Below are 48,520 nucleotides of genomic sequence, written 5' to 3' on the forward strand. Positions count from 1 at the left end.
TATAGAAAAACCAGAAGCAGGCAAAATGCTTTACTAAAATTGTTGGATAAAGGAATAGAAGCCTATCAATCCCTGCTCAATCAAACTCAAGCGAAAGGATTAAGTATGGTAGACGCTGAAACATTTAAGACCATTAAACTGGTTTATCAACAGCAAAAACAGCGATACTTACACCCACAAGCCAAGATACCAAACCGGATAGTAAGTTTGTACAAACCCTACCTCAGACCCATTATCAGGGGAAAAGAGAATAAACCCTTAGAGTTCGGAATGAAGGTTCATAAGTTGCAGGTAGGTGGAATCAGCATAATTGAATATGGAAGTTATGAAGCCTTCAATGAGTGTAAACGTCTGAAAATCAGTATAGTCAAACATAAAAGTACTTTTGGTCTATGTACCCATATAGCTGCTGACAGGATTTATGCTACCAATGAAAATCGTAAATATACTACTCAGAAGAACATCCAGACCAACTTTATTAGAAAGGGTACTGGAAAAGATGATAAAGCTACCAAACAAATCAAAGCAGTACTTAATAAAGAAAGAGCTACACGTTTAGAAGGCAGTTTTGGTAATGAAAAGGAACATTACCTCTTGCATAAGAACAAAGCCAGAAGTCCTGACAACGAACAAGTTTGGCTATTTTTCGGTATTCACACTGCCAATGCTGTTTTGATTGCCAAACGAAGACAGAAAGCTCAAAGGCAAGCCCAAATGGCCGCTTAAATTGAAAATTTCATATCAAAACTCACCCATAAAATGGGGTGGTTCAGTGTGTCTACTCGTAAACAGAAAAGTCTCAATTGACGAAAAACTCACGATAGATTGTACTTTTTAAAGATGTTGCTCTTTGAAAATCAACAAGACACTCAGATTTTTGAGTGTCTTGTCGTTAGAATATTTTATCTAAGAGAATTTCCAAGGAAAGCCTACATTATAAATCATGAAATAAATCCCTTATTTCATTTATCAGTTTTGTAAAGGCAGGGAGCTTTCTTATATCTTCCCGCCACGCAAGTTCTCTTTCTAAAAGGTCGAAGGTATACTTGATTTTTGCACCAGAAACAGGATTTCCTTCTTTATCTTTTTCTCTGCCCATCAACCATAGGTTATCAGCAATAGCAGCAGTTGAAACAATATCATGTGAAACAATAATGATGGTATTGTGTTCATCCATATTGGCAATTTCAACAATCATTTCGCTAACTTCTTCTACCATATTGATGTCAAGCCCGCTAAAGGGTTCATCCATTAATAAGAAGTTATCTGTACATAACAACTGCTGGGCTATCGCTACACGCTGTTTTTGTCCGCCTGAAAGTTGGGCAGGATAAGAATCCTGATAGGGGCGAAGTTTAAAACGGTCCAGAAAGTCATAAATCTTGGCTTTGCGTTCTTCAGTATTTTTATAGTTTTTAGCAGCCCCGATTTCCAGATTGCCCAATACTGTGCGGTGCATAAAGAGCGGGTAATTCTGCTGGACAACGCCAGCACAACCGGGATGTGCAGGTTTTTTATCTTTACCATAGTACACACTTCCGGATGTAGGTTTCAGCAAACCCGCCATAATTTCGAATAGCTTGGTTTTACCAATACCTGATGGACCAAGAAAACCCACTATCTGCCCTCTTACTGCTCCAGTCTGTGTAACGTCTTTTACTTCAGCATTAACTTTCTCCAGTATTACTTTATCGCCTAAGGTAAGATTGACATTTTCGACTTTAAGTATGGTGTCTTTATAGATATAATTTGCCATTATTTTTCAATTGTCATTTTTGAGTAAGGAAAGAAAAATTCACGCAATTTTCCTATAATAAAGTCTAAAAAGATACCCATAAGTAAAATTACCAGTTGAATGGCAAAGACATCGGACAAACGTAAGAGTTTGTTATTGTTCAATAGCAATACACCAATGCCTCCTTCTGCTCTTGAAATGCCCTCTACCATCGTAAGCATCATCCAGGCAATTGCAAAATTCTGCCTGATTACCTCTAAGACCTGGTCGAATCTGCCTAAAATTATTACTTCCCATACAACCTGCCACTCATTCATGCGAAGGGTTCGTGCATGATAAAATTCATATTTAGGTATAGACCGAATGATTGAAACCATAGAGGTAACAAAAAAGACAGTAATACCAAATACCATTAAAGTTACTTTCAGTTGATGTCCTGAGTGAGTGATAAGCGTAAAAACAAATGATAAACCTACCAGTGTCCAAAACCGGAATTTTGAAATGAGATACCCGAATGGTCTGAAAAAAGGAATAACAGTGGCGTAAGAAATAATTAAAGAGATAATAGTAGCTATAAATAAAGATTTCAGACAAAGCCAGGTACTGTTCCAGAGTTCATAAAAAAGGTTCTGGTTAGCAATTAACCCCTTTAGTGACTTAATAATCTCCATTGGAGTGGGCAAAAGCCTGAAAGAACTTGTTGTCCATAGAATTAAAAAAACAGCTAACTGCACGGCCACCATAATGGCAATAGTAGATTGGCTGTTTTTGGTATTGGGAATAAAAAGATTTTTTAGTTTTTCCATAAAGTTATTAAAAGTACAATGGTCCGGAGCAGACTCCAGACCATATTTTATATTTTTATCGACCCATTACAATCGTTACCCGACGATTCTTGGCTTTTCCTTCCGGAGTGGTGTTAGGTACCAATGGTTGAGTCTGGCCATGCGCAAATACCTGGATTCTACCTTCCGGGAAGTTGCTTGCTGATTTTTTCTCTAACCATTGTTTTACAGCAAAAGCTCTTGATTCTGACAAGGCCATGTTTGCTTCAGGATTTCCTACATTATCAGTATGTCCATGAATTTCAACTTTCAGGTTACTTGCAACTACTAAGTCGTTGAAAAGGTCATCCAATACTTTTTCTGCTTGTGGAGTAAAAGTTCCTTTTCCTGATAGAAACTCAATATTCCACGACTTCTCTGATACTTTTTCTCTAATGTTATCATCTGTCTTGAAGGTAACCTCTTCAGCAGCTGAGATATTTTTAGAACGTGAAGCCACATTTTTCAGATAGCTTAGTTCAATTACATCATCAGATTTCGGAAACGATGGCATTAAGGCAGGATAGAGTTTGGAAGCAAGATTGCCGAATACATCATATACAATTTTTACTACGTTTGTGCTTCCGTTATTCAGCCCGAAAATTTCCATGTTATCACCTAAATTATGTACAGCAGAGCCACCTAAGTCAACTACTAATTTCTGGTTATCAACAGCCTGTGTTCCTTTATAGTATTTTACCCAATAAGCTTTATCTGCTTCATTATAAACTTTGGCTGATAACTCACCCGCTTTATCTAATGCCGTTGAATATGACTTCACCTGATCGCCACCTTCAGCAATTCCTTCAATCAACTTTTCTATTCTATCCCGGTTATCTTCCATATACTTTTTAATACCAATCAATACACAAGGCATCTGGCTACGGTATTCCTTAGTTGATACGATGGATACTAAACCACCTTTTTTCTCGGCTACATTTACATCTCCTGGTGTCCATGTTGCTACACCATTCACACTTACTTTTTTAGTTTCACCTGTGGGCTTGCCATTAGATACTACTTGTCTTTCTTCAGAATAGCCCGTAATATATTTTTCAGAAGCATCAAGGTAACTATCTGCTGCCACAAAGTTCATCGCATTGGGGTCATAGGTTTTTTCATCAGGGTTTACCGGAATTCCGTTATCGCCACACCATTTTACTACAATATTCCAGTCACCATCACGCAATACGGCGGCTGTCAGACCTCCCTTGGCATTTTGTGGGTTTTCTTTCCATGAGGGTAACCCCATAAATTTATCTTCACCTAATGATTTACCACAGGTATAAATAATCTGGGCTCTGTAATCATTTCCTAATTTTTCTAATTCAGGGTTTACTCCTGAGAGAAAAGCGGCTGCACCGTCTCCCATAATGGTAACAAACTGAACCCCTTCTGTCGTATTAGGGTTGCTCTTGTACTCAGAGGCAAATTTTACGAGATTGGCCTGCATCTGGGGTACTTCATCCTGCCGGATAAGATTCAGATTAATTCCTTTTTTCTCCATAATAGAGCCTTTGGTGGTTTTGGCACCTCCGTTGGCAAAGATGGCCCCCATTTGTGCGTTCCACGCCCAAAGCATCCATCTGATTTCCGGAGAGCTTACATTTGCCGGTTGGTCGGAAGGCATTTCCACTGCTGAAACTGTTGAAGAGGCATTTTTAGGAGCGGTAGGAAGGTCAATTTTTCCAACGTCCTGCGATTGGGTATTAGATTTTTGCATCACATAACCACTATCCAGAATCAGCCATTTAAGGCCCCACAATCCACCAACAATCAGGATAGCAATGGTTAATCTGCCAAAAGGAGTTAATTTCGTATTTGCTTTTTGCATTTTTATAATGGTTTAGAAAGATGTATTTTTTGTAGGCTATCAAAAGTAAAAAAATGATTTTAATTCCCAATATCCCTGTCTGACAAATATAAATATTTGCTAAAGTTACATTGTTTTTTGTAGTAATAAGCTACAAAAATGTGGCCGAATGGTCGAAAATCTATGTGTCCAAGGCGATTTTAGTGAGATTTTTTATTAAAAGGTAAAATCTTGGTAATTATTTAGATAAATGACACAAAAATAAAAAGGCAACTTTTTCAGTTGCCTTCTTCGTATAATAACTTTATGAAATCTGCCTACTGAATAAAATAAAGCCCATGCTTCTAACGAATAATACTAAACAAACGGCTCCAGCGGATTTTGTTCAGGAAGGTACCGTCTTTGTCTATGGACATCCAGATGAATACGGCTTTACCCACAATGTGGTCTTCGGGTACAAAGCCCCAGAAACGTGAATCATCAGAACCATGACGATTGTCGCCCATCATGAAGTAATAATCCTGTTTGAATGTATAAGAGGTAATCGGCTTACCATCAAGCACTATTTGTCCGTTTACAAATTTGGCATCATCGTTCCCATCAAAAGTGGTGATAACCCCTTTATATAAAGCAAGATTTCTTTCATCTAACTGAATCGTAACTCCTTTTTTAGGAATCGTAACAGGGCCGAAATTATCTCTGTTAAAAGGAAATAAACGAGAATTGTAAGGGAAAGTATTATATCTGATATCAGTAGTGTCGCCTTTGGTCATTACCATTGGGGTAATGTTTTTCACAAAGTCAAGAGTTTTCATGTCTTTCACTGCCTGCTCGGTAGCTTTTACATAATAGATAGTTTTATCGGTTATGCGTAAATCCTGCTCAAACTCAGAGATTTCATATTTCTGAAAAACTTTTTCGTTTACCTGTGTATTGGCCTCAATAGCATACTCCATTTGCATTCCTGGAGGATTGGTGAAAATTTTATTGTTGATATATACCTGACCTTCACGTACTTCTACCACATCGCCCGGAATACCAATACAACGTTTGATGTAGTTGGTTCTTAAATCAACCGGATATTTGTCATAGCCACCAAATTCGTCAGGCCTTTCCGGACAGCCGGGATAGTTAAATACCACTACATCACCATTTTTTACATGGGTAAAGCCGGGTAATCTGTATTGAGGCAGCTGAATCCAGTCAACATACGAAGGAATTTCGGTAAACCAGATTTTCTGATGTGTTAAGGGAACCTGTAAAATTGTTTTGGGTGTTCGGGTACCGTAATGTAATTTACTTACAAAAAGAAAATCATTGATTAACAGACTTTTTTCCATAGAGCCTGTCGGAATAGTATATGCTTCTAAAAAAAGCCAGCGAATCAGGGTAGCTGCCACTACTGCAAACAGCACTGAGTCGAACCACTCTCTGGTTGCTGATTTTTTCTTTACAGGTTTTTCTTGTGTTTTTGTTTGAACTTCTGCCATATATGCTTTACTCCTGAGCGGAGATTTTTTAATTAAATGATTATCGGGGTTAATATATTGTTTAGGAATAAGCTAAATTTATCATTAAAGGCCTAACATATCCTGCATACCAAAAATTCCGGTTTTACCCTGAATCCATTCAGCGGCTATTACTGCTCCCAAAGCAAATCCGTTTCTGCTATGCGCTATGTGTTTGATTTCAATCTGGTCAACTTCTGAAATATACTTTACTTCATGCGTGCCGGGTACTTTTCCTTCTCTTGAAGACCAGATAGGTACTTCATTGTCGTTAGCTGTCAGGTTATTTACCCATTTAATTTTATTGCCTAAATTTTCAATAATGCCCTGTGCAAGGGTTATAGCTGTTCCGCTTGGGGCATCTCTTTTTTCGGTGTGATGAATTTCATTGGTTGAAACCTTATATTCGTTGGTATAAGGGCTCATGAGTTTTGCCAATGATTTATTGAGTTCAAAAAACAGGTTGACACCAATACTATAATTTGAAGCATAGAAAAAAGCGCCTTCGTTTTCCAGACACAATCTGGCAATTTCATCCTGATGTTGTAGCCATCCGGTAGTGCCTGATACTGTGGGCAAACCAAATTCCATACAGAATTTTAAATTGCCATAAGCCGATTCGGGTGAACTGAACTCAATGACTACATCAGTATTTTCAGAATTAATTGATAATAAATCTGTACGGTTACTAATATCTATTTTTGCAGAAATTTCATGACCTCTCTGTAAAGCAATCTGTTCTATTACTTTACCCATCTTTCCATATCCTAATAAGGCAATACGCATATACTTAATGAATGGTTATTTATCAGTTAAAATCTCAATACAACGCTTGCGCCAATGGCATTGCCATAAGCAGTTGATTGAATACTGGGTTCAAATTTAAGCGAAATATCATCGCTCATGTCAAAGGTTTTTAAGTGTGCCGATACATTGGCCTGCACCGCCTGGAGTGTCCAGCCAACGGCAAATAATATCACGGTTAAATCTCGGTAACGTCTGAAACTATTCACTGCGGGTTCTACCTGTGCTTGTGTAAACGGGCCGAGTGTTCTTCCGGTTTTTTTATTCCATATGCCCGAAATCTCCTCAATCATTATTTCTTTATCGCTACCTCTCACAATCTGTTGCAAATAGCGTTTATAGTACCAGTATCTGTCGTTGGTAAACCAGAATGCGTAAACCCCTCCGGCGGCTGCACTATACACTATCGGAATCACCCAATACTCTTTATTAGTAGCTTGTCCCCAACCCGGAAGTACGAGCGAACGTAACAATGCTTTACGAGCCGGATTGGCCTTTTTTGCAGAATCTGCTTTGAAAACTCTGGTGAGGAAGTTTTCTCTATTGGCAGAATCTGATTTGAGAAATTTACTGGTAAGCCTGAACTTTCTGGTAGAGTCAATCAATACTTTCTTGATGGAATCGGTTCTGACAGGAATATTGCTGAGTGTATCGGGTTTTTGAGCAAAAGTAATCGTGGTAACCAATAAAAGAAAAACCAATGTCCGAACCATATTCCGAAAATTTAATTGCTTATAAAGAGACAAAATTAGGTTCTTATATTTCTTTTTACAATCGTTTAACAATTTTTAAGCTCATTAGATACACCTTTATTATTCCTGATTTACCTTGATAGAGTTCAGGATTCTGTCTAATTCGTCTTTTGATGAGAACGGAATTTTTATTTCTCCCTTATGCTTTTCGTCGGCTTTTACCAACACTTTTGTGCCAAAATAGCCTTGTAATCTGAATTGTAACGAAGAAATCTCTTGTTTTATTGAGGTCTGGCGTTTGCCTTTGTTATCTTCCTGAATCAATAAAGCCAATCGACGTACTTCGTCTTCTATCTTACGCACCGACCAGTTTTCTTCTACTACTTTACTGAAAAGTTTAATCTGTGTTTCATGATTATCGATATTAATCAGGGCACGGGCATGACCCATCGAAATCTCATTGTCACGAACAGCCGCCTGAATCACATCAGGTAATTTAAGCAAACGAAGATAGTTATTCACAGTAGTCCGGTTTTTACCTACTCTGTCGCCCAATTCTTCTTGTTTCAATTGAAATTCGCTCAACAGGCGGTGATAACTCAAGGCAATTTCTATGGCATTCAGGTTTTCACGCTGAATGTTTTCGATTAATGCCATTTCGAGCATCTGCTGGTCATCAGCTGTACGGATATAAGCAGGAATTTTGGTTAATCCGGCCAGTTTAGAGGCTTGTAAACGGCGTTCCCCTGAAATTAAGGTATATTTACCCGGACTTGATTCCTTGACAGTTATCGGCTGGATAATCCCTAATACTTTGATAGATTCGGCTAATTCCTGTAATGCCTCCTGATCGAAATGCGTACGGGGCTGGTAAGGATTCGTTTCAACCGACTCTATCAGTACTTCGTGCATAGAACTGATAGCCTCTAAACGACGAGGAATAGTTGGTGTTTCGGAAGGAGTATTTCCAGAGTCTGACAACAACGCCCCTAAACCTCTGCCGAGTCCGGTCATACTCTTTTTTGGGTTTCCAATTTTAGATTCCATATCTTTATTAATGTTAAATGGGTTTTAGCTTCCCATGTACATTTATTTTAGTTCTGTTGTAATTAATCAGTTTTCCGATACCAGTTTTCCATTTTTTATCAGAATCTCTCTTGCCAGATTCAGATAACTGATGGCCCCTTTACTATCGGCATCTTGTGCCAGTGCTGGTACGCCATAACTTGGCGATTCAGACAAGCGGATATTTCTCGGAATCAGGGTCTGAAAAACCATATTTCTGAAGTGCGTGGTAACCTCATGCACTACCTGATTTGACAAGCGCACACGCAAATCATACATGGTTAGTAATATTCCCTCAATTGTTAAAGCCGGATTTAACCGTTGCTGAATGATTTTGATGGTATTTAATAATTTACCCAAACCTTCTAAGGCAAAGTATTCACATTGTACAGGTACAATCACCGAATCAGCAGCAGTAAGACTATTAATCACAATGAGACCTAAAGATGGCGAACAATCGATGATAATAAAATCATACATATCTTTCACGTCCATCAACGACTCTTTCATCTTTTCTTCACGTTTCGGAAGATTAATCATTTCGATTTCAGCACCAACAAGGTCGATGTGAGAGGGCAATAAATCAAGATTGGGAAAGTCTGTTTCGATGATAATATCGCGCGGACGAATATCGTCTACCATACATTCGTAAATGCTGTTTTCTACTTCCTTGGGGTTAAATCCCAGACCGGAAGTAGCATTAGCTTGTGGGTCAGCATCAATGATGAGTGTACGAAATTCGAGCGCAGCCAAACTGGCTGCTAAATTTATGGTAGTGGTTGTTTTACCTACGCCGCCTTTTTGGTTGGCAATTGCTATTATTTTTCCCATTGCTTGTGGTTAGAGAAAATTACTGGCTCAAATATGAAACATTTAATGTTAAGAAACAATTAAATGTTCCACGACGTGGAAAAAATGTTCCACGATGTGGATAAGATTGTGGAATAACTGGTTGTGATAGCTTTTTAATCAGGCCGGATTTGTTTACTTGTCGTGCACAGTGTTATCTTTGCCCATGCGTTATTTAATAGAGTGTTCATATAAAGGTACGGCTTTTCATGGCTGGCAGGTGCAAGACAATGCCCCAAGTGTGCAAGGGCATATAGAAAAAGCATTGTCAACCTTGATGAGGCAGGAAATGCAGATTGTAGGCAGCAGTAGAACCGATGCAGGCGTGCATGCTTATCAGCAGTTTGCCCACTTCGACGTGGATGCTCCTCTAAATAATATTGATAAACTGGTATATGCTATGAATGGTATTTTGCCGAAAGACATTGCTATTCAGCAGATTAAAGTTGTGCCTGACGAATTTCATTCAAGGTTTGACGCTATGCACCGCCGATACCTTTACCGGATTTCGCCACAGAAAACACCATTCTGGCAGGACTTTTCTTATTTTTATAAAGTGCCTTTAGATATAAACCTGATGAACAGGGCAGGGGAGGTATTAAAAAACCATATTGATTTTCAGTGTTTCAGCAAAGTACATACCGATGTGGCAACCTTTAATTGCACCATTGAATTGGCATTCTGGGAACAACAAGACCAGTTTCTGCTGTTTCATATCAAGGCCGACCGTTTTTTGAGAGGTATGGTAAGAGCCATTGTCGGAACGATGTTAGAAGTGGGTACCGGAAAACTAAGCCTTTCAGGATTTGAAGCTATTATTTTATCAAAAAGCCGTCAGAAAGCAGGAAGAGCTGTTCCGGCAGAAGGGTTGACTTTGGTTGAAGTCGGTTACCCATAAGACAGAATGGGATACAAAAAAAATAGTACTATGAACATTACTATACAAAAAATCGCTTCTTCGGAAGATTTAGAAGAAATAAAGGAATTGTTCCGGGAATATCAGAATTTTCTGGGTGTAAGTCTTTGTTTTCAGAATTTTGAAGAAGAGTTGACTAAACTTCCGGCCAAGTATGCCGAGCCGGAAGGGTCTATTTTTTTAGCAAAAGTAGATGGACAAAGTGCAGGTTGTGTAGCCTTATGGAAACTGGAAGAAGGAATTTGTGAAATGAAAAGATTGTATGTAAGACCTGCCTTTCAAGGCTTGGGTTTAGGAAAGAAATTAACGGAGATAATTCTGGGAGAGGCGAAAGAGAAAGGATACAAAACAATGAAACTTGATACGCTGAGACGTCTGGAATCAGCGAATCATTTGTATAAATCGCTGCAATTTATCGAAACAAAGCCTTATAATTATAATCCCGAAGGTGATGTTGCTTATTTTGAAAAAGCTTTGGTGTAATGGCAAGTATAGGAAAAGACATAGCGGAAGCAATCGGGCTTTTAAACGAGGGTCATGTGATAGGAATTCCTACCGAGACAGTTTATGGGTTGGCCGGAAATGCCATCAATACTGATGCAGTAGCAAAAATATTTGAAGTAAAGAACCGTCCCTCATTTGACCCCCTGATTATTCATACAAATAGTATTGACCGTTTTTCTGCCTATGTTAGCGAGATTGACGAAAGAGCTTTTGCACTGGCAGAGAAGTTTATGCCGGGGCCTTTAACGCTCTTACTGCCCAGAAAAGACATCATTCCTGACTTAGTAACCTCCGGATTAGATAAAGTTGCTATCAGAATACCCCAACATCCGTTAACCCTTGAATTACTGAGTCAGTTAGATTATCCTTTGGCAGCCCCGAGTGCCAATCCGTTCGGGTATATTTCTCCAACCAGTGCCGCACATGTCAATAATCAGTTAGGAGATAAAATAAAATATATTCTTGATGGAGGAACCTGTCAGGTAGGTATTGAGTCAACCATTGTAGGTTTTGAAGCACAAGAGGCTATTGTCTATCGCAAAGGCGGCTTATCTATCGAAGAAATTGAGGGGGTAATAGGAAAAGTAAAAGTTATTGACCATTCATCCTCAAACCCACAGGCACCCGGCATGCTCAAAAGCCATTATGCGCCTAAAAAACAGCTGCTATTATTGCCGGAAAATCAGTCGGTCAGAAATGATGGAAAGAAGATAGGCTATTTAGGTTTTCAGCATTATCACCAGGAAATACCACAGCAAAATCAACTGCTACTTTCACCGGACGGTGATTTCAGAGAGGCCGCCAAGCATCTTTTTGCTTATATGAGACAATTAGATGCGATGGATGTTGATATTATTTATACTGATTTACTCCCTGAAAAAGACCTGGGCAGAGCCATTAATGACAGAATAAGAAGAGCCACTGTCAAAGAATAGCACAAAAGGCAATATCAATTGAACTCTGTAACGACAAACTCTACTCTTCTGTTTTTCTGACGGTTTTCTTCGGTATCATTGGCCGAAATGGGTTGCTCCTGTCCTCTGCCTTTATGTGTCAGCCTATTAGGTGAAACGCCTTTATTGAAGAGATAATTTGTCACTGCTTTTGCCCTTAATTCAGAAAGATACAGGTTCATTCTTGGGTCTCCTACATTATCTGTATGCCCTACCACTTCAATCATCATTTTCGGGTATCTTTTTAATAAACTCACCAGTTTGTCTAATTCCGGATAAGACTGAGGCTTAATAACAGGCTGGCTCTGGTCAAAATATACATTTTCTAATTTTACTGGCAGACCTACTGCAATGCCTTTAAAATAATCGTCGGCAATAGCAGAAGTCAATAGTTTCACCGATTCATCAGGTGCTTTCTTTTCCGGTTGTTTAGGTGTTTCGGCAACAATAACCGGAGCTTCAACTTTTTTCTCAGGGGCTTTTTCTTCGGGTTTCGGTTTTTCCTGAGTTGGCGGAGGTGTCTGCACCACTTCTATTTTCTCCATTCTTATCTCACGGCTGAAATTGGCAACAGCCATGTCTTTCAAATCAATATTTTCATTCACAGGTTTGTAGTTAGCTACCTGCGCAGTAAGCGAATATTTTTTCTCGAAATTCTGAGGAGAAACTGCCTTTGCTACATAGTTATTAACTGCAAGTACCTGATTCCCACCATCAGTAAGGCTAATTTTTACATTTGGAATCACTTCTCCGGTTTTGGCATCAACCGGATTAAAGGTAAAATTATAACCTGTTTTCTTCAGTTCAATCCGTATCACGTTGTCCACTGCTTTGGCCTGATTTACCAATTCTTTATATACCGGATAGCCCTCTGACGTAACCTCAATCTCATAACTCTTATCGGGTGTCAAGGTAGCTTTATAGCGTGTTTTTTCAGGATTGATACTGCCTTCTACAAGCGTATTACCTGTTTTTAGTTTATAATTTGAGGGCAATATATTTTTGGTATAAAAATCGGTAACCATGAAATAAATATCCGCTACAGGCACTTTTCTTATTTTCAGCGTCAGTGTTTTATTGCCTTTCAATATCGGGGCTCTATACGCCAGATAACCCTCTGTTTTTACTTCAACATTGTATTGCTCGGCAATTTTTAAATCGGCGAGCCATTCTGACTGAACATTGGTGGTTGCAATAGTAATAGGCTCATTTTTGGCATTAAAGACTCTAAGATTTGCTCCGGGAACATTCTTATTAGTTTCTTCATCTACCACAATCAGTCTGTATTGTTCTTCGGTTTTTCGGATAAGCAATATCTCCTGTACAAACTGTTGACGGGTAATCAGGTCTTTAAAGTTGATAGTCTGGTCGGCCTGCCTGTATCCGTCTGATTCAACCTCAATAGAATATTCGGTATCGGGCGATAAATTGGCTGAGAATCCCTCTTTTTCAATTTTTGCCGCAATAGACTGTTTATTTTTAAGATTGATAATGCGCATCCGGGTATTCACAATGTTTTCTCTGGTTTGCGCATCAATGATTTTAAATAAGAAACTGTAAGTATCTTTTTGCAATTCAAACTTTTTGAGCAATACCTTTACCATTCCCTGGTCGTTGGGTGTTGGTTCAAACGAAACCGGAACACTTATGGGCTTATATCCCTCTGAGCTTACCTCAACGGTAAATTTTTTCTTTGGGTTAAATTCAATTTTATAAGGATTGGTTTTATCCGATTGCCCCATCAGCGTTTCTTCTTCCGGCCGTAAAACTTTGTAGCTGGCGGCAATGGGTTCTTTGGTTATGGCATCCACCGCAATAAAGGAAGCAACTTGTGAGGCATTTTTCTGTAAGGCAACACTGATAAACTTATTGTTAGATTTGGCATTTATATCCAGGCTTGTGCTTTGGTATCCCGGTGCTTCTATCTGGATATTATAACTTTTGCTATTGTCCAGCATAGCTTTCCATTCACCTGTTTTTGGATTTACTTTGGCTTCAACTTCCTGTCGGGTCTCATCAAATACTTTAACCTGAGCCGTAGTAATTATTTGCTTGTCTTTGGCATCGGTAATTAAAATAATGTATTCGTCTAAGGCTATTTCTAATAATTCTTTAAAGTTGGTTTTGCCTGCACCCAGATTTTCAAGGTCGAGCGGTACACGTTTGGTAATGTAGTTGGGCATACTGATTTCAACCTCATATTGCCCTTTGGTAGCAGGCTTGAATTGTATATCACCCTGAAGTGTTCCCTGAATTACCATCGGGTCAGCAGTACTTTTGAAATATATCTTAAAAGTAGCTGCCAGTCTTTTACCCGAGTTTTTATCGAATGCGCCGAAAGTATAGGTAGAATCAAGTTTTTTAGCCGGATTATTAGACGCAAAAGCAGAACTGATGTTGAAAATTATAAGGGCAAACAGTATGACTAAACTTTTCATAAGATGTTGAAAAAGAGATATACGCTGCAAATTTCATATTTTTTAAAATAATACAACGAAGAATCTGAAATGAATTGTAAGTTTTTATGAAATTATGTTGTTTTGCCTTATGGAAGAACAAGCAAAAAGCACCCTTTTGATAGATTTACAATACCTGCCCAATATCCGTTTTTTCTCGGCATTGCTGCAATTTGATGAGATTTTACTCGAAAGTCAGGAACATTATGTCAAACAAAGCTACCGGAACAGGTGCTATCTATTAGGGGCGAATAAAGTAGAAATGCTGATTGTGCCTATACTTGATGGCAATAAAAAAATCACGGTAAAAGAAATCAAGATAGATTATCAGCAAAGATGGACAGAAATTCATTGGCGAACCATGAAGGCTGCTTATGGGAAATCGCCTTTTTTTGAATTTTTTGGTGATGAATTTTACCAGGCTTTGCAAAAGAAACCACAATTTTTGTGGGACTTAAATTATGAGTTACTGACAATATGTCTGAAATTGCTTAGAATAAACAAGACAATTCGTCTGACTGAAAAATACGAAAAAGAGCCGGAAAATGGTGTTTTTGATGCCAGAGGGCTTATAAACCCCAAAAAAGAGTCAGAATTCCCCTTCAACTATCAGCCGGTAGCGTATCAGCAAAACTTTGGCAATGATTTTGTACCTAACCTGAGTATTGTAGACTTACTTTTTTGCAGAGGAAACCAATCTTCAGGTATTTTAAAGAAATCTTCAATAAATTGAACAGAGTTTGTTAATAAATCGTTATATTGCAAATGCAAGTGTTTTATTTAAACTAATCATTAGACGCAGTATAACCATTGTAAAATTTTGAAATAATGGGAAATTAACAAGCTGAATGATTAATCATTTTTCCCTTACAATCTACATTAATTAAATGGAGCCTAAATTTTCACAAAAAGTTAAAGACATCATCACCCTTGCCCGTGAAGAAGCACTTAGGCTTGGTCATGATTACATCGGAACCGAACACTTGATTCTGGGAATGATTCGCGACGGAGAAGGTATTGCTTTAAATCTTTTGAAAGGGGCTGGTGTATCGCTTGAGGAGTTGAGAATTACAATTGAACAAGCCACCAAAGGAACTGCTACCAATAATATTAAAAATTTGGCAAACATTCCGTTAACACGCCAATCTGAAAAAGTTTTAAAGATTACACATCTGGAGGCCAAAATCTTCAAGTCTCAATTAATAGGAACCGAACATCTGCTGTTAGCTATCCTGCGTGACGGAGATAACCTCGGCGGACAGATATTACAAAAATTCCACTTGAACTACGAACAGACTAAAGAGATGCTTGATTATCAATTAACCGGTCAGAAACCGGTAATGGAGCGTCCTGAAACTGATGATGATGATGAAAGAATTTTCGGAAGTGGCTCTGGTGGTTACCAACAAAGAAACGACCCGAAAAACCCTGAAAAATCTAAAACACCAGTATTAGATAATTTTGGACGTGACCTGACAAAATTGGCCGAAGTCGGCAAATTAGACCCGATTGTTGGACGTGAGAAAGAAATTGAGCGTGTAGCCCAGATTCTATCGAGACGTAAGAAAAATAACCCGATATTGATTGGAGAACCCGGTGTAGGTAAAACCGCCATCGCCGAAGGTTTAGCTTTACGTATCGTTCAGAAAAAAGTTTCGCGTATTTTGTTTGGTAAAAGAGTGGTTACGCTTGATTTAGCCTCTTTAGTAGCAGGTACCAAATACCGTGGACAGTTTGAAGAACGTATGAAAGCGGTGATGAATGAGTTAGAAAAATCGCCGGATGTGATTTTATTTATCGATGAAATTCATACGATTGTAGGGGCAGGCGGTGCAAGCGGCTCTTTAGATGCCTCTAATATGTTTAAACCAGCTTTAGCTCGTGGCGACATTCAATGTATTGGTGCAACCACCTTAGATGAATATCGTCAGTATATAGAAAAAGATGGAGCCTTGGCTCGTCGTTTCCAGATGGTAATGGTTGAAGCCACCTCTATTGAAGAAACCATCGAAATTCTGAACAATATTAAAGATAAATACGAAGACCATCACCACGTTAATTATACACCAGAGGCACTGGAAGCGGCAGTAAAATTATCGGAAAGATATATTACAGACCGTTATTTACCGGATAAAGCCATTGACGTATTAGACGAAGTGGGTGCTCGTGTACATATTAATAATATTTCGGTACCACCGGATATCGTATTCCTTGAAGAGCAAGTTGAGTTGATTAAAAAAGAAAAAAATCAGGTTGTGAAGAGCCAGCGCTATGAAGAGGCTGCTCAGCTACGTGACCGTGAAAAGAAACTTTTAGAGCAACTCGACCGTGCGAAAGCTGCCTGGGAAGAAGAAGCTAAAACGAAACGCTATAATGTAACCGAAGACAATGTAGCTGATGTAGTAGCCATGATGACCGGAATTCCGGTGAAGCGTGTGAACATGAATGAGGGAGAGAAAATCCTTAAAATGGGAGACGCTTTACGTGGAAGGATTATCGGACAAGACCCGGCCGTTGAAAAATTAGTTAAATCAATTCAGCGTACACGTGTAGGTTTAAAAGACCCTAAAAAACCAATTGGTTCGTTTATTTTCTTAGGGCCTACCGGGGTTGGTAAAACTGAATTGGCTAAAACACTGGCTGAATACCTTTTTGATAAAGAAGATGCACTGGTGAGAATCGACATGAGTGAATATATGGAGAAATTCAGTATCTCTCGCTTGGTTGGAGCGCCTCCGGGATATGTGGGTTATGAAGAAGGTGGTCAGTTGACTGAGAAAATCCGTAGAAAACCATATTCAGTAGTGTTACTTGACGAGATTGAAAAAGCACACCCTGATGTGTACAATATCTTGTTACAAGTGTTGGATGATGGTGTCTTGACTGATAGTTTGGGAAGAAAAGTTGACTTCCGTAATACTATCATCATTATGACCTCAAACATCGGGGTACGAGATTTGAAAGATTTTGGTTCAGGCATCGGTTTTGCTACCAAAGCCCGTACTGAAAATCAGGACGAAATGGTAAAAAGTACGATCCAGAATGCCTTGAGAAAAACTTTCTCACCTGAGTTCCTGAATCGTCTGGATGATGTAATTGTGTTCAACTCTCTGAGCCGTGAAGATATTCATAAGATTATCGACATAGCATTGAAGCGTTTAACCACTCGCATCACCAATATTGGTTACCAGATTGAATTGACTGACAAAGCCAAAGATTTCTTATCTGATAAAGGCTATGACCAACAGTATGGCGCAAGACCATTGAATCGTGCCATTCAGAAATACGTTGAAGACCCGTTAGCAGAGGAGATTCTGAAAGGTGAAATGAAAGAAGGAGATACCATATACGTTGATTACAGTGGTGAGGGTGAGATTCTTAACTTTACTAATGTAAAAAAACAAGCTGAAATTGAACAGTAAGAATTTATTGATAATTTGAGTTTTGTGGTAAATAAATAACAAAAGCACGGCTTTTAGCTGTGCTTTTGTTATTTTTGCACCTATGATTCTTGATTATCTCAAATACCTCTTTCGTGCCGGAAACGAGCATAGCCTGCATTCACCATTTTTATTTGATTTTTACCTCAAAGTTCTGAAGGATTCTACATTTGAAAGTGATTTTTCAGCTATTGAAACATTGAGAGCAGATTTGCTTAATGATGTACATGAAATTGAAATTACAGATTTGGGGGCAGGCTCAAAACTCAGCCAATCGAATAGGAGAAGAGTAAAAGATATTGCCAAAAATTCACAAAAACCAGCCCGATTAGCCCAGCTATTTTATCGGATTATCAGGTATTACAATTACGAAACAATTCTTGATTTAGGTACTTCGCTGGGTATTACTACTGCTTATCTGGCAAAGGCCAATAAAAGCGGAAAAGTATTTACATTTGAAGGTTGCCCGAATACAGCAGTAATAGCCAGAGACAATTTTAGAGCATTAGGTATAGAAAATACACAAATTGTTATTGGCAATTTGAATGAAACATTGACACCAGAATTAAACAAAATAGATACCATTGATTTTGCTTTTTTTGATGCCAACCACCGTTATGAACCAACCATTGACTATTTTGAAAAATGTTTAGCCAAAGCACATGAAGATACCTGCTTTATTTTTGATGACATTTATTGGTCGAAGGGAATGAAAAAAGCCTGGCAAACTATCAGTAATCATCCGCAGGTAACTGTATCCATAGATATTTTCTGGGTAGGTATCGTGTTTTTCAGGAAAAAACAACCCAAGCAACATTTTATTTTAAGATTTTAAAGAGTAAACTTTACTATACGTATTTAGTAGATAAAACAAACTAAAACGTTTTTTTCGATGTTAGTTGAAAATAGAACAGATAAAGCCACAATGTTAGATATTCAAAAAATAAGAGCAGATTTCCCGATTCTTGATGAAAAGATAAATGGCAAAGACCTGGTATATTTCGATAATGCAGCTACCACACAAAAACCGCTGCCTGTCTTGAATGCCTTAGCCAATTACTACGGTCATTATAATGCCAATATCCATAGAGGAATCCACCATTTAGCCGAGAAAGCTACTTCTGCCTTTGAAGCCTCTCGTAAAACCATACAGAAATTTCTGAATGCCAGATATACAGAAGAAATTATTTTTACCTACGGTACCACCGACGGAATTAATTTAGTTGCACAAACTTATGGTCGCGCATTTCTGAAAGAGGGAGACGAAATCATTATCAGTGCCATGGAACACCACTCTAATATCGTACCCTGGCAGATGCTTTGTGAGCAGAATGGATGTGTATTGAAAGTAATTCCGGTTAATGACGATGGTGAATTGATTTTAGAAGCGTATGAAAAATTATTGTCGGGAAAGACTAAATTTGTATCGGTGGTGCATGTGTCTAATGCTTTAGGCACCATCAATCCGGTGAAGTATATCATCCAGAAGGCGCATGAGGTAGGGGCAAAGGTATTGATTGATGGGGCACAGGCTACTTCACATCTGACGATTGATGTACAAGACTTAGATACAGATTTCTATGTGTTTTCGGCACATAAGCTCTACGGACCAACCGGAATGGGAGCATTGTATGGTAAAAAGGAACTATTAGAGGCAATGCCGCCATATAGGGGTGGGGGAGAAATGATTAAAGAAGTTACGTTTGAAAAAACCACTTATAACGAACTTCCCTACAAGTTTGAAGCAGGAACACCCAATATTGCCGATGTAATTGCTGTTAAAACGGCTATTGAATACCTTGACGAGTTGGGTAAAGAGAATGTGGCAGCTTATGAAAACGAATTGCTGGCCTATGCAACCGAACAATTGTTGAAGATTGAAGGTTTAAAAATTATTGGGCAGGCTAAAGATAAAGTTTCTGTGATTTCGTTTGTCATTGAGGGCATTCATCCGCAAGATGTGGGTGTGATACTCGACCAGCAGGGGATTGCTGTTCGTACAGGACACCATTGTACACAGCCACTGATGAAACGATTCGGAATTCCCGGAACTTCAAGAGCCTCATTTGCTGTTTATAACACCAAAGAAGAAATTGATAAACTGGTACTCGGTATAGAGAAAGTGAAGAAAATGGTACTTTAATTGATTGTAGAAAGCATGACAATAAACGAAATACAGGATGAACTCATAGAGGAGTTTGAACTTTTTGATGATTGGGAAGGAAAATATGAGTACATTATTGATTTAGGAAAGAAACTGCCAAAATTAAGCGACGAATATAAAACAGAAGACAACATCATTAAAGGCTGTCAGTCAATTGTATGGTTGCATGCGTATATGAATGGTGATAAGTTGATATTTGAGGCAGACAGTGAAGCCATCATTGTAAAAGGTCTGGTAAGTATGTTGCTGAAAGTTCTTTCAGGGCATACGCCTGAAGAAATACTGAAAGCCGATTTGTATTTTATCAATAGGGTAGGACTAAGCAGCCATTTAGCTCAGACTCGCTCAAACGGTTTGGCTTCAATGGTGAAACAGATGAAAGCGTACGCATTGGCTTTTCAGACAATAGAAGAAAATAAATAATTTTTCAGATGAACGAACAAGAACTAAAAGATAAAGTAGTAGAAGCACTTAAAACAGTATATGACCCCGAGATTCCGGTAGATGTGTATGAACTGGGTTTGATATATGACATTAAGATTTTTCCGGTAAACAATGTTTACTTATTAATGACCCTTACCTCACCGTCTTGCCCTTCGGCAGAATCAATTCCGGTTGAAATTGAGCAGAAAGTAAAAGAAATTGAAGGCGTAAGTGATGTAAGTGTAGAGCTGACTTTTGACCCGCCCTATTCAACCGAAATGATGTCGGAAGTAGCCAAATTAGAATTAGGTTTTATGTAACAACTCATATGCTGAGTTGTAAAACGGAATCTGACCCCTCCGATTTTACAGCTTGGTTTTAATATATTTCAAACACCCCCTTTAGGGTCGGGGCTTATAATAATATTATGTATCCTCCTCATTTAGTAGCACCAATGAAAGCCGAATTAGTAAATGTTGGCTTTCAAGAATTACTGACTCCGTCAGATGTAGATAATTTTATCGATAATCAGAAAGGTACTGCATTAGTAGTTATCAATTCAGTATGTGGTTGTGCCGCAGGTACTTGCCGCCCGGGTGTAAGATTAGCTTTGCAACGTGCCGAAGTAAAACCTGAGCATCTGGTAACTGTTTTTGCTGGTGTTGATACAGACGCAACTCAACAATTACGCTCTTATATTCCATTCCCTCCATCTTCTCCGGCTATTGCCATTTTTAAAGATGGAGAAATCGCACATTTTATCGAAAGACATCATATTGAAGGTCGTTCGGCAGAAATGATTGCTACGCACCTGGTAGCAGCATTTGACGAAATCTGTGCTGAGGCATAAGATTTCAAACTTATTTGGGATTAAAAAAACGAGACATTCGGTATGGCTGAATGTCTCGTTTCGGTATCAGAAGTTTGGCTTCAACAGATACTTCGCATAGAATTCATCAATCACTTTTACAGCATCTTCTGCGGTATCTACCAATCTGATTAATTTCAAATCTTCGGGATTAATGTTCTTTTCACTATCGCACATGGTATTCTGAAGCCAGTCCAATAATCCTTTCCAGTATTCGCTTCCAACCATCACAATCGGGAAACGAGCAATTTTTTTAGTTTGAATCAAGGTAAGGGCTTCAAACAGTTCGTCTAATGTACCAAAGCCACCCGGCATGATAATAAATCCTTGAGAATATTTCATAAAACACACTTTGCGTGCAAAGAAATAATCGAAGTTAATGCTTTTATCAGGGTCAACATATTGGTTCGGAACCTGTTCAAACGGCAATTTAATATTCAGTCCAATTGATTTACCTCCGTTTTTACTGGCTCCTTTGTTTCCGGCTTCCATAATACCCGGGCCACCGCCTGTAATTACACCATACCCGTTTTTCACTAATCGGGCAGCAATATCAACCGACATCTGGTAGTATTTATGGTCGGGCTTGGTTCTTGCCGAACCATATATAGTTACCGAGGGGCCTATTTTGGCTAATCTGTCAAAACCATCTACAAATTCGGCAACTGTTTTTAAAATCTGCCATGAATCCTGGCTATGTATTTCATTCCAACCTTTTTCAACAAATGCTTCACGGATTAGTAGCTCTTCATTTGATTCAATTTCCTTTTCGCTCATAGTAATATTAAAAGTAATTTGTCGTACAAAATAAAGATTCTTCTCTGATAATTACAGGAGAATCGGATTAAGAAAACGTATATTTGCAAAAAAAAGTTTGAACCAACAAATATATATCAATGAAAGTTGCAATAGCAGGAGACCACGCAGGGTTTGAGTACAAGAAAGTAATTCTGCAATGGCTTCAGGGTCAGAATTTTGAGACCGCAGATTTTGGCCCTTATACTCCAGAGTCGATGGATTACCCTGACACCACACATCCGCTTGCCAGTGCTGTCGAAAAAGGAGATTATGAATTTGGTGTGCTGATTTGTGGCAGTGGTAATGGGGTTTGTATAACAGCCAACCACCATCAGGGCATCAGAGCCGGATTAGCCTGGAACATAGAGGTAGCACAGCTGATTCGTCAGCATAACAATGCCAATATTATTTGTTTACCTGCCCGGTTTATTGACTTGGAGTTGGCATTGGAGTGTGTAAAAACATTCTTAAACACGCCGTTTGAAGGCGGGAGACATGCTCGCAGAGCCGATAAAATTGCTTGCTGATATGAGAAACTGTTTAAGTTTATCTTATTGAATTAAAAAAGTTAATTTTTGTTCAATACTGCGCTTTAAAAATCCCGCGCGGCGTCCGCTCATTTAGCGTTGCTAAATTCCGGTTTTTAAATCTTGTCTTGAATCAAAAATCAATCTTTTTTATTTTCAAAATTTAACTCAAACAGTTTCTGATTTATCAAAGGAAGACAGAGACTCAGTTCTTCCTTTGATAAATCCCTTTAATAGTAGTAGTTCTGTAATCGACAGCTAAAGCCGGGATACGCTGAAAAATCTTTGGCACTACATTTTGCTTATCAATGATAATGGTAGGAGGGTCTTTCTTGAAGTTATCGAATATATTAATGATACTTTCGTAGTTATCCGGGTTTTCAAGGTCAATCTTCGACAAATCCCAGTTCAGATAACAAGTAGCTGATTTCCCTAATTTATACTCATCAATTCTTTCTCCGATTATCAGCATTTTCTGCCCTTTCATTAATTCGGGCAACTCTTTAGGCTTAACCCTCATATCCGACAACTGCTCAAACCCTTTTCCAAAGATGGGTGTTACTCCCTGATACTGCACAAACACAATTCCAATAAAAACCACCATAAAGACTAAATCGGGAATGACTCCGCCTCTGAAATGGAGGAAAAATCCGGTAACAAAGAAAGCAAAACATGGCACGAAAATAATGAACTGCATGGGAGCTACATTCGGCGACAAAAATAAAGCTAAAAGTGCCACAACTGCCCATATTAACATAATCTGTTGCGTACGTTGCTGATAACTATTATAGCGTGATACCTGTGTTTGGCGCAGGAATCCTAAAAAAGCAAGAATGGTCGGAACTGTAATAGCCAACAGCGCACTCTGGAAATCTTCGAGGCTGTATTGCTTGATTCTGAAAATACCATTGAACCAGTTGTATTTGAATTCGTCGATACTGTCGTAAAAATAAAAATAAAGCGTGATTAAAAATAGCGGAATAGCGAAACCAAGTAGGGCCAGGAAGTGTTGTCTTAAATTAGCATTGGTAAAAAATACCAGACAAGCCGTGCTCCATAAGATAAAAACCATAGATGGTTGATGAAACAATACAGCGATGCCGATATAGAGTCCGATTTCAAAAACTTCGTCAGATACCCCTTCTCTTCGTTCCATTTGTTTGACAATTTTATTGAAAGCAAAAAGAAGAAAAGTAGTGGCCAGTAAAACCGGAGAAAGTTTACTCATATCGAATGATAAACTCATTAATAAAATATAAATCAACCCCGGAGCGTAGTTTTTTTCAAGATAAGTCTGGCGGGTATTGCAGGTAAAAGTAAAATATAAAGCCTGAAAATAGATAATCAGAATAGCGATGAACTCATAAGCAAACTGTACCCTGCCAAACGAAAAATCTATCAGCCAATAGATAAAAGCAGATAAAGGCCCCACATTAGTCCAAAGCTCTTTATAAAGAAAACTGCCGTCATGGATTTTTTCTCCGACCAGCATCCATTCTAATTCAGGCAATAAAATCGGGAGTTTGTCGCCCAGAAAAGGTAATTTCAGTATAATTACCAGCAGTAACAAAGACAGAATATGGAAAAGCGTATTTAATCTGAAAAACGTTAGCAAGGCTGTACTGTTTTATATTTTCTGCAAAGTTATATAAAAATTAGTGCAGTATAGCTGAAAAAGATAGATTAACCCGGCAAAACATAATTTTAAATGGCGTATTTATCAATAAACCGGAAATAGTACGGATATTTGTATAATATTTAGTGAATTTGAACACAATGGAATCGAAAAGACAAAGACAAGTAGCGAAACAAATTCAGAAAGATTTGGGAGAGATTTTTCAGAGAGAAATGAAACAGGTATTTGATAAAGCTTTCGTCACAATCACTGATGTAAAAACCACACCTGACTTAGGCATCGCAAGGGTTTACCTTAGTTTTCTGATGACAAAAGATAAAGACGGGCTTTTAGAGTCGATACGAGAGCATACCAAAACCATCAGGAACCATCTGGCAGCACGGGTACGCCATCAGTTAAGAATTGTACCTGATTTACAGTTTTACTTAGATGATACCGCAGAATATGCGCAAAAAATAGAAAACCTGTTTGCCAATATCGTTATTCCGCCTGCTGAGGTTGAAAATGACGAAGAATAAACTCTGCAACACCTTAGAATTATAAAACTTCAGTATCTTGAATTTATCATTTTTAATAGCCAAACGCTACTTTTTGTCTCGTAAGAAAAAGAGTTTCATCAACTTTATTTCTTTTATGTCGATGCTGGGCATTGGTATAGGTACAATGGCAACGGTGGCAGTTTTATCTGTTTTTAATGGCCTTGAAGATTTGAACCGCAGTATTTTCAAATCGTTCGACCCTGATATTAAAGTATCTGCCCGTGAGGGTAAAGCCTTTGTGATTGAAAAAGACAAACTGGCCAGATTAAAGCAGATAAAAGGCGTTGATTATGTAACCGAGGTAATTCAGGATAATGCCCTGGTGATGTATGAGCAGGGAAAGATGGTGGTTACCCTAAAGGGAGTTGATAGTACTTTTCAGAAAAATAGCCGATTGAAAGGGTCTTTGGTAGAAGGAAGTTTTGTATTGCATAAAGACGACCTTGATTATGCTTTTATCGGAGGCAATGTTTATGGTGCGCTTAATATATCGTTAGACAATATTCTGGAGCCTCTGGAAATCTGGTATCCTAAAAATCAGAAAAAACTATCGTTGATTCCTGAAAACAATATCAATAAGAAGGTAATTAATATTTCGGGTGTATATGCACTCGAACAGTTTCATGATGATTATGTGTATGTACCGCTTTCAGTAGCCCAGGAACTGACAGAATTCAGTGATAAACGAACCGCATTGGAAGTGCAACTAAAACCTGATGCCAACGCAGGGCGTGTGCAGGAAGAAGTAGCAGGCATTTTTGGCGATAAATACCTGATTCAGAATCAGGATGAACAAAATGCTAATCTATTCAGAGCAATAAAAATCGAAAAATTGTTTATCTTTATAGCGTTAGTGTTTATTATCGGAGTGGCATCGTTTAATATTTTCTTTTCTTTAACCATGTTGGTGATTGATAAAAAAGAAGAAGTCAGAACTTTGTATGCGATGGGTGCCGATGATTCGTTAATAAAAAGAATATTTTTTAGTGAGGGGGCAATTATCTCTTTTATCGGCACGGCAGTAGGGCTTGTTTTAGGTTTCGTGTTCTGCCTGCTTCAGGAGAAATTCGGTTGGGTAAGCATGGGCATGGATAGTGCGGTTATAGATGCTTATCCGGTGAAGATAAACCCGACGGATTTTATGATTACTGCTGTAGCTGTTATTTTTATTACGCTGATGGTATCTTATTTTCCTGCCAAACGAGCCACTAATGATTATTAATACTATTTTTCAAAGCTGATATTCAAACAAATGAACTTGCTCTTCAAAATTACTTCCTTAGCTTTCGTTGTTTCACAGACTTTCGGTCAAACTGCCAGTCTGAACATGCAGTCAAAAAAATGGATACTGCTGACGAACAGAATAGAAAAGAACGACATTCATTTAGCTACTTACAGCCCTTCAAAGCTGAAAGCTGACACTTTTGTGATGAGATTTGGTGCCGGAGGAAAAATTGAGTATGACTATGAAACCAATCCGAATGTATCATCGGGTGGAAGAACCGAGTTCTTAGATATTGATACAAAGGCTTCATCATGGGAGTATAACCCGACAGCCAATATACTAACCATGACCCTGAAAGGAGGCTATAAGAGCCTGGATGATTTTAATTTTAAGCGTGATTATACCATCGAACCAACAGCCGGAGGATATGTGCTGAAAAGAATAACGGAGCAAGTGGCTGAAGCTTTGAAAGTTCAGGCAACGCAGGCGGAAACTCCACAGGTTTTAGTAAAGGAAACAACTACAAAACCAGTAGAGATTATCAGACCTGTTTTAGTAACCACAGTAAAGGAAGAAGTAAAAGCAGTTGTAGCAGAGGTAAAAGAAATAAGCAAAGAGGAAATAGAAGCAGCAAAATTTGCTGAAACTATTGCCAAGAGTAAAATTTTATTGTCGGATACCAGACGCTGGATTTTGCTGACTAATAAAATTATGAAGAATACCATTAAGTTTACTTCATTTGATAAATCTAAGTTCAGAATCAATACCCTGATATTGACTTTTGCCAACAATGGGAAATTAGAGTACGATTATCAGATGGATCCGACATTAGAGTTCTGTGCAGGTATTGATTTTTTAGATATTGACACCGACGAATCGGCTTGGTCTTTTGATGAAACTAATAATATATTGACGCTTACTATTAAAGGCGGGTATGCGAGTTTAGATGATTTTAAGTTTAAAAGAGATTATAAAGTTGAACAAACCGACGATGAGTATGTACTACATAAAGTAAAAGAACATTATTTTATCGACCTGAAAAAACAAAACCAGAAAAAGAAAGCAGAGTAGGGATTTTATTAGATATGTAATTTAGTGATATAGTGAATGAGTGATTTTTACATATTTGATACAATAATTAATTCAAATTAACGGAGCGATTTTGGAGCAAATAATGGATGGTTACTATCTCTTATTCACACAATCACTCATTCATTCACTCAATCATTAATTTCTTCCAACACATGCGTTTATTAAGTTCACTGATATGGCTATGTTTTGCTTTGGGTGCATGGGCACAGCAACCTACAACTATTGCTCCGGCACAAGGAAAATATAATCCTGAGCGTACAAAAAAGAACGACCTCATTCATACCAAATTAGAATTAAGACCCAACTGGGCCAAACAGGAAATGTATGGCGTAGCCACTATTACTTTCAGACCTCATTTTTATCCGCAAAGTACATTAGAATTAGATGCCAAAGGATTTGATGTGCAAATGGTGAGAATGAAAGGGCAGGATTTGAAATTTGACTATGACAAACGGCTGTTAAAAATTGATTTAGGCAAAACCCTTACCCGAAAAGATTCTGCGCAGGTACAAATTGTATATATTGCCAAACCCAATGAAATACCGTTGGGTGGCAGTGAAGCCATTACAGCCGATAAGGGTTTGTATTTCATTAATGCTGATGGTGCAGACCCTGAGAAGCCCCGACAAATATGGACACAAGGCGAGACAGAAGGCAATTCCTGCTGGTTCCCGACCATAGATACGCCTAATCAGAAAACTACACTTGAAATTTATATCACCTTAGATAAGCCTTCAACCGATGCAAAGTACCTGACTTTATCTAACGGCAAACTCATTTCTTCAAAAGTTAATAGCGATGGTACTCGGACAGATTACTGGCGGCAAAACAAACCTGCGGCACCTTATCTGACTATGATAGCGGTTGGGGATTTCAGAAAAGTAGTTGACCCCAACTATAAAAACTTTGAAGTAAGCTATTATGTAGAGCCTAAGTTTGAGAGGTACGCCATGAATATATTTGGCCGTACGCCTGAAATGATAAGCTTTTTTGAGAATCTGTTAGGGGTAAAATATCAATGGGATAAATATGCACAGATAGCTGTAAGAGAATATGTATCGGGTGCGATGGAGAACACCACTGCCACTGTACATGGCGATTTTGTTCAGAAAGATAACCACCAGTTGGCCGATGATAACGACGATGGTGTAATAGCTCATGAACTTTTTCATCATTGGTTTGGCGATTTGGTTACGGCAGAATCATGGTCAAATCTGCCTTTAAATGAGTCCTTTGCCAATTATTCAGAATACCTCTGGACTGCACATAAATACGGGCAGGACGAAGCCGATTTGGTTGCCTATATTGCTTTCAATCAGTACTTCAACGAAGCACTTGAAAAGCAGGAACCTCTGATTCGTTATCGTTACCACGATAGAGAAGATATGTTTGATTCTCATTCGTATGCCAAAGGTGGCCGAATCTTACATTTATTAAGAAAACAGGTAGGCGATGAGGCTTTTTTTGCCGCCTTAAAATTATACCTGACTCAGAACGCTTTTAAAACCGGAGAAATTGACCAGTTAAGATTGGCTTTTGAGTCAGTAACCGGAGAAGATTTACACTGGTTTTTTGACCAATGGTTTACAAAACCCGGCCATCCTGATTTACAGGTTACACAAGAGTATGCAGGAGGTAATTTGAAACTCACCATCAATCAGATTCAGGATACTACTTATTCAACCATTTACCGCTTACCTTTACAGGTAGAAATCTGGGCAAATAACCAGCGGACGCTAAAAGATATTGTAATAGACAAAACGACTAATACTTTTGAATGGAGTTTGCCGACTGCACCACAGATGGTATATATTGACCCTGAAAATATTCTGGTAGGGCGTGTGCTTTTTCAGAAATCCAAAGAAGATTATATCTATCAGTATTATCATGCAGAGCGTGTTCCGGCACGTCTGAATGCGCTTGAGATTCTTACCTATGTGCCTGATGGAGATAGTACAGTAGTAAATCCTGCTTTTGATAAAGACATCCGCAAAGTGCTGATTGATGCTACTAAAGATAAATTCTGGCGTGTCAGACAACTGGCAGTTCAGAAACTCTATGATTATGACGGAGATGATTTTCTGGAAGTAGAAAAAGCACTACAAAGCCGTGTGCAGAGTGATGAACGCTCGTATGTACGAGCCGATGCGATTATAGCCATGAAAAGTTTTCAGAATTCGCAGAATGATAAACTATTCCGGATTGCACTCAATGATACTTCTTATACAGTTCAGGCGGCGGCACTTGAAGCTATTTTGTCCGGGCGTCCGTCTGATGCAGCAGAATTAGCTAAAAAATACGAATCTTCATACAATACCGCTATTTTTTCGGCAGTTGCCAACTATTATTCTGATGAGGCTGCTCCTGAAAGATTTGACTGGTTTATCCAACATCTCAACAAAATGAGTGGGGGCGATTTATATCAGGTATTAGGTATTTTTGGTACTTATCTGGTAAAGTCTTCGCCTGAGATTCAACAGAAGAGTTTACCTTTATTAAAGAAAATAGTTACCAAAGATTCTCAATGGTATGTAAGATTTGCAGGCTTTCAAACCCTTGCGCTTCTCAATGATTTGAGTGAGGCAAAAGCGATTTTGAAAGAAGTAATTGCCACAGAAAAAGACCAGCGTTTGCAGAAAATCTATCAACAATATAAAGGGTTCTAACTTTGGTTAGGCTTTTGAAATTCCAATTACACAGCTCCTGACATGAACAGAAATCTGAAAGATGGCCTGAATTTTTTCTCTAAGGTAACGCCTGCCCGTGCATGGAATGCCATAAAGAATGTTTCAAGCTATGTAGAGTCGAAAATGACCGGAAGACCTGTTCACAGAGGCTTACCCATAGCTGTTTCTATTGAGCCAACTACTTCGTGCAATCTGCGTTGCCCTGAGTGCCCCAGCGGCCTGAGAAGTTTTACCCGCCCGACCGGAATGTTGGAAGAACAACTCTTCAAACAAACAATTGACGAACTTTCTGCTACCTTATTATATCTTACCTTTTATTTTCAGGGCGAGCCTTATCTGCATCCTAAATTTCTTGAATTAGTAAAGTATGCCTCACAAAAAGGCATTTATACGGCTACCTCTACCAATGCCCACTACCTGAGTGATGTAAATGCCAGAAGAACGGTAGAATCAGGCTTGGATAGAATGATTATTTCGATTGATGGCACAACGCAGGAAGTATATGAGCAATACAGGGTAGGAGGGAATCTGTCGAAAGTGATAGAGGGTGCCAAAAATATCATTAAGTGGAAGAAAGCACTCAAATCTGCTACTCCTCATGTTATTTTCCAGTTTCTGGTAGTTAAGCCAAACGAGCATCAGATGGAGGAGGCAAAAAAACTTACCGAAGAGATTGGAGTTGATGAAATTGCTTTTAAAACTGCACAGATTTACGACTACGAAAATGGCTCTGACCTTATTCCGACCATAGATAAATATGCCCGTTATGCCCGGCAAGCTGATGGTACTTACAAAATCAAAAACAAACTGCTTGACCATTGCTGGAAAATGTGGCACTCCTGCGTAATAACCTGGGACGGATTGGTGGTTCCGTGTTGCTTCGATAAAGACGGCGAATACCGTTTGGGAGACCTCAAAAAAGGTAGCTTTCAATCATTATGGCATAGCCAACCCTATCATGATTTCCGCCAATCGTTGGTGCGTTCCCGTGGTGAAATTGAAATGTGCAAAAATTGCACTGAGGGAACCAAGGTCTGGGGTTGATATTTCAATATTCATTTTATAGATTTGCCGATAACTTTATTTTTTAACCAACCGAACCTCTATGAATACTACTGTCAGAGTGAAGCTGATGACCATGATGTTCCTCCAATTTTTCTGCTGGGGGGCGTGGTATGGCCAAATGAGTAAATACATGTTTGATTCCCTGAAAGCCAGTGGCGACCAGGTAGGAAATGCCTACACAGCTTTCTCAATTGCCATGCTTATCTCTCCTTTTTTTGTCGGTATGATAGCCGACCGTTTCTTTTCTGCGCAGAAAGTTTTAAGTGTTTTAAATATTTTAGGTGCCATTATTTTATTTTTCCTGACCCGGATAACCGACCCAAGTCAGTTTTTCTGGTATATTCTGGCCTATTGTATCACTTTTGCACCAACCATTTCTCTGACTACCTCTATCTCTATGCGACACATTGCCACGCCTGAGAAAGATTTTCCGGGTATTCGTGTAATGGGAACCATTTCGTGGATTGTTGTAACCAATATTATCGGTTTTATGAATGTGGGTGGCGATGTAACTATTTTTACCATTGCTATGGGTGCTGCTGTTGCACAAGGGCTTTTCAGTTGGTTTTTACCGGATACCCCTCCGAAAACTTCAACCGAGAAAGCATCATTCGCTCAGATTCTTGGTGCAGATGCGTTTACACTTTTCAAAGACAGGTCATTTGCTATTTTCTTTATATCATCAGTACTTATCTGTATTCCGTTGTCATTTTATTATGCAATGGCAAACCCTTCATTATCCGATTCAGGTATGACCAATGTCGAAAATAAAATGTCGTTGGGGCAGGCTTCTGAGGTGATTTTTATGTTGTTGATTCCATTTGCATTCCAGAAATTCGGTGTTAAATGGATGTTAGCCATTGGGTTAATTGCCTGGATTATTCGTTTTGCGTGTTTCGGCTATGGTGATGCTGCCTCAAGTGAATGGATGCTGTATCTGGCCATTATACTGCATGGCGTATGTTTTGATTTCTTCTTTGTAACCGGACAGATTTATACTGATAATAAAGCCGGAGTAAAAATAAAAGCACAGGCGCAGGGGCTAATTACCTTGGCCACCTATGGCATAGGAATGGGTATTGGTTCTAAACTGGCAGGTATTGTAACAGATATGTACACCGTTAACGGGGTGAAGAACTGGACTTCCATTTGGCTTGTTCCTGCAGGCATTGCTGCGGTAGTATTAGTATTCTTTGTACTGATTTTTAAAGATAATACCAGACAAGCCAAGGCTTAGTTATTAAAATTCTCTGATTTCCTTATGGGCTTCAAAGCCCATAAGGAAATTATTTTTTCGCCTGTATGAAATATATTTTTGTCCTGTTTATTGTATTGACCATCTGCTCTTCGTGTGCTTCGCTTAATTCATTGAATGACATGAATTGTAAACTGTCAGAAGACAAGAGAAAGAATATTATCGGTAAATGGAAAGTGATAACTAATGATAAGAAGTTTATCTGGCGATTTTATTCGGATAACAGCACAGCTACTTTAGAGAATGAGTATCTGACACAGATTTTTGACAGGCCGATATATCTTAATCAATGGCAGAATGACAAAATTGATACCCTAAAAGTATTCTTTAATGGCGGTCGACTTCAATACTATATTCTGTCAAATCAATGCCGAGAGATAGTGTTGGTAAATACCAGGTCCAGAGATACACTCACCCTAAAACGCAAACAATATTTCTACAAGTGAGCAGTTATTCTTTAAATTTCAGTGCTTCCACTACCCTCATTTTAGAAACAATCAGAGTAGGAATAGTGATAACTGCCAGTATCAGCATAATAGTAGCCGCATTGAGCAGAAGGATGGTCAGCCAGTCCCAGGCAATGGGTACATAACTGATGTAGTAATTTTCAGGGTCAAGCGGAATCAACTGGAAGTAATACTGAATCAAGCCTAAACCTATTCCAATCAGATTACCATAGAATATTCCTTTCAGAATAATAGTCAGTCCATTCAGGACAAATATTTTACGAATTTGGGTATTGTCAGAGCCAAGGGCTTTCAGCATACCAATCATAGGTGTGCGCTCCATCATCATCACCAGCAGCACAGAAATCATATTGAAACAAGCTACTACTAAAATCAGTGCCAATACAATCAGAATATTCTTATCCAATAAACTTAACCAGTCAAAAATGGCCGGAAACATATCGGTTATCCGGGTGGCTTTCATATCCTGGTCAATTTCATTAGTTACCAATCGGGTAGTTGCGTCCAGGTCGTCAAAGTTTTTCAGAAAAATCTCGTAGTGTCCACAGGTATTGCTATCCCATTCATTCATTTTCTGTACCAGGGTTAAATCGCCGATAATGTAGTTTTTATCAAATTCCTCCAATCCGGTTTCGTAAATGCCTACTACTTTTACTTTTCTTACTCTTGGCGGAGTCTGAATAAAATAAATCAGTACTTCATCTGCTAATTTTATTTTTAACCGGGTAGCAATTCTTTTACTGATAACAACTTCGTTAGAGAAAGTGGTGTCATTAAAATTTATTTTTCTACCCTCAATCATATTCATAGAGAAGGTTGGCCAATCATAGTCTCTTCCCACGCCTTTTATAATAATTCCCGCTAACTCTTCACTCGATTTTAACATTCCTGCTTTATTTCCTACTGCCTGAACATGACGTATTTGTGGAATCTGACGATAATTATTATAAAAATTTGTTTTTATTGGCATTGGTGTTTCTTCATACGACTGATTCAGTGTAATTTTGCTGACCTGTATATGAGAGCTAAGGCTGAATAGTTTATCTTTGATGCCTTGTTTATAGCCAACTAATATGGCAAAAGAGATAATCATTACCGCCAGACCAATAGCTATACTCGCAACTCCGATTTTCACAACAGTAGAAGTAAAAGACGCAGATTTTGTTTTTTGAATACGTTGAGAGATAAATCGGGATAAATCCATGGGTTTTATTAAGCAAGAATGATTATCATAGAAATCATGAAAGATTTTACAAAACTATCATTTTTGTACGAATACTCTTACAGTTCTTTAGATTTAAAGCATATCCATTGTGAAAGGTTACAGATGTGACCTAAAAGACGTCGTTCATGTATCATACAATTAAAGTATTCATATTTAAAATATTTCTTATAGGTTTATTTACTTTAGGAACCATTGAAATCTTCTATCAATTTAACCCTTATACCGAAAGAAATTTAGAAATATCTTATACTGCCAGTATTATCGAAAAATATAAAAGGCTTCAATCATTGCGCTCACCCAAAATTGTGCTGATTGCCGGCTCAAACTTCGCCTATGGTATCAATAGTGAAATGATAGAAAAAAGTTTTCAGAAACCCGTGGTAAATATGGCTATGCACTACGACTATGGGACTGATTTTATGTTAAAACAGATTCAGAACGAACTGAAAGCAGGCGATATCGTGATTATGGGCTTTGAGTATATTATAGAAGCTGAGGGGAATATGGGTGAAAAAATACAGATGGCAAAGCTATTTCCGAAGGCTAACGAATGGTTTGATTATAAAGATATAGTGCAGTATATCAGAGAAAATGCTATTGTGAGAATTTCAAGCCTGAGATTAACACTCGAAAGATTAAGCAGCAGAGAAGAAGCACACCCAACCGTAGATGATACAACAAGCATTTTTTTCAGGAATGCGATTAATGAATATGGAGATTTAGTCAGTCATCTGAATAATCCCCCATTGAAAACCATTCCGCCTGCCGTGATTAACGATAAGGTAAGTATGCACCTCGCCATTGCCGATATGAATGCTTTTTATGAGAAGATGCAAAAAAGAGGGGTAAAAGTTTATTATTCCTATCCATCTTATGCACAGTCAAGCTATGAACACGACAAGGTGATTATTAATAAATTGAATACAGAATTGAAGAAAGAAGCACGATTCCCGATTTTAGGAGAATTGCAGGAGTTCGTTTTTGCTGATAGTTTGTGTCAGGATATGGTATATCACCTCAATGCCAAAGGACGTGACATACGCACACAAAAACTGATTGACTTATTAAAAAATGCGCATTAAGCTAATTGAATGACAGGTATAAAGAAATTTTTTTATAAAGTACTTTTATTCGGAGCAATCATCATTGTTTCGGTCTGGTTGTTAAATATAGTTTTCATTGCCCAGACTTCGCCCTATGAATATCTGGGAGGCATGCTGAATGATAAACACAAAATGGTAAGCCAGATTCAATCACCGAAAGTTTTATGGGTCGGAGGGTCAAGCGGGTCATTCGGAATCAATAGCGATACCTTGCAGAAACATTTGGGAATGCCTGTTTTTAATCTATCGTTCATTGCACCTTTAGGTACTTATTTCCTGCTGAATGATGCCCTGAAAGAAGTGAAAAAAGGGGATAAAGTATTTGTGAGTACCGAATATGATATTGAAAAATACAGCACACCACCTGTGATTTATTCAGCCATAGACTATTATCCAGCAGGAGCCATCTATGTAGCCAGAGATACAACAACCGTAGATTATATCGGACATCGAGTAAAGCATAAATTAGCTAATATCAAGAAATTATTCTGGAATGTTTTTACTAAGAATGAGGCGGCTGTGGCCGCAGTTGAGGATAAAACTTCAGTTTATTTTAGAAGTGCTTTTTCGGCTAAAGGAGACATTATCAGTCATGTAAACAATACTCCCAAGCAGGTAGATTTTTTTCTGTTTCCGAAAGCACCTATTGATTATCAGGAGCAAATTGATGACCTGAACCATTTTGTGGCCGAAGTGAGAAAGAAAGGCGGGGAGGTTTATTACGTTTTTCCACCTTTGGCAGAGTCAACCTATCAATATGGGAAAGTAGCAGTTGAATCGGTAGAAAAACAATTAAAAGCGAATTTAAAGTGCGATATATTGGGTAGTGCTAAAGATTTTGTGAGAAAAGACTCCTCATTTTTTGATTCGTTTTATCATTTAAAACCATTTGCAAGAGACCTGAACACGCAGAAAATAATAGAATTGTATAAAGAGAAACAAAAGTAACCATGTTTGCTTATAGTTGTTGGTTACCCAAAGCAAGATTATTCACATTTATTTGATATGATATTTAATTCGATAGAGTTTGCCATTTTTTTTCCGATAGTAACCCTTGTTTACTTCCTCTTAGGGCATAAGCATCGCTGGTGGTGGTTGTTGGCAACAAGTTGCTATTTTTATATGTTTTTCAAGCCTGAGTATATTCTGATACTGGGCTTTACCATTGTAATAGATTATTTTGCAGGAATACTCATTGAACAGTCTGAAGGTGCCAGACGAAAGTGGTATCTCGTAATGAGTCTGATTGCTAATTTGGGCGTACTGGCGGTTTTTAAATATTATAATTTCTTTACGTTAGTAGTAGGAGAGGCCGGACTGGCAAGCCTGCCTATGCTTAAAATTTTATTACCTATTGGTTTATCTTTTCATACGTTTCAGGCCATGAGTTATACCATTGAGGTATATCGGGGCAATCAGAAAGCAGAAAGACATTTTGGTATTTATTCGCTATATGTAATGTTTTATCCACAATTGGTGGCAGGGCCTATAGAAAGACCGCAGAATGTATTGCACCAGTTTTATGAAAAGCATACGTTTGATTATGACCGGGTAACCAGTGGCTTGAAACTAATGGCATGGGGGTTATTCAAAAAGGTGGTAATAGCAGACCGTCTGGCGCTATTTGTAGATAAAGTGTATGAACATCCATTAGATTATCAGGGTATTCCTATCATAGTGGCAACTATCTTTTTCTCTTTTCAGATTTATTGCGACTTTTCTGGCTATTCAGATATTGCCATAGGTTCGGCACAGGTAATGGGCTTTAAACTGATGAAGAACTTCGACAGACCTTATTTTTCAAAAAGTATTTCAGAATTCTGGCGACGCTGGCATATTTCCCTTTCAACCTGGTTCCGTGATTATCTGTACATTCCGCTGGGCGGCAACAGGGTAAGTACTTATCGGCGTTATTTCAACCTGTTTTTTGTTTTTACCATGAGCGGTTTGTGGCATGGCGCTAACTGGAACTACATTATCTGGGGTGCTTTGCATGGTATTTATCTGGTAGCTGCCATTATTCTGGCAAAACCACGTAATTTCATTAACAAAATCACGGGTATTACCAAAGTTCCTTTCCTTTTTAAAATCGTTCAGGTTTCAATTACTTTTATACTGGTAGCTTTTGCCTGGATATTTTTCAGAGGCAGTTACCTCGAACTGGGCTGGACATGGCATCTCGTTACTCATCTTTTCACAGGGTTACCTTCAATTTCTGAATTTCTGCATGTAGAGTATATCTCGCAAAATGTTTTTCTTGACAAAGGTGCCAAAGAGTTTTTCACGGCCATTGCGTTAATTCTATTCATGGAGGTTATACATTATATGCAGCGTGATAAAAGTATGCGTGATATAATTGCTGCCAAACCCACTTGGGTACGATGGGGGATTTATTACCTCTTTGTTATGCTGTTTTTCATTTTTGGCATCTTCGATTCACCTGCCCAGTTTATTTATTTTCAGTTTTGATGAGTGTCTTGAACTTTGATTAAACTGATTTAATGATTTCGCTGAAAGAACGATTTATTGAATGCAAAAGACGTTGAGAACCCTCCTTTTGTATTTAATAAATCGTTCTTTAAGTTAAAAAAATCAATTTAATCATCAAATCAGCTAAAACGGTACGCCGTCGCGGCACAGTTCAGACAATAAAATATTTTTATAAATCTACTTGTTTGGTAGAGTATATATACTTTACTTTGTGACAGAAACAAAAACAAACGATTTATACGCTTTAGTTTTTGTTCTATTTATGGTCGTGTGTCTTAGTTGGAAGACAAAGAGTCTCATAAACTCTTTTAAGTGGTTCGACACCACTCACGACAACTATCATTTTTTGAACCATACAGAACAACTTGAATTATTAATCCTCACTGATTATGGTAATCAATTATTTAGCATTAGCTGTTCCGTTTTTTTTGTTTTTCATCTGGCTTGAATACTATATAGCCCAAAAGCAGGGGAAATCTTATTTTAAGTTTAACAGCTCTATTGCCAATATTAACGTGGGCATAGCAGAGCGTTTAATTGATTTGTTTACAGCAGGCGGGTTCTATTTCTTTTATGATTATCTGCATACACATTTTGCCATTTTTGATATTCAGCCCAGCATATTATTGTGGATAGCCTTACTGTTAGCTACCGATTTTCTGTGGTACTGGTATCATCGCTTCGGGCATGAGGTAAATCTTTTCTGGGGGTTTCATGTAGTGCATCACCAGAGCGAAGAGTTTAATTATACAGCCGCTACCCGAATTACCATCTTTCAGTCGGTGGTTCGTACGGCATTCTGGTCAGTTTTGCCTATCATAGGTTTCCCTGCTGAAATGATTACCACTATTTTACTGGTGCATGGCATTTATCCATTCTTTACGCATACACGTCTAATCGGGAAGTTGGGAATCTTAGAGTATATCATGGTTACTCCCTCGCACCATCGGGTACATCATGCCAGTAATGAGGAGTATCTTGATAAGAATTTTGGTGATATGTTTATTATATGGGATAAGCTGTTTGGCACTTTTGCCGAAGAAAAAGAAGAACCTACTTATGGACTTACCAAGCAATTAGGAAGTTACAGTTTTTTATGGCAGCATTTTCATTTTCTGGTCGAAATAGGATATGCTGCCAAAACAGAGAAAGGATTATTGAATAAACTAAAGGTAATATTTGGCCGACCGTCTTCATTTAGCCCGGATATGCGCCATAAGGCCGAGAAAAAGTTTTTGGCTGTCAGAAAAGTAAAAGTGCACACTACTAAATTCCGTACTTATGTTGTTGCCCAGATAGCCTTTATTATCATAGCCTTATTTCTGTTATTACTATTTGAGCATTATATCCCGCTGTTTCTTCAGGTAATGGTTGCCTTGTTTATACTAATAACGCTTATCAACTGCGGAGCAATTATGGAACAAAGAAGGTGGGTGTTTTATTTAGAATTTGTGAGGGCAAGTCTGGTAACTATTACTACTTATTACTATTTCCCAAGTCCGACTTTAACAGGCATGTTAATCCTGTTACTGATTACAGGTATAGCTTATTTTTCGAGCTTACAAAAGCAATATTTAAGGCTGATATACGGCAAAAGAAAATTTTTTGAATAGCAAATGTTTTATTCATCGTAATAGGTTATGGTTGTCAATTAGCTTGGTTAGTCTCTAACCAAGCACAATTTTCTGACCGATAGATAACATACGTAGCAAAATTAGTTGTTACCATTCTTTTATCATTAAATTTAGGTTTTAAATAAATATTCACAAAACCATTTTAAAATTATGCAATTTGAAACCCTTCAATTACACGCAGGTCAGGTTGTTGACCCTGTTACCAATGCCAGAGCAGTACCTATTTATCAGACAACTTCCTATACTTTCAATAATGCCGAGCACGGAGCCAATTTATTTGCGCTGAAAGAGTTCGGGAATATCTATACCAGAATCATGAACCCTACCAATGATGTGTTTGAGAAACGCATTGCCGCTTTAGAGGGTGGGGTAGCGGCGCTGGCTGTCGGTTCAGGTCATGCTGCCCAGTTTGTAGCTATTAATAATATTACAACCGTTGGAGACAACTTTGTAACTACCTCGTTTTTGTACGGAGGATCCTATAACCAATTTAAAAACTCATTCAAGAATATTGGTGTTGAAGCCCGCTTTGCTGATGGCGACAAGGTGGAGAGTTTTGAAAAGTTAATTGACGAAAAAACCAAATTCCTGTATCTGGAAACCATCGGAAATCCGGGCTTTAATGTACCTGATTTTGAAGCATTTGCTAAATTGGCCCAAAAATATGACCTGCCATTAATTGTGGACAATACTTTTGGCGCAGCCGGAGCCATTGCCCAGCCTATTAAGTACGGAGCCAATGTAATTGTAGAGTCGGCTACAAAATGGATTGGCGGACATGGTACAACTATGGGTGGGGTAATTGTAGATGCCGGAAATTATAACTGGGGTAATGGCAAATTCCCACAGTTTACCGAACCGTCTCCGAGTTATCATGGCTTAGTGTTGAACGATGTATTCGGTATCGGTGGGCCATTCGGCAATATTCAGTTTATTATCAGAGCTCGTGTAGAAGGGCTAAGAGACTGGGGCCCTTCGCAATCTCCTTTTAACTCTTTCTTATTATTGCAAGGGTTGGAAACATTGACATTAAGGGTAGAAAGAATTGCCGAAAATGCCTTAAAATTAGCACAGTGGTTGCAGGCGCACGAGCAGGTAGAAAGTGTAAACTACTTAGGCTTACCCGAAAACCCCTATCATGAATTAGCCAAAAAATACCTGAATCGTGGCTTTGGTGGGGTGTTGTCTTTCAAACTCAAAGGAGATAAAGCAAAGGCTTCAAAGTTTGTTGATAGCCTGAAATTAATAAGCCATCTGGCAAATGTAGGAGATTCTAAAACGCTCATTATTCATCCGGCATCTACCACTCACTCACAATTATCGGAGGCCGAACAGACCACCGCAGGGGTTGAACCTACGCAGTTGCGTATTTCAGTTGGTATTGAGCATATTGATGATATCAAGGCTGATATTGAACAGGCTTTTGGAAGTCTGTAAATAAAGTATGATTCCACTCATGGTCGTAGCCATGAGTGGAGTTGAAAAGTTTGTTTAAATTAAACTGATTCAAAGCTATCCTTATGAAAAAAAACCATTATTTGATGAGAGTACTTGGGGTTGCTTCAACAATAAGTTTACTTCTATCTGGTTTTACAAAGACTTCAGATGATACGCCTTACCAGATTGAAATAAAGGCATGGCATAATCAAAGAGTGGAGAATCTGAAAAAAGAAAATGGTTGGCTGAATCTGGCAGGACTATTCTGGTTGGAAAAGGGGAAAAACGCTTTTGGTAATAGTAGTACCAATAAAATTATTTTCCCTATAGGAAAAAGTGATGATTTTTTAGGCAATCTGATTCTGGAAAAAGGTGAAGTGTTTATTGAAACTACGCCTGATAAAGCCATTTATGCGAATGATGAGCAGGTAACAAAACTGAAAATTTTCCCGTCTGAGAAGCCTGTTATCTTAAAGCATAAATCTCTGCGTTGGTTTGTAATCAAACGGGGAGATAAATACGGGATTCGCCTTCGTGACCTGGAAAGCCCTTTTCTGAAAGAATTTTCAGGTATTGAGACTTTTCCGGTTGATGAAAAATGGAAAGTAAAAGCAAAACTGGTCAAGGAAGCGAACAAGAAAATACCGATTCTGGATGTATTGGGGCATACCAACCTACAGGATTCGCCGGGTAAATTGGTTTTTACCATTGATGGTAAAGAGCATAGCCTTGATGCGCTGGAAGAGGGGGATAATCTGTTTATTATTTTTGCTGACAAAACCAACAAGAAAGAAACCTATGGTGCCGGACGCTTCGTCTATACACCCAAACCCGATGAAAATGGGGTGGTACTATTAGATTTTAATAAATCAATTAACCCACCTTGTGCTTTTACACCTTACGCCACCTGCCCTTTACCTCCGAAACAGAATACGCTCGAAATTGCTATAAACGCAGGAGAAAAGAATTATAGAAATCATTAAAATGTATTGGTTGCGCGTGAAGTAAATGGAAGCATATAAAACTAAACGCACAACGTAGTTTTTTTGTACTCTGATAGGCTTCGTTGTTTTAATAAACTAATGAGGCAATCTGGCTTGGCTTATCATTAGTCAAGTCAGATTTTTTGAGATGTTGATTAAAAGGTACTTATAAATAAGTAAATGGTACAATAAAATAATCTACTAAATTGGTAGATTTTATAGAATAATATGTTATATTTGCATTATTGATAACAAACATCAATAAACTAAACTTTACACTTCATTAACAAACACCATGATTTCGAAAAAAGCTAAATATGCCCTGAAAGCCCTGAAGGTTTTGGCAGAAAAGTATGGTGAAAAAGATTCACTGACCGTAACTGATATTGCCAATGAAGAAAATATTCCAAGAAAATTCCTGGAAACCATTCTGCTTGAATTAAGAAACAATGGTTTGCTGACAAGCCATAAGGGGAAAAACGGGGGATATTCACTAAGTGTTGAGCCGGGTAAAATTACCCTGGCTCGTATCTTACGCATTACCGATGGCCCTATTGCCCCAACTCTATGCGTTTCGATATACTATTATGATAAATGCGATGATTGTGGTGATGAAGAAACCTGTCCGATACGGCCAATCATGCTGAAAGTGCGTGACGCCAACCTGAAAGTATATGAAAATACTACTTTAACTGATTTTATAAACAAGCGGGAGTTGGTATTTGCTTGACCCAATTATTGTTAGACTTCCGTTCTATAAGAGAGTTTTAATTATTATTTACCATTCAAACTCCTTATTTTGCATCAAAAATATAAAGTATAATGCCTAAAACAGATTTTGATGCAATAATAGTAGGGTCAGGACCCAATGGCCTTTCAGCAGCTGTTGCTCTACAAAAATCAGGGCTTTCTATATTGTTAGTGGAAGCCAAAAGTACTATCGGTGGTGGCCTACGCTCTGCTGAACTTACCTTATCCGGTTATGTGCACGACATCTGTTCTGCGATACATCCGCTGGCATTAGCTTCTCCTTTTTTCAGAACCCTCCCTTTAGATAAGTTCGGACTCGAATACATACAGCCACCTGTAGCCGCTGCTCATCCTTTTGACGACGGTACCACGGCTTTGCTTACACGGTCAATAGAAGAAACTGCCTCACAATTCGGGAAAGACAAGCAAACTTATCTAAATCTGTTAGGAGCCATTACCAGACAATTACCAGATTTAGCCAACGATATTCTGGCACCATTAAGATTCCCCCGGCATCCATTAGATTATGCTAGTTTTGGATTGAAAGCACTCTTGCCTGCCAGTTTTATAGCAAAACGCTTTACTACTGATGCCGCTAAAGGTTTATGGGGTGGTATGGCGGCGCATTCTATTCTGCCACTCAGCAATTTTACTACTTCGGCTATCGGGCTGGTATTGATGGCAGCGGGTCATGCCTTTGGCTGGCCTATACCTAAAGGTGGTTCGCAACAGATAGCCAACGCCCTGGCTGCTTATTTTCAATCAATAGGAGGGAAGATAGAAACCAACTTTTATGTAAAATCTTTGGAACAATTGCCTTCATCAAAGGCTATATTATTCGATATCACGCCTAAACAATTACTACACATAGCCGGACATACTTTTTCTTCTGTTTATAAAAGACAATTAGAAAAGTATAAATATGGAATGGGTGTTTTTAAAATAGACTGGGCACTTGATGCGCCTGTGCCTTTTCAAGCAAAACAAAATCTGTTGGCCGGAACGGTACATTTAGGTGGTACTTTTGAACAAATAGCCATTGAAGAACAAAAGATTTGGAAAGGGCAACATCCTGAAAAACCTTATGTATTGCTGGCTCAACAAAGCCTTTTTGACTCAACCCGTGCCCCTGATGGGAAACATACGCTGTGGGGATATTGCCATGTTCCTGCCTATTCTACTAAAGATATGACTAGTGCCATTGAGCAGCAAATAGAAAGATTTGCACCGGGATTCAAGGACAGGATATTAGCAAGGCATATAATGAATACTGCCCAGATGGAAGAGCATAACCCGAATTATATAGGGGGTGATATAAATGGCGGGGCTATAGATTTAACCCAGTTGTTTACCCGTCCTGCCTTGCGCTGGTCGCCTTACCGGACTTCTACCAAAGGCTTGTATATCTGTTCTGCCTCAACACCCCCCGGCGGAGGAGTACATGGCATGGGAGGTTATCATGCGGCACAAAGAGTCTTAAAAGATTTATTTTAAAGTCAATTTTAAAAAACAAATATTCATATTTTTGCCTTAGAGTATGTTTAAAAATTATGATTCGACCTACAAAGCCATCTTTTTCGGCTATACTTCGTTGTATTTTTTCGATGTAGCTGCTGGCTACATCTGTAAAATACGCCTTGTCTATCCAAAAAATCTGTGCTTTTCGGTCAGAATAACAAAATTTAAACATACTCTTATTCAATCTAATCACTTTAAATTATGTCAAGCCCTACAAAAAAAAGCTTCTTAACTGAAGACTGGACGGTCGTCATTTTAGGATTCTCCATTATTTTATTAGCTATAGCAGGCATTTTACTGCCTGTCCCCGCTTTCAGTTGGAACAATTCCGCCGAACTCTTCGAAAAGGTATTGTCTTTAGAAAATATTCAGAAAATACTTGTTCAGTTAGTAGCAGTATTGGTAGTAGCTGCGGCTGGGGCTTTACTTTTAGGTAATTCAGTTAAAGCCGTTTTTACGGGGCTTCCTGTTGTCTATTTTTTAACTATCCTTGCCTTAATCATTACGGGTAATAGCGCCGTAAAGAACCTGAATCTTGAAGCCGTAATTTTCAGCCTGATTATTGGTTTAATTATTGGCAATACAATCACACTCCCCACATGGCTTAAAGCGGCACTTTCCACCGAATTATTTGTAAAAATAGGGTTAGTGCTTTTAGGTACTACGGTTATTTTTTCTGATATTCTTAAATCAGGTTCATTAGGATTGATTCAGGCACTGGTGGTAGTTATATCTGTATGGTATTTTGCTTTCTGGATTTCAAAGAAAATGGGTGTTGACGAAGAAATGGGTATCATGCTTTCGAGTGCGGTTTCCATTTGTGGCGTGTCGGCGGCTATTGCAACTTCAGGTGCTATCAAAGGTGATTCTAAAAAGCTATCTTATGTTATCTCACTGGTTCTGGTAACTGCCATACCGATGATGATATTTATGCCTTATGCCGCTAAGGCAATGGGTTTGTCAGAAGAAGTAACAGGTGCATGGCTCGGTGGTACCATAGATACCACAGGTGCCGTAGCCGCAGCAGGTACATTGGTAGGGGACGTAGCACTTAAGACCAGTACCATTGTCAAGTTTTCACAGAATGTATTGCTGGGTGTAGCCGCTTTTGCCATTTCAATCTATTGGACTTATACCAACAATCCTTTAGCTAAAGATAAAGACACCAAACCATCCTTAGGCGTAATCTGGGAGCGGTTCCCGAAATTTGTTTTGGGTTTTCTGGCGGCGTCTCTTCTGTTTTCATTTGTTATATCTCCCGATACAGTCAGTGCCGTAAAAGGTAGTCTGAAAAACTTTCAGGGTTTGTGGTTTGCGTTAGCCTTTACCAGCATAGGCTTAGAAACCAATTTTGCTGATTTATTCAACAAAGACAGTAAAAAACCTCTATATGTATTCCTGATTGCGCAGACTTTTAATATTATTATTACACTGGCAATTGCCTATTACTTATTCAGATAAGCTTTTAGATATAGCATAAGGTGGCATTTTGATTTTTTCAGAACGCCACCTTTTTTTGTTAATGAGTGAACTCACTGAATAGCGAGAGTGTTATGCAATAAATAATAAATCTATTAACTTTATAGATTAAATATTTTTATATATTTGCTTCATCTAAAACCAGAGAAAATTATGAGATTTTTTACAGCATTGATGGCTACAGGCTTCTCTATAGCCGGTTTGACAGCACATTCTCAAACCAATCCGAAAAATGGTAACTGGCGTGGTACTTTCAATTTAGCCAATGGTCAGGAATCTCCATTCAATTTTGAACTGCAGGGTAAAACAGCTTATCTGCTTAATGGCACTGAACGTTTTGAGTTAAGTGGTATCAGACAAACGAAAGATTCGCTATTTATTCCGGTGGATATTTATGATGCGGTTATAGCAGCAAAGATTGTCAGCCCGACAAGTCTCTCGGGAGTTTTCAAAAAATTCAATACAGCTAAACCCGATAAGGGAATTGAATTCAGTGCTGAATATGGCAAGAAGTATCGCTTCTTTGAAACACCAGGCGCAGCCGATGTAAGTCTGCATGGCAACTGGGATGTGGTCATTGGGGAGGGTACTAACAAGATTGTCGGGGTATTCTCCCAGTTCGGCAATAAATTAACAGGTACTTTTCTGACTACTACCGGAGATTATCGTTATTATGAAGGAACCGTGCAAGGCAATGATTTTTACTTGTCAGCTTTCAGCGGGTCAAGCCCTACGTTAATCAAAGGAAAAGTTACAGGTAACGATTTATCGGGAGAATATATCAATGTTCGAGGTGCCGTACCTATTAAAGGTGTTCGTAATGATGAAGCAACTTTACCCGATGCCTATACCTTGACAACTATTAAAGAAGGAACAACTTTTGATTTTACTTTCCCTGATGCTTTTACAGGAAAACCGGTGTCCTTAAAAGACCCCAAATATAAGGGCAAAGCTGTGATAGTAACTATTTTAGGAAGCTGGTGCCCTAACTGTCTGGATGAGGCAACTTTTCTCGCTCCCTGGTACAAAGCTAATCGTAAAAGAGGAGTAGAAATTATCGGATTGGCCTTTGAGCGTAAAAATGATCCAGAGTTTGCCAAAACCCGTCTTGAAGTATTGAAAAAACGCTTTGGTATTGAGTATGATATTTTGTTTGCAGGTTTGGCAGATAAAGAATTTGCTTCAAAAGCTTTACCAGCATTAAGTTCAGTTTTATCTTTCCCGACTACCATATTGATTGATAAAGAAGGAAAAGTCAGTAAAATTCACACCGGATATACAGGCCCGGCTACAGGCAAATATTATGAAGAATTTGTAAAAGAATTTAACCATGATATAGATGAAGTTTTAGGTACTGCTACTACTGTCAATAAGCCAAAACAAGCTGAGAGGTAAATTAAACTTTGAGCAGGTATGAGAACCATGCCTGCTCAAAGTAATCAGAAAAATACATAAATCACCATAATTTGAGGGAGGTTTTCTGAGTAGAAATGAATCTCAAAAATTAATCTACTAAAATAATAGACTATATAGATTAATTGCTTATATTTGCATCTGATATTGAATTCACGACAATAAAACCATTATTAATTTTAAAGATATGAGTAACTATAGCCAAAAATACGATACTGCTTTCTGGGATACGGAGATTCCTGTGAAAAAGAATAATGCTAAGTTGCTGCCTTTGCTAACCGGCTCAAAAGCACCTGATATTACTTTCAATAAAGATATGGGTATCTGGCAAAAGGTTTCTTATCGATTTAATTATACTTCTGCTACCATGAAATCAATCATTGATAATAAACCATTAGTGATTAGTTTTCTGTCGGGAGGTTGGAATAATTATGGTTTAAAGCATCTGAAACTGTTAAAGCAGGCATATCCTGAAATTGAAGCTTTAGGTGGTAATCTGCTGGTGATTGTTCATGCTTCTTATCCGGATGTAAGAGAGATGGTTCAATATTTTGAGATTCCGTTTAATGTAATAGCCGACCCAAAGAACGAAATTTCAGAGAAATTCGGCTTATTTTCAAAAGATGTACCTGTGTGGGATAAAGTATCCGGCATTTCAGAAGACGTGCCTGTTCCTGCTACTTATGTGTTGAATCAGTATGGACATGTCATATATCATACCATAGACGAAGACTTTCTGCATACGTTTTCAGCAACAAAAGTGCTTGGGGCAGTATTTGCTGCAGTCAACCGTGTTCCTTACACCGCTAATTATAATTATGCAGCTTAAAGAATTTAGTGATTTGGTGATTGAGCGAATGAGTGATTAATTATTCTGAATGGCTAAATAGAAATTTAATATGTTCTTTTCAATCACTCATTCACACAATCACCAAATCGTAGTATTGCAAAGTCGGAATAAAATTTGGTTTATAGTTAAGATACAATAAAATTAAGACACGGTTAAGTTGGTCATATTGACGCTAAATTGGTAAAATATATCTGGAGTGATGCTAATAGCCAACTTACCCACTTCATGCGATTATGGACAGTTCACTGGGACATAGATCTCTTCAAACGATGATGTTATAAGCATGAAATAAACTATTTTAAAACAATGACTATAAACAAACAGTACATAGGTATCGATGTGGGAAGCCATGAGTTAGTCATCGCTCAGGGCTTAAGTCAAGCTTCATCCAAATTCATCAAACTTCCTGTACAAACTATCGACAATACTATAGAAGCTATCAATCAGTGGATTGAGACACTTGGTGAAAATGTACATATTATTTTTGAACAAACTGGTACTTATAATCTTCCATTAAGCTATGCTTTAACGCTTCATGAGATTACTTTTAGTGTAATCACTCCAAGCCAAAGCAAAGGGTTTGTCAAAAGTATGAAAGTTACTCATCAGCATGATGGAGTGGATGCAGCCTTATTAAGCTTGTATGGAGCCAATTATCAACCTGCTCCCACCAGTATCGAAGATGAGCATTTGCATCATCTCAGACAAAAAAGGAAACATTTATCCACTTTAATGACTCAGAAACAAGCCTATGAGAATCAACTTCATGCCTTGTCTTTTGACCCAAGAGCTGACAAGTTAGTCATTGAAAGTTTAGAATTATTGCAAATGACCTTGCAAATACAAATCACTAAATTTAAAGAGGAACTCTTTACTTTAGATGATGACCAACATAAACACTTGTTTGGTTTAATCAAATCAGTAGTGGGTATCGGTGATGCCTCTGCCAATGCTTTGATTATCGCCAGTGATGGGTTTAAGAACTTTAGCAATGTCAAGCAAGTACTTAAGTTCTTAGGAATTGTTCCCATCGAAAAACACTCCTCCAAAAGTGTACACAAAAACTATGGGCTGGCTAAAACCGGACTGGGTTATGTCAGAGCGATTCTTTATATGGCTGCCCGAAGTGCTAAAAAATATAACCTGGCCTGTGTGGCTGTTTATCAAAGGCAAAGAGCCTTGGGTAAAGCTCACAAAGTCGCTATGATTGCCGTGATGAACAAATTAATCAGACAAGTTTTTGGGGTGGTTAAAAACCAAACCTTGTTCGTCAATGATTTTGAGTTTGCCAAATAATATTTCGACTTTTTATTGACTTTTAACACAGTTCATC

The 48,520-nt window shown here is 38.3% G+C and carries 43 protein-coding genes; 31 read left to right on the forward strand and 12 right to left on the reverse strand.

Annotation, left to right across the window (positions count from 1 at the left end; genetic code table 11):
- Positions 1–726, forward strand: a 726-nt coding sequence (locus tag EWM59_RS27775) for a transposase family protein (RefSeq protein WP_510186009.1), incomplete at its 5' end; no start/stop codon positions are given.
- A gap of 208 nt (positions 727–934) precedes the next feature.
- On the opposite strand, the gene EWM59_RS21570 is transcribed toward EWM59_RS27775, so the two are convergent.
- The 8 genes from EWM59_RS21570 to EWM59_RS21605 all read right to left on the reverse strand — a co-directional run bounded on the left by EWM59_RS21570 (position 935) and on the right by EWM59_RS21605 (position 9,272).
- Positions 935–1,756: an ATP-binding cassette domain-containing protein gene (locus EWM59_RS21570; RefSeq protein ID WP_207220045.1), complete on the reverse strand. Its 822-nt coding sequence runs from the start codon at positions 1,754–1,756 to the stop codon at positions 935–937.
- Positions 1,756–2,541, reverse strand: a complete 786-nt coding sequence (locus EWM59_RS21575) for an ABC transporter permease (RefSeq protein WP_130023330.1) — start codon at positions 2,539–2,541, stop codon at positions 1,756–1,758. Before EWM59_RS21575 ends, EWM59_RS21570 begins: the two co-directional genes overlap by 1 nt.
- A 55-nt stretch (positions 2,542–2,596) precedes the next feature.
- On the reverse strand, positions 2,597–4,393 hold the full coding sequence (locus EWM59_RS21580) for a phosphate ABC transporter substrate-binding/OmpA family protein (protein WP_130023331.1): 1,797 nt from the start codon (positions 4,391–4,393) through the stop codon (positions 2,597–2,599).
- Positions 4,394–4,716: 323 nt separating this feature from the next.
- Positions 4,717–5,862, reverse strand: coding sequence for a signal peptidase I (lepB, locus tag EWM59_RS21585; protein ID WP_130023332.1), 1,146 nt, complete (start codon positions 5,860–5,862; stop codon positions 4,717–4,719).
- A gap of 84 nt (positions 5,863–5,946) precedes the next feature.
- Positions 5,947–6,666 carry a 4-hydroxy-tetrahydrodipicolinate reductase gene (gene dapB, locus EWM59_RS21590; RefSeq protein ID WP_130023333.1) on the reverse strand — a complete coding sequence of 240 codons (720 nt, stop codon included), beginning with the start codon at positions 6,664–6,666 and terminating at the stop codon, positions 5,947–5,949.
- 26 nt (positions 6,667–6,692) lie between these two features.
- A complete protein-coding gene (locus EWM59_RS21595; protein ID WP_130023334.1) occupies positions 6,693–7,397 on the reverse strand; it encodes a DUF5683 domain-containing protein in 705 nt (234 codons plus the stop codon).
- Positions 7,398–7,496: 99 nt separating this feature from the next.
- Positions 7,497–8,423 carry a ParB/RepB/Spo0J family partition protein gene (locus EWM59_RS21600; RefSeq protein WP_130023335.1) on the reverse strand — a complete coding sequence of 309 codons (927 nt, stop codon included), beginning with the start codon at positions 8,421–8,423 and terminating at the stop codon, positions 7,497–7,499.
- A gap of 66 nt (positions 8,424–8,489) precedes the next feature.
- Entirely contained in the window at positions 8,490–9,272 is a 783-nt protein-coding gene (locus EWM59_RS21605) for a ParA family protein (RefSeq protein ID WP_116985391.1), read from the reverse strand.
- A gap of 184 nt (positions 9,273–9,456) precedes the next feature.
- Between EWM59_RS21605 and truA the strand changes: the two genes are divergently transcribed.
- From truA to EWM59_RS21620, 3 genes are read left to right on the forward strand one after another with little or no spacing between them, the layout of a single operon-like run.
- Complete coding sequence (gene truA / locus EWM59_RS21610; RefSeq protein WP_130023336.1) at positions 9,457–10,188, forward strand: tRNA pseudouridine(38-40) synthase TruA; 732 nt, start codon at positions 9,457–9,459, stop codon at positions 10,186–10,188.
- A gap of 30 nt (positions 10,189–10,218) precedes the next feature.
- Positions 10,219–10,689: a GNAT family N-acetyltransferase gene (locus EWM59_RS21615; protein WP_130023337.1), complete on the forward strand. Its 471-nt coding sequence runs from the start codon at positions 10,219–10,221 to the stop codon at positions 10,687–10,689.
- On the forward strand, positions 10,689–11,645 hold the full coding sequence (locus EWM59_RS21620; protein ID WP_130023338.1) for an L-threonylcarbamoyladenylate synthase: 957 nt from the start codon (positions 10,689–10,691) through the stop codon (positions 11,643–11,645). The genes EWM59_RS21615 and EWM59_RS21620 overlap by 1 nt, the downstream gene beginning before the upstream one ends.
- Positions 11,646–11,659: 14 nt before the next feature.
- Here the strand turns inward: EWM59_RS21620 and EWM59_RS21625 are convergent, their stop codons facing one another.
- The gene (locus EWM59_RS21625; RefSeq protein WP_130023339.1) at positions 11,660–14,101 is read right to left on the reverse strand and encodes an OmpA family protein; all 2,442 of its coding nucleotides are present in this window, start codon (positions 14,099–14,101) and stop codon (positions 11,660–11,662) included.
- Positions 14,102–14,210: 109 nt separating this feature from the next.
- Between EWM59_RS21625 and EWM59_RS21630 the strand changes: the two genes are divergently transcribed.
- The 7 genes from EWM59_RS21630 to EWM59_RS21660 all read left to right on the forward strand — a co-directional run bounded on the left by EWM59_RS21630 (position 14,211) and on the right by EWM59_RS21660 (position 20,996).
- Positions 14,211–14,852 (forward strand): WbqC family protein, encoded by a 642-nt coding sequence (locus tag EWM59_RS21630; protein WP_130023340.1) that lies wholly within the window; start codon positions 14,211–14,213, stop codon positions 14,850–14,852.
- A gap of 154 nt (positions 14,853–15,006) precedes the next feature.
- A complete protein-coding gene (locus EWM59_RS21635) occupies positions 15,007–17,541 on the forward strand; it encodes an ATP-dependent Clp protease ATP-binding subunit (RefSeq protein WP_130023341.1) in 2,535 nt (844 codons plus the stop codon).
- An 82-nt stretch (positions 17,542–17,623) separates the two neighbouring features.
- A complete protein-coding gene (locus tag EWM59_RS21640; protein ID WP_130023342.1) occupies positions 17,624–18,394 on the forward strand; it encodes an O-methyltransferase in 771 nt (256 codons plus the stop codon).
- A gap of 57 nt (positions 18,395–18,451) precedes the next feature.
- Positions 18,452–19,702 (forward strand): SufS family cysteine desulfurase, encoded by a 1,251-nt coding sequence (locus EWM59_RS21645; RefSeq protein ID WP_310587892.1) that lies wholly within the window; start codon positions 18,452–18,454, stop codon positions 19,700–19,702.
- A gap of 15 nt (positions 19,703–19,717) precedes the next feature.
- Positions 19,718–20,146 (forward strand): SufE family protein, encoded by a 429-nt coding sequence (locus EWM59_RS21650; RefSeq protein WP_130023343.1) that lies wholly within the window; start codon positions 19,718–19,720, stop codon positions 20,144–20,146.
- Positions 20,147–20,154: 8 nt separating this feature from the next.
- Complete coding sequence (locus tag EWM59_RS21655; protein ID WP_130023344.1) at positions 20,155–20,466, forward strand: DUF59 domain-containing protein; 312 nt, start codon at positions 20,155–20,157, stop codon at positions 20,464–20,466.
- A 107-nt stretch (positions 20,467–20,573) separates the two neighbouring features.
- Positions 20,574–20,996: a BrxA/BrxB family bacilliredoxin gene (locus tag EWM59_RS21660; RefSeq protein WP_130023345.1), complete on the forward strand. Its 423-nt coding sequence runs from the start codon at positions 20,574–20,576 to the stop codon at positions 20,994–20,996.
- Between the two features lie 66 nt (positions 20,997–21,062).
- Here the strand turns inward: EWM59_RS21660 and EWM59_RS21665 are convergent, their stop codons facing one another.
- On the reverse strand, positions 21,063–21,791 hold the full coding sequence (locus EWM59_RS21665; RefSeq protein WP_130023346.1) for an LOG family protein: 729 nt from the start codon (positions 21,789–21,791) through the stop codon (positions 21,063–21,065).
- Between the two features lie 119 nt (positions 21,792–21,910).
- Between EWM59_RS21665 and rpiB the strand changes: the two genes are divergently transcribed.
- Positions 21,911–22,339 carry a ribose 5-phosphate isomerase B gene (gene rpiB, locus EWM59_RS21670; protein WP_130023347.1) on the forward strand — a complete coding sequence of 143 codons (429 nt, stop codon included), beginning with the start codon at positions 21,911–21,913 and terminating at the stop codon, positions 22,337–22,339.
- 205 nt (positions 22,340–22,544) lie between these two features.
- Here the strand turns inward: rpiB and EWM59_RS21675 are convergent, their stop codons facing one another.
- Positions 22,545–23,954, reverse strand: a complete 1,410-nt coding sequence (locus EWM59_RS21675; protein WP_229239409.1) for a hypothetical protein — start codon at positions 23,952–23,954, stop codon at positions 22,545–22,547.
- A gap of 161 nt (positions 23,955–24,115) precedes the next feature.
- Between EWM59_RS21675 and rbfA the strand changes: the two genes are divergently transcribed.
- The 7 genes from rbfA to EWM59_RS21710 all read left to right on the forward strand — a co-directional run bounded on the left by rbfA (position 24,116) and on the right by EWM59_RS21710 (position 32,284).
- Positions 24,116–24,493, forward strand: a complete 378-nt coding sequence (gene rbfA / locus EWM59_RS21680; RefSeq protein WP_130023348.1) for a 30S ribosome-binding factor RbfA — start codon at positions 24,116–24,118, stop codon at positions 24,491–24,493.
- A gap of 37 nt (positions 24,494–24,530) precedes the next feature.
- The gene (locus EWM59_RS21685) at positions 24,531–25,736 is read left to right on the forward strand and encodes an FtsX-like permease family protein (RefSeq protein ID WP_130023349.1); all 1,206 of its coding nucleotides are present in this window, start codon (positions 24,531–24,533) and stop codon (positions 25,734–25,736) included.
- Between the two features lie 30 nt (positions 25,737–25,766).
- A complete protein-coding gene (locus EWM59_RS21690) occupies positions 25,767–26,810 on the forward strand; it encodes a hypothetical protein (protein ID WP_130023350.1) in 1,044 nt (347 codons plus the stop codon).
- Between the two features lie 173 nt (positions 26,811–26,983).
- Entirely contained in the window at positions 26,984–29,497 is a 2,514-nt protein-coding gene (locus tag EWM59_RS21695) for a M1 family aminopeptidase (RefSeq protein WP_130023351.1), read from the forward strand.
- Positions 29,498–29,539: 42 nt separating this feature from the next.
- Entirely contained in the window at positions 29,540–30,562 is a 1,023-nt protein-coding gene (locus tag EWM59_RS21700) for an SPASM domain-containing protein (protein WP_130023352.1), read from the forward strand.
- Positions 30,563–30,623: 61 nt separating this feature from the next.
- Positions 30,624–31,820 (forward strand): nucleoside permease, encoded by a 1,197-nt coding sequence (locus EWM59_RS21705; RefSeq protein ID WP_130023353.1) that lies wholly within the window; start codon positions 30,624–30,626, stop codon positions 31,818–31,820.
- A 65-nt stretch (positions 31,821–31,885) separates the two neighbouring features.
- Positions 31,886–32,284: a hypothetical protein gene (locus tag EWM59_RS21710; RefSeq protein WP_130023354.1), complete on the forward strand. Its 399-nt coding sequence runs from the start codon at positions 31,886–31,888 to the stop codon at positions 32,282–32,284.
- Positions 32,285–32,288: 4 nt separating this feature from the next.
- Here EWM59_RS21710 and EWM59_RS21715 read toward each other — a convergent pair whose 3' ends face one another.
- The gene (locus tag EWM59_RS21715) at positions 32,289–33,509 is read right to left on the reverse strand and encodes an ABC transporter permease (RefSeq protein WP_130023355.1); all 1,221 of its coding nucleotides are present in this window, start codon (positions 33,507–33,509) and stop codon (positions 32,289–32,291) included.
- A 146-nt stretch (positions 33,510–33,655) separates the two neighbouring features.
- Here EWM59_RS21715 and EWM59_RS21720 point away from each other — a divergent pair, with 146 nt between their 5' ends.
- The 12 genes from EWM59_RS21720 to EWM59_RS21775 all read left to right on the forward strand — a co-directional run bounded on the left by EWM59_RS21720 (position 33,656) and on the right by EWM59_RS21775 (position 48,483).
- Positions 33,656–34,612, forward strand: coding sequence for a hypothetical protein (locus tag EWM59_RS21720; protein WP_130023356.1), 957 nt, complete (start codon positions 33,656–33,658; stop codon positions 34,610–34,612).
- A gap of 9 nt (positions 34,613–34,621) precedes the next feature.
- Positions 34,622–35,581 carry a hypothetical protein gene (locus tag EWM59_RS21725; RefSeq protein ID WP_130023357.1) on the forward strand — a complete coding sequence of 320 codons (960 nt, stop codon included), beginning with the start codon at positions 34,622–34,624 and terminating at the stop codon, positions 35,579–35,581.
- Positions 35,582–35,638: 57 nt separating this feature from the next.
- Positions 35,639–37,102 carry an MBOAT family O-acyltransferase gene (locus EWM59_RS21730; RefSeq protein ID WP_130023358.1) on the forward strand — a complete coding sequence of 488 codons (1,464 nt, stop codon included), beginning with the start codon at positions 35,639–35,641 and terminating at the stop codon, positions 37,100–37,102.
- A gap of 410 nt (positions 37,103–37,512) precedes the next feature.
- The gene (locus tag EWM59_RS21735) at positions 37,513–38,736 is read left to right on the forward strand and encodes a sterol desaturase family protein (RefSeq protein ID WP_130023359.1); all 1,224 of its coding nucleotides are present in this window, start codon (positions 37,513–37,515) and stop codon (positions 38,734–38,736) included.
- 171 nt (positions 38,737–38,907) lie between these two features.
- A complete protein-coding gene (locus EWM59_RS21740) occupies positions 38,908–40,194 on the forward strand; it encodes an O-acetylhomoserine aminocarboxypropyltransferase/cysteine synthase family protein (protein ID WP_130023360.1) in 1,287 nt (428 codons plus the stop codon).
- 83 nt (positions 40,195–40,277) lie between these two features.
- The gene (locus tag EWM59_RS21745) at positions 40,278–41,177 is read left to right on the forward strand and encodes a DUF1684 domain-containing protein (RefSeq protein ID WP_130023361.1); all 900 of its coding nucleotides are present in this window, start codon (positions 40,278–40,280) and stop codon (positions 41,175–41,177) included.
- A gap of 295 nt (positions 41,178–41,472) precedes the next feature.
- Positions 41,473–41,907: an RrF2 family transcriptional regulator gene (locus EWM59_RS21750; protein ID WP_130023362.1), complete on the forward strand. Its 435-nt coding sequence runs from the start codon at positions 41,473–41,475 to the stop codon at positions 41,905–41,907.
- A gap of 92 nt (positions 41,908–41,999) precedes the next feature.
- A complete protein-coding gene (locus tag EWM59_RS21755; RefSeq protein WP_130023363.1) occupies positions 42,000–43,421 on the forward strand; it encodes a phytoene desaturase family protein in 1,422 nt (473 codons plus the stop codon).
- A 225-nt stretch (positions 43,422–43,646) separates the two neighbouring features.
- On the forward strand, positions 43,647–44,906 hold the full coding sequence (locus EWM59_RS21760; RefSeq protein ID WP_130023364.1) for a YeiH family protein: 1,260 nt from the start codon (positions 43,647–43,649) through the stop codon (positions 44,904–44,906).
- Positions 44,907–45,077: 171 nt separating this feature from the next.
- A complete protein-coding gene (locus EWM59_RS21765) occupies positions 45,078–46,319 on the forward strand; it encodes a peroxiredoxin family protein (RefSeq protein ID WP_130023365.1) in 1,242 nt (413 codons plus the stop codon).
- 205 nt (positions 46,320–46,524) lie between these two features.
- Positions 46,525–47,166 carry a redoxin domain-containing protein gene (locus EWM59_RS21770; RefSeq protein WP_130023366.1) on the forward strand — a complete coding sequence of 214 codons (642 nt, stop codon included), beginning with the start codon at positions 46,525–46,527 and terminating at the stop codon, positions 47,164–47,166.
- A 327-nt stretch (positions 47,167–47,493) separates the two neighbouring features.
- Positions 47,494–48,483 (forward strand): transposase, encoded by a 990-nt coding sequence (locus EWM59_RS21775; protein ID WP_130021068.1) that lies wholly within the window; start codon positions 47,494–47,496, stop codon positions 48,481–48,483.
- Positions 48,484–48,520 lie beyond the last annotated feature (37 nt).

It is taken from the genome of Emticicia agri (assembly GCF_004168285.1).
Taxonomy (GTDB): domain Bacteria; phylum Bacteroidota; class Bacteroidia; order Cytophagales; family Spirosomataceae; genus Emticicia; species Emticicia agri.

Excerpts from the sequence above, each read along its gene's own strand:
- EWM59_RS21570 (WP_207220045.1), bottom strand. The coding sequence starts at position 1,756 with ATGGCAAATTATATCTATAAAGACACCATACTTAAAGTCGAAAATGTC.
- EWM59_RS21575 (WP_130023330.1), bottom strand. The coding sequence starts at position 2,541 with ATGGAAAAACTAAAAAATCTTTTTATTCCCAATACCAAAAACAGCCAA.
- EWM59_RS21580 (WP_130023331.1), bottom strand. The coding sequence starts at position 4,393 with ATGCAAAAAGCAAATACGAAATTAACTCCTTTTGGCAGATTAACCATT.
- lepB (WP_130023332.1), bottom strand. The coding sequence starts at position 5,862 with ATGGCAGAAGTTCAAACAAAAACACAAGAAAAACCTGTAAAGAAAAAA.
- dapB (WP_130023333.1), bottom strand. The coding sequence starts at position 6,666 with ATGCGTATTGCCTTATTAGGATATGGAAAGATGGGTAAAGTAATAGAA.
- EWM59_RS21595 (WP_130023334.1), bottom strand. The coding sequence starts at position 7,397 with ATGGTTCGGACATTGGTTTTTCTTTTATTGGTTACCACGATTACTTTT.
- EWM59_RS21600 (WP_130023335.1), bottom strand. The coding sequence starts at position 8,423 with ATGGAATCTAAAATTGGAAACCCAAAAAAGAGTATGACCGGACTCGGC.
- EWM59_RS21605 (WP_116985391.1), bottom strand. The coding sequence starts at position 9,272 with ATGGGAAAAATAATAGCAATTGCCAACCAAAAAGGCGGCGTAGGTAAA.
- truA (WP_130023336.1), top strand. The coding sequence starts at position 9,457 with ATGCGTTATTTAATAGAGTGTTCATATAAAGGTACGGCTTTTCATGGC.
- EWM59_RS21615 (WP_130023337.1), top strand. The coding sequence starts at position 10,219 with ATGAACATTACTATACAAAAAATCGCTTCTTCGGAAGATTTAGAAGAA.
- EWM59_RS21620 (WP_130023338.1), top strand. The coding sequence starts at position 10,689 with ATGGCAAGTATAGGAAAAGACATAGCGGAAGCAATCGGGCTTTTAAAC.
- EWM59_RS21625 (WP_130023339.1), bottom strand. The coding sequence starts at position 14,101 with ATGAAAAGTTTAGTCATACTGTTTGCCCTTATAATTTTCAACATCAGT.
- EWM59_RS21630 (WP_130023340.1), top strand. The coding sequence starts at position 14,211 with ATGGAAGAACAAGCAAAAAGCACCCTTTTGATAGATTTACAATACCTG.
- EWM59_RS21635 (WP_130023341.1), top strand. The coding sequence starts at position 15,007 with ATGGAGCCTAAATTTTCACAAAAAGTTAAAGACATCATCACCCTTGCC.
- EWM59_RS21640 (WP_130023342.1), top strand. The coding sequence starts at position 17,624 with ATGATTCTTGATTATCTCAAATACCTCTTTCGTGCCGGAAACGAGCAT.
- EWM59_RS21645 (WP_310587892.1), top strand. The coding sequence starts at position 18,452 with ATGTTAGTTGAAAATAGAACAGATAAAGCCACAATGTTAGATATTCAA.
- EWM59_RS21650 (WP_130023343.1), top strand. The coding sequence starts at position 19,718 with ATGACAATAAACGAAATACAGGATGAACTCATAGAGGAGTTTGAACTT.
- EWM59_RS21655 (WP_130023344.1), top strand. The coding sequence starts at position 20,155 with ATGAACGAACAAGAACTAAAAGATAAAGTAGTAGAAGCACTTAAAACA.
- EWM59_RS21660 (WP_130023345.1), top strand. The coding sequence starts at position 20,574 with ATGTATCCTCCTCATTTAGTAGCACCAATGAAAGCCGAATTAGTAAAT.
- EWM59_RS21665 (WP_130023346.1), bottom strand. The coding sequence starts at position 21,791 with ATGAGCGAAAAGGAAATTGAATCAAATGAAGAGCTACTAATCCGTGAA.
- rpiB (WP_130023347.1), top strand. The coding sequence starts at position 21,911 with ATGAAAGTTGCAATAGCAGGAGACCACGCAGGGTTTGAGTACAAGAAA.
- rbfA (WP_130023348.1), top strand. The coding sequence starts at position 24,116 with ATGGAATCGAAAAGACAAAGACAAGTAGCGAAACAAATTCAGAAAGAT.
- EWM59_RS21690 (WP_130023350.1), top strand. The coding sequence starts at position 25,767 with ATGAACTTGCTCTTCAAAATTACTTCCTTAGCTTTCGTTGTTTCACAG.
- EWM59_RS21695 (WP_130023351.1), top strand. The coding sequence starts at position 26,984 with ATGCGTTTATTAAGTTCACTGATATGGCTATGTTTTGCTTTGGGTGCA.
- EWM59_RS21700 (WP_130023352.1), top strand. The coding sequence starts at position 29,540 with ATGAACAGAAATCTGAAAGATGGCCTGAATTTTTTCTCTAAGGTAACG.
- EWM59_RS21705 (WP_130023353.1), top strand. The coding sequence starts at position 30,624 with ATGAATACTACTGTCAGAGTGAAGCTGATGACCATGATGTTCCTCCAA.
- EWM59_RS21710 (WP_130023354.1), top strand. The coding sequence starts at position 31,886 with ATGAAATATATTTTTGTCCTGTTTATTGTATTGACCATCTGCTCTTCG.
- EWM59_RS21715 (WP_130023355.1), bottom strand. The coding sequence starts at position 33,509 with ATGGATTTATCCCGATTTATCTCTCAACGTATTCAAAAAACAAAATCT.
- EWM59_RS21720 (WP_130023356.1), top strand. The coding sequence starts at position 33,656 with ATGTATCATACAATTAAAGTATTCATATTTAAAATATTTCTTATAGGT.
- EWM59_RS21725 (WP_130023357.1), top strand. The coding sequence starts at position 34,622 with ATGACAGGTATAAAGAAATTTTTTTATAAAGTACTTTTATTCGGAGCA.
- EWM59_RS21730 (WP_130023358.1), top strand. The coding sequence starts at position 35,639 with ATGATATTTAATTCGATAGAGTTTGCCATTTTTTTTCCGATAGTAACC.
- EWM59_RS21735 (WP_130023359.1), top strand. The coding sequence starts at position 37,513 with ATGGTAATCAATTATTTAGCATTAGCTGTTCCGTTTTTTTTGTTTTTC.
- EWM59_RS21740 (WP_130023360.1), top strand. The coding sequence starts at position 38,908 with ATGCAATTTGAAACCCTTCAATTACACGCAGGTCAGGTTGTTGACCCT.
- EWM59_RS21745 (WP_130023361.1), top strand. The coding sequence starts at position 40,278 with ATGAAAAAAAACCATTATTTGATGAGAGTACTTGGGGTTGCTTCAACA.
- EWM59_RS21750 (WP_130023362.1), top strand. The coding sequence starts at position 41,473 with ATGATTTCGAAAAAAGCTAAATATGCCCTGAAAGCCCTGAAGGTTTTG.
- EWM59_RS21755 (WP_130023363.1), top strand. The coding sequence starts at position 42,000 with ATGCCTAAAACAGATTTTGATGCAATAATAGTAGGGTCAGGACCCAAT.
- EWM59_RS21760 (WP_130023364.1), top strand. The coding sequence starts at position 43,647 with ATGTCAAGCCCTACAAAAAAAAGCTTCTTAACTGAAGACTGGACGGTC.
- EWM59_RS21765 (WP_130023365.1), top strand. The coding sequence starts at position 45,078 with ATGAGATTTTTTACAGCATTGATGGCTACAGGCTTCTCTATAGCCGGT.
- EWM59_RS21770 (WP_130023366.1), top strand. The coding sequence starts at position 46,525 with ATGAGTAACTATAGCCAAAAATACGATACTGCTTTCTGGGATACGGAG.
- EWM59_RS21775 (WP_130021068.1), top strand. The coding sequence starts at position 47,494 with ATGACTATAAACAAACAGTACATAGGTATCGATGTGGGAAGCCATGAG.